This is a genomic window from Kitasatospora sp. GAS1066B (assembly GCF_041262605.1).
GTDB lineage: Bacteria > Actinomycetota > Actinomycetes > Streptomycetales > Streptomycetaceae > Kitasatospora.
In genome coordinates this window covers 112,972-169,807 of sequence record NZ_JBGCCO010000021.1, presented here as the reverse complement: position 1 = coordinate 169,807, position 56,836 = coordinate 112,972, and the positions used below count along the sequence as shown (strand labels likewise).

Annotated in this window: 42 protein-coding genes and 1 pseudogene (1 of these 43 cut by a window edge); 27 read left to right on the top strand and 16 right to left on the bottom strand. The window is 72.6% G+C overall.

Annotated features, from left to right (window positions below; all coding sequences use genetic code 11):
- The 3 genes and pseudogenes from ABH937_RS23830 to ABH937_RS23820 form a co-directional block, all read left to right on the top strand.
- Positions 1 to 300, top strand: a pseudogene (locus ABH937_RS23830) (glycosyl hydrolase family 32); the annotation flags it as partial.
- Between the two features lie 32 nt (positions 301 to 332).
- The gene (locus ABH937_RS23825) at positions 333 to 1,889 is read left to right on the top strand and encodes a hypothetical protein (RefSeq protein ID WP_370219398.1); all 1,557 of its coding nucleotides are present in this window, start codon (positions 333 to 335) and stop codon (positions 1,887 to 1,889) included.
- 193 nt (positions 1,890 to 2,082) lie between these two features.
- Positions 2,083 to 4,215, top strand: coding sequence for a UvrD-helicase domain-containing protein (locus ABH937_RS23820; RefSeq protein WP_370219397.1), 2,133 nt, complete (start codon positions 2,083 to 2,085; stop codon positions 4,213 to 4,215).
- Positions 4,216 to 4,524: 309 nt separating this feature from the next.
- Here the strand turns inward: ABH937_RS23820 and ABH937_RS23815 are convergent, their stop codons facing one another.
- Both ABH937_RS23815 and ABH937_RS23810 read right to left on the bottom strand, forming a co-directional pair.
- Entirely contained in the window at positions 4,525 to 4,929 is a 405-nt protein-coding gene (locus ABH937_RS23815; protein ID WP_370219396.1) for a hypothetical protein, read from the bottom strand.
- 109 nt (positions 4,930 to 5,038) lie between these two features.
- Positions 5,039 to 5,809 carry an MFS transporter gene (locus tag ABH937_RS23810; protein ID WP_370219395.1) on the bottom strand — a complete coding sequence of 257 codons (771 nt, stop codon included), beginning with the start codon at positions 5,807 to 5,809 and terminating at the stop codon, positions 5,039 to 5,041.
- Between the two features lie 146 nt (positions 5,810 to 5,955).
- Between ABH937_RS23810 and ABH937_RS23805 the strand changes: the two genes are divergently transcribed.
- The 13 genes from ABH937_RS23805 (at position 5,956) to ABH937_RS23745 (ending at position 25,821) form a co-directional block, all read left to right on the top strand.
- Positions 5,956 to 6,402 (top strand): TetR-like C-terminal domain-containing protein, encoded by a 447-nt coding sequence (locus ABH937_RS23805; RefSeq protein WP_370219393.1) that lies wholly within the window; start codon positions 5,956 to 5,958, stop codon positions 6,400 to 6,402.
- Positions 6,403 to 6,923: 521 nt separating this feature from the next.
- Positions 6,924 to 7,163, top strand: a complete 240-nt coding sequence (locus ABH937_RS23800; RefSeq protein WP_280692719.1) for a type A2 lantipeptide — start codon at positions 6,924 to 6,926, stop codon at positions 7,161 to 7,163.
- 213 nt (positions 7,164 to 7,376) lie between these two features.
- Positions 7,377 to 8,207, top strand: coding sequence for an HlyD family efflux transporter periplasmic adaptor subunit (locus ABH937_RS23795; protein WP_370219392.1), 831 nt, complete (start codon positions 7,377 to 7,379; stop codon positions 8,205 to 8,207).
- A 23-nt stretch (positions 8,208 to 8,230) separates the two neighbouring features.
- Positions 8,231 to 10,516 (top strand): NHLP family bacteriocin export ABC transporter peptidase/permease/ATPase subunit, encoded by a 2,286-nt coding sequence (locus ABH937_RS23790; RefSeq protein WP_370219391.1) that lies wholly within the window; start codon positions 8,231 to 8,233, stop codon positions 10,514 to 10,516.
- Between the two features lies 1 nt (position 10,517).
- The gene (locus ABH937_RS23785; RefSeq protein ID WP_370219390.1) at positions 10,518 to 13,508 is read left to right on the top strand and encodes an NHLP bacteriocin export ABC transporter permease/ATPase subunit; all 2,991 of its coding nucleotides are present in this window, start codon (positions 10,518 to 10,520) and stop codon (positions 13,506 to 13,508) included.
- Positions 13,509 to 13,686: 178 nt separating this feature from the next.
- Positions 13,687 to 15,483: a hypothetical protein gene (locus ABH937_RS23780; RefSeq protein ID WP_370219389.1), complete on the top strand. Its 1,797-nt coding sequence runs from the start codon at positions 13,687 to 13,689 to the stop codon at positions 15,481 to 15,483.
- A 27-nt stretch (positions 15,484 to 15,510) separates the two neighbouring features.
- Positions 15,511 to 16,713: a hypothetical protein gene (locus ABH937_RS23775; RefSeq protein ID WP_370219388.1), complete on the top strand. Its 1,203-nt coding sequence runs from the start codon at positions 15,511 to 15,513 to the stop codon at positions 16,711 to 16,713.
- Between the two features lie 5 nt (positions 16,714 to 16,718).
- Complete coding sequence (locus tag ABH937_RS23770) at positions 16,719 to 19,394, top strand: hypothetical protein (protein ID WP_370219387.1); 2,676 nt, start codon at positions 16,719 to 16,721, stop codon at positions 19,392 to 19,394.
- Positions 19,391 to 20,695, top strand: a complete 1,305-nt coding sequence (locus ABH937_RS23765) for a hypothetical protein (RefSeq protein WP_370219386.1) — start codon at positions 19,391 to 19,393, stop codon at positions 20,693 to 20,695. Before ABH937_RS23770 ends, ABH937_RS23765 begins: the two co-directional genes overlap by 4 nt.
- Positions 20,692 to 21,195: a hypothetical protein gene (locus ABH937_RS23760; protein ID WP_370219385.1), complete on the top strand. Its 504-nt coding sequence runs from the start codon at positions 20,692 to 20,694 to the stop codon at positions 21,193 to 21,195. Before ABH937_RS23765 ends, ABH937_RS23760 begins: the two co-directional genes overlap by 4 nt.
- Entirely contained in the window at positions 21,192 to 21,851 is a 660-nt protein-coding gene (locus tag ABH937_RS23755) for a 4Fe-4S single cluster domain-containing protein (protein ID WP_370219384.1), read from the top strand. Before ABH937_RS23760 ends, ABH937_RS23755 begins: the two co-directional genes overlap by 4 nt.
- Positions 21,848 to 23,242, top strand: coding sequence for a hypothetical protein (locus ABH937_RS23750; protein WP_370219383.1), 1,395 nt, complete (start codon positions 21,848 to 21,850; stop codon positions 23,240 to 23,242). The genes ABH937_RS23755 and ABH937_RS23750 overlap by 4 nt, the downstream gene beginning before the upstream one ends.
- Positions 23,239 to 25,821, top strand: coding sequence for an AAA family ATPase (locus ABH937_RS23745; protein ID WP_370219382.1), 2,583 nt, complete (start codon positions 23,239 to 23,241; stop codon positions 25,819 to 25,821). The genes ABH937_RS23750 and ABH937_RS23745 overlap by 4 nt, the downstream gene beginning before the upstream one ends.
- Before the next feature lie 25 nt (positions 25,822 to 25,846).
- On the opposite strand, the gene ABH937_RS23740 is transcribed toward ABH937_RS23745, so the two are convergent.
- On the bottom strand, positions 25,847 to 26,827 hold the full coding sequence (locus ABH937_RS23740; RefSeq protein WP_370219381.1) for a hypothetical protein: 981 nt from the start codon (positions 26,825 to 26,827) through the stop codon (positions 25,847 to 25,849).
- A gap of 127 nt (positions 26,828 to 26,954) precedes the next feature.
- Here ABH937_RS23740 and ABH937_RS23735 point away from each other — a divergent pair, with 127 nt between their 5' ends.
- Together ABH937_RS23735 and ABH937_RS23730 are read left to right on the top strand one after the other, a co-directional pair.
- Positions 26,955 to 27,284: a CU044_2847 family protein gene (locus ABH937_RS23735; protein WP_280692742.1), complete on the top strand. Its 330-nt coding sequence runs from the start codon at positions 26,955 to 26,957 to the stop codon at positions 27,282 to 27,284.
- A 3-nt stretch (positions 27,285 to 27,287) separates the two neighbouring features.
- Positions 27,288 to 31,802 carry a tetratricopeptide repeat protein gene (locus ABH937_RS23730; protein WP_370219380.1) on the top strand — a complete coding sequence of 1,505 codons (4,515 nt, stop codon included), beginning with the start codon at positions 27,288 to 27,290 and terminating at the stop codon, positions 31,800 to 31,802.
- A 30-nt stretch (positions 31,803 to 31,832) separates the two neighbouring features.
- On the opposite strand, the gene ABH937_RS23725 is transcribed toward ABH937_RS23730, so the two are convergent.
- The 7 genes from ABH937_RS23725 to ABH937_RS23695 all read right to left on the bottom strand — a co-directional run bounded on the left by ABH937_RS23725 (position 31,833) and on the right by ABH937_RS23695 (position 40,855).
- On the bottom strand, positions 31,833 to 33,815 hold the full coding sequence (locus ABH937_RS23725) for a potassium transporter Kup (RefSeq protein WP_280692746.1): 1,983 nt from the start codon (positions 33,813 to 33,815) through the stop codon (positions 31,833 to 31,835).
- A 152-nt stretch (positions 33,816 to 33,967) separates the two neighbouring features.
- Complete coding sequence (locus ABH937_RS23720; RefSeq protein ID WP_370219379.1) at positions 33,968 to 35,473, bottom strand: cytosine permease; 1,506 nt, start codon at positions 35,471 to 35,473, stop codon at positions 33,968 to 33,970.
- 263 nt (positions 35,474 to 35,736) lie between these two features.
- Positions 35,737 to 36,762 carry a 3-oxoacyl-ACP synthase III family protein gene (locus ABH937_RS23715; RefSeq protein ID WP_370219378.1) on the bottom strand — a complete coding sequence of 342 codons (1,026 nt, stop codon included), beginning with the start codon at positions 36,760 to 36,762 and terminating at the stop codon, positions 35,737 to 35,739.
- Complete coding sequence (locus ABH937_RS23710; RefSeq protein WP_370219377.1) at positions 36,759 to 37,439, bottom strand: SRPBCC family protein; 681 nt, start codon at positions 37,437 to 37,439, stop codon at positions 36,759 to 36,761. Before ABH937_RS23710 ends, ABH937_RS23715 begins: the two co-directional genes overlap by 4 nt.
- A complete protein-coding gene (locus tag ABH937_RS23705; RefSeq protein WP_370219376.1) occupies positions 37,411 to 39,126 on the bottom strand; it encodes a thiamine pyrophosphate-binding protein in 1,716 nt (571 codons plus the stop codon). Before ABH937_RS23705 ends, ABH937_RS23710 begins: the two co-directional genes overlap by 29 nt.
- Complete coding sequence (locus tag ABH937_RS23700; protein ID WP_280692756.1) at positions 39,123 to 40,139, bottom strand: GlxA family transcriptional regulator; 1,017 nt, start codon at positions 40,137 to 40,139, stop codon at positions 39,123 to 39,125. Before ABH937_RS23700 ends, ABH937_RS23705 begins: the two co-directional genes overlap by 4 nt.
- A 146-nt stretch (positions 40,140 to 40,285) precedes the next feature.
- On the bottom strand, positions 40,286 to 40,855 hold the full coding sequence (locus ABH937_RS23695) for a GNAT family N-acetyltransferase (protein WP_280692758.1): 570 nt from the start codon (positions 40,853 to 40,855) through the stop codon (positions 40,286 to 40,288).
- A 95-nt stretch (positions 40,856 to 40,950) separates the two neighbouring features.
- Between ABH937_RS23695 and ABH937_RS23690 the strand changes: the two genes are divergently transcribed.
- From ABH937_RS23690 to pntB, 5 genes are all read left to right on the top strand, one after another.
- Positions 40,951 to 41,481, top strand: a complete 531-nt coding sequence (locus ABH937_RS23690) for a hypothetical protein (protein WP_280692761.1) — start codon at positions 40,951 to 40,953, stop codon at positions 41,479 to 41,481.
- A 97-nt stretch (positions 41,482 to 41,578) separates the two neighbouring features.
- Positions 41,579 to 43,138: a hypothetical protein gene (locus tag ABH937_RS23685; RefSeq protein WP_370219375.1), complete on the top strand. Its 1,560-nt coding sequence runs from the start codon at positions 41,579 to 41,581 to the stop codon at positions 43,136 to 43,138.
- Between the two features lie 216 nt (positions 43,139 to 43,354).
- Positions 43,355 to 44,704, top strand: coding sequence for a phenylacetate--CoA ligase PaaK (paaK, locus tag ABH937_RS23680; protein ID WP_280692765.1), 1,350 nt, complete (start codon positions 43,355 to 43,357; stop codon positions 44,702 to 44,704).
- Between the two features lie 240 nt (positions 44,705 to 44,944).
- On the top strand, positions 44,945 to 46,513 hold the full coding sequence (locus tag ABH937_RS23675; protein ID WP_280692767.1) for a Re/Si-specific NAD(P)(+) transhydrogenase subunit alpha: 1,569 nt from the start codon (positions 44,945 to 44,947) through the stop codon (positions 46,511 to 46,513).
- 6 nt (positions 46,514 to 46,519) lie between these two features.
- Positions 46,520 to 47,986, top strand: a complete 1,467-nt coding sequence (gene pntB, locus ABH937_RS23670; protein ID WP_280692769.1) for a Re/Si-specific NAD(P)(+) transhydrogenase subunit beta — start codon at positions 46,520 to 46,522, stop codon at positions 47,984 to 47,986.
- Positions 47,987 to 48,091: 105 nt separating this feature from the next.
- Here the strand turns inward: pntB and ABH937_RS23665 are convergent, their stop codons facing one another.
- Both ABH937_RS23665 and ABH937_RS23660 read right to left on the bottom strand, forming a co-directional pair.
- Positions 48,092 to 48,775 carry a Type 1 glutamine amidotransferase-like domain-containing protein gene (locus ABH937_RS23665; protein WP_370219402.1) on the bottom strand — a complete coding sequence of 228 codons (684 nt, stop codon included), beginning with the start codon at positions 48,773 to 48,775 and terminating at the stop codon, positions 48,092 to 48,094.
- A 90-nt stretch (positions 48,776 to 48,865) separates the two neighbouring features.
- Positions 48,866 to 49,759, bottom strand: a complete 894-nt coding sequence (locus ABH937_RS23660) for a LysR family transcriptional regulator ArgP (protein ID WP_280692771.1) — start codon at positions 49,757 to 49,759, stop codon at positions 48,866 to 48,868.
- A gap of 65 nt (positions 49,760 to 49,824) precedes the next feature.
- Between ABH937_RS23660 and ABH937_RS23655 the strand changes: the two genes are divergently transcribed.
- Positions 49,825 to 50,439, top strand: a complete 615-nt coding sequence (locus ABH937_RS23655) for a LysE/ArgO family amino acid transporter (protein WP_370219374.1) — start codon at positions 49,825 to 49,827, stop codon at positions 50,437 to 50,439.
- Positions 50,440 to 50,477: 38 nt separating this feature from the next.
- Here the strand turns inward: ABH937_RS23655 and ABH937_RS23650 are convergent, their stop codons facing one another.
- Complete coding sequence (locus ABH937_RS23650) at positions 50,478 to 50,897, bottom strand: MarR family winged helix-turn-helix transcriptional regulator (protein ID WP_370219373.1); 420 nt, start codon at positions 50,895 to 50,897, stop codon at positions 50,478 to 50,480.
- Positions 50,898 to 50,999: 102 nt separating this feature from the next.
- Between ABH937_RS23650 and ABH937_RS23645 the strand changes: the two genes are divergently transcribed.
- A complete protein-coding gene (locus ABH937_RS23645; RefSeq protein WP_370219372.1) occupies positions 51,000 to 51,935 on the top strand; it encodes an alpha/beta hydrolase in 936 nt (311 codons plus the stop codon).
- Positions 51,932 to 52,726 (top strand): SDR family oxidoreductase, encoded by a 795-nt coding sequence (locus ABH937_RS23640; RefSeq protein ID WP_280692778.1) that lies wholly within the window; start codon positions 51,932 to 51,934, stop codon positions 52,724 to 52,726. Before ABH937_RS23645 ends, ABH937_RS23640 begins: the two co-directional genes overlap by 4 nt.
- On the opposite strand, the gene ABH937_RS23635 is transcribed toward ABH937_RS23640, so the two are convergent.
- Together ABH937_RS23635 and ABH937_RS23630 are read right to left on the bottom strand one after the other, a co-directional pair.
- Positions 52,711 to 53,355, bottom strand: a complete 645-nt coding sequence (locus tag ABH937_RS23635) for a response regulator transcription factor (protein WP_280692780.1) — start codon at positions 53,353 to 53,355, stop codon at positions 52,711 to 52,713. The genes ABH937_RS23640 and ABH937_RS23635 overlap by 16 nt on opposite strands.
- Positions 53,343 to 54,638: a sensor histidine kinase gene (locus ABH937_RS23630; protein WP_370219371.1), complete on the bottom strand. Its 1,296-nt coding sequence runs from the start codon at positions 54,636 to 54,638 to the stop codon at positions 53,343 to 53,345. Before ABH937_RS23630 ends, ABH937_RS23635 begins: the two co-directional genes overlap by 13 nt.
- A 211-nt stretch (positions 54,639 to 54,849) precedes the next feature.
- Between ABH937_RS23630 and ABH937_RS23625 the strand changes: the two genes are divergently transcribed.
- Positions 54,850 to 56,136 (top strand): serine hydrolase domain-containing protein, encoded by a 1,287-nt coding sequence (locus ABH937_RS23625; RefSeq protein ID WP_370219370.1) that lies wholly within the window; start codon positions 54,850 to 54,852, stop codon positions 56,134 to 56,136.
- Positions 56,137 to 56,152: 16 nt separating this feature from the next.
- On the opposite strand, the gene ABH937_RS23620 is transcribed toward ABH937_RS23625, so the two are convergent.
- Positions 56,153 to 56,836, bottom strand: partial view of a DUF5937 family protein gene (locus ABH937_RS23620; protein WP_370219369.1) — the 3' portion only. Its footprint extends 330 nt past the window's final position; only the last 684 of its 1,014 coding nucleotides appear in the window; its start codon lies beyond the right edge, outside the window; its stop codon occupies positions 56,153 to 56,155.

Here is a 56,836-nt window from a genome sequence, read left to right as displayed (position 1 = left end):
GTGGTGGGCCATGAGGCGGACGGCCGGATGGCTGTCTTCGTCCTGGGGCCCAACGGAAACTCGATCGCGGTCCGTGAGCAGGTCGCGCCGTCGGCTGGCTGGGGTGCCTGGAACGGCTCGTTCGGCACCGCGGCCGCGACCGTGAACGTCAGCCACAACGCCGACGGGCGCATGGAGGTGTTCGCCCTCGCTCCCGGTGGCGCGAACATCTCGCACATCTGGCAGACCGCGCCGAACGGTGGTTGGAGCGCCTGGAACGGCGACGGCACGTTCGGCGGCCCGGCATGGGTCGGCCCGTGACCCATCATTCGAAAGGAGCAGTTGAGACCGAGATGCCATCGTCCAAGCTGTCAACGTCGAGGAACTCAGCGGCCCGCGCGCTGCTGCTCGCCCTCACCCTCCTCCTCGCCCTGGCCGGCACCGGACTCGCGTCCGCCGGCACCGCGTCTGCCGACTCGGCCCTCGGCGGCCCGATCACCCGCAGCGAGATCATCGCCCGAGCCCAGTACTGGGTCGACAACCAGCCGGGCCCCTACGACCAGGGCTCCTACTCACCCGGCCCCGGCGGCGACTTCAACTACCGCCGCGACTGCTCGGGCTACGTGGCGATGGCCTGGCACCTCAACGCCAACGCCTGGACCGGCTCGCTGTCGGACTCGTACTCGTACGCCATCGACCGGAGCGCCCTGCGCCCCGGCGACATCATGGACGACTACAGCGACCACGTCTTCCTCTTCGACCAGTGGCTCGACGCCAACGGCGGCTTCTCCTACTACACCTTCGGCTCGACACCGGTCCAGCACCTGACCGCCAACATCAACGACGCCTCCCTCGACGGCCACCCCAACAGCGCCTACAGCGCCCGCCGTTACAACAACGTCCTCGAGGACAGCGCCGTCAAGCCGCACCCGTACTCCGCCGGCCGGGTGGTCTCCGGCCGCGACGCGGACGGCCGGCTGGAGACCTTCGCCGCGGGCCCGGACGGCATCTGGCACGCCTGGCAGACGGCGGTCAACGGCAGCTGGTCGGACTGGGTCGACACCGGCGGCCCGGCCAACGCCCAGCTGGCGATCGCCCCGAACCAGGACGGTCGGCTGGAGGTGTTCGCGGTGAACGGCACCGAACTCGACCACAGTTGGCAGACCGCCCCGAACGCCGGCTGGTCGGCCTGGGCCAACCTCGGCGGCGGCGGATACCGCGTAGCGGCCGGCAGCAACGCCGACGGCCGGATCGAGCTGTTCGCCTCCAACGACGCCGGCGTCTTCCACACCTGGCAGACCGCACCCAACAGCGCCTTCGCCGCCTGGGCCGGCGTCGGCGGCCCCGCCGACTCGCGGCTGCAGATGGAGAACGCCCCCGACGGCCGCCTGGAGGTGTTCGCCCTGTCGGACACCACTTTCGGCCACCTCTACCAGACCGCGGTCAACGGCGGTTGGTCGTCCTGGGAGAACTTCGGCGGTGGCGGCTACGACCTGACGGTCAATCACAACTCCGACGGCCGCCTCGAAGTGTTCGCCTCCAACAGCACCGGCGTCTTCCACAAGTGGCAGACCACCCCCACCACCTGGTCCGACTGGACCGCCACCACCGCCGGAGCCACCAACTCCGCGCTCTCCTCCGCCCGTTCGGTCGACGGCCGGATCGAGGTCTTCGCCATCAACGGCACCACCGCCACCCACCTCTACCAGACAGCCGTCAACGGCGACTGGTCAGCCTGGGAAACCTTCGGCACCGGCGGCACCCAGATCACGGCCGCCGACAACCAGGACGGCCGAATCGACGTCTTCGCCACCAGCGGCGCCGGCGTCTACCACAAGTGGCAGACCGGCTTCAGCACTTGGTCCGACTGGGCCTGGCTGAACTCCACCGCCGGCCCGTCGCTCGCCTGACGCTCAGCCCGCGCCGCAGGCGGCCGTCGTGACCTCGCACCCCGGTGACGAGGCTGCGGGGCCGCCTGCGGCGCGGCTTCGGCGTCCTGTTGATCAGCTGAACATGGCTGCCCACCGATTCGGCTGAGCCCCTGTGGGATCTTGCTCATCGCACTATGATCATTACGCTGTGTGTCGATCGTGGGGGGTGTCGATGGCTGCAGGTGGATCAGCTTGGCGTCGGGCGCAGGACGCTCGACAGCGGGAGGCGAAGCTGCGTGAGCAGATGCAGGCTGCGCGATCGGAGGCGCGCCGCTGGCAAGCGGCAAGCGAGGGTGAGCGACTGGTGGCGGCCAGGCTGCTGTTCCTCACCGAGCAGGGCTGGCGGTTGCTGGTAGACCGCCGCTGGCCGGGCACGGCCGCGGCGAACGTGGACATGCTGCTGGTCGGGCCGAGCGGCGTATACGTCGTGGACGTCAAGAACTGGCGATCCGAACCCGAGGTGGCGGGCGACCAGTTGCGTGCCGGTGGTCAGAACCGGGACGACGAGCTTGCGAAGTTGACGGCGGTGACGCGGTTGGCGGAGCGTGTGGTTGGTGAGCTCGGCCTGTCGCCGGTAGCGGTCCGTCCGCTCATGGTCTTCGCGGGCCACCGGCTGAACCGGCGTCTGGGAGCCGTGCAGCTCCTGGGCGAGCAGGAAGCGGCCCCGGCCCTGCTGAGTGAGCCAACCCGCCTGAAGGCGGCTGCTGTTCGAGCCATCGGGGATCACCTTGAGCGGGCCTTTCCGGCGTACGAAACCGTGGTCGTCCCGGCGACACCGATGCCCGCGGAGCCCGGCCAGGCCAGTGTGCCGGCCGGCGCCGATGCTCTCTTCGACGTTGAGGACATCCGGGAGGCGGAGTTCGCCGCCGCACGGCAGGCCCCCATCGAGCAGTGGATGACCTTCCTGCATCCGGACCAAGTCGCCCTGGTACGACGCAACTGGGCCGGCCCTGCCCGTATCAGTGGCCCTGCGGGCACCGGCAAGACCGTCGTGGGACTCCACCGTGCCGCGCACCTCGCCCGACGCACAGCCGGCCGCATCCTCTACGTCACCTACGCCAACAATCTCCCGCGCGTCCAACGCACCTTCCTGCAGACCATGGCCCCCGCCATCAGCGACCGGGTCGAGTTCAGCAGCCTCCACTCCTGGACCCAGAGCTACCTGCGCGAGCACGGTATGCCGTCTCATCTGCACGGCGACCGCGCGCGTTCGGCCTTCAGCCTCGCCTGGCTGCGCGCCGGCCGTGATGGTGTGCTCGCCACGATCGACGCCACCTCCCACTACTGGCGCGAGGAGATCGACTACGTCATCAAAGGCCGGGGCATCACCACCTTCGAGCAGTACGCGGTCCTGCCGCGCCGCCGCCGGCGCGTGACCCTGCGCCGCAACCACCGCGAAGCTGTCTGGGCCCTGTACGAGGAGTACGAACGCCTGCGCACGCAACGCGGTGTCCACGACTTCAACGACATCCTCACTCTTGCCCTCGGCCATCTGCGCACCACGCAGGCCGCACCCCCGTACGCCGCGGTGATCACTGACGAGATCCAGGACCTCACCCTCACCGGGCTGCGACTGCTTCACGCTCTCGCCGGCGACGTCCCCAACGGCCTGCTTCTGATCGGCGACGGCCAACAGGCGGTCTATCCGGGAGGCTTCCGTGTCAGTGAGGCCGGCATCGATATCCGCGGCGATCGGGGGCAGGTACTGCGCACCAACTACCGCAACGCGAAGGAGATCCTGGAAGCAGCGCTCGCCGTCGTCCAGGGCGACGACTTCGAGGACCTGGACGGACAGCGAAGTCCCGGGCGGCGCGACATCGACCCGTCGTATCGTGCGGGTCAGGTCATTCGGAGCGAGAGCCGAACGCTGGCGGAGCACGACCAGGCCCTACTGACCGCACTGCGCACTCACGGCCACCCGACTCCTGACGACCACGCCGAGGCGGCTGACACGACAGGTTGGGGTGACTGCGCCTTGCTGTGCTCGTCCTGGCAGCACCTGCACCACTACCAGCGGCTTCTCATCACGGCGGGAATCCCGGTCATCTCGCTCGACCAGTACGAGGGTCGGCCGGTCCACGCGGTGAAGCTCGGCACCTACCGCCGTTCCAAGGGCCTGGAGTTCAAACAGGTCTACCTGCCGCAGTACGACGACTTCCTGCAGACGACGGACGCTGAGAGGGAACTCGCCGAGGAGCACGCGGAGCTGGCGCGCAGCCAACTCTTCGTCGCCATGACTCGAGCCCGTGATCGCCTCTGGCTGGGGGCAGTGAACGCGTCGGGCACTGAAATTTCCACAAGCTGATGGCGAAGGGCGCGGCCGGACGGACTCCCGCGCATGTTGGTCGCCCTGCGCGTCTTCGCGTCGTCCAGCGTTGTGCAACAAGCGATCCGGCCCCTACCGTTCACGGCCCTCGCATCCGAGATCGCCGGGCTGTGCGGGCCCGGAGTCGTGCTGCCAACGACGTAGCGGTCAACATCTGACGCCCTGCCCGAACGACGACGTCGGCTCCCAAGACCACAACCGGGTCTTGGGGGCCGACGTCACGCGAGCGCCCGGAATCAGCCAACAGCATCCAGGGGCCGGGCGCCCGTCGCATTTCCTGACGCTACGTCAGCCTCTGCCGTCTGTCTGGTTGTAGACGCGGTCGATCCTCCCGGCCTGGATCGTCATGCCGTGGATGCCGCCGTTGATCGTGTTGTTGTACACCGTGCCGCTCTCGATCCGCACCAACTTCGCCTGGCCTTCCCAGGCGGTCAGCTCACCGGCGAACTCCGGGTCCATCGCCGCCCGCATCCCCAGCGCCATGCTCAGCTGCTGGGCCAGCGCCGGATCGGCGGGCGCCTGCTCGAGCGCGACGAGCTCCGCCTCCCCGCTGCTCGCGGCCGGCAGGTGCGCGGGCCGCTGGAACGGGCGCCGCACCAGCTTCCAGGCCCCCTCCAGCGCCTGCTTGCCCGCCTCGCCGCCCGCCCCGCCCGCGAACGCCGCGAGCAGCATGCTCACCGAAACCGGATCCACCGTGCACCCCTCCCTGTCGAGCTTCTGCCCCCAACCCTACGACCCCGAGCGGCTGACTGACCATCAGCCAGCCCGCACCGGCCCGGCCCGTGCCCGCCCGGCGCCCCGGTCAGGGCCTGACAGCTGAGCCGGCCGACCCATCCCCGCGCAGCAGCAGAGAGGCCGCGAGGCCGAGCAGGGCGATGCCGGCGCTGACCGTCCAGGCTGTCAGGTAGGCCTGGTGGCCGCCGCCCTGGGCGGTCAGGAACGCGGCGGTGGCCGCGGAGCCGACTGCGGTGGCGAGGCTGACGAGCAGTTCGAAGAGCCCCGCGCCGGCCGCCGTCTCCTCGGCCCGCACGCTGTCGACCACGAGGATGCGGGCGGCTCCGGAGATCAGTCCCATGCCGGCGCCGCAGAAGGCGAGCGTGACCGCGAGGTCGGCGGCTGCCGAGTGCCGCAGCAGCAGTCCTGCCGTGCCGAGGACGACGAGTGCCGCGCCCAGGACGGTGACCCTGCGGTAGCCGATGGCCCGCCCGAGCCTGCTGCTGCAGGCGCTGAGGAGGGTCATGCCGCAGAAGGCGGGCAGCAGGACCAGGCCGACCGAGGAGGACGGCAGCCCGAGCCCGTTGGAACCGGTGAGGTAGGTCGAGTAGGACACCTGCCCGCCGAGGACGATGTAGTGGACGCGGGCGCCGACCGCGAAGACCGGCAGCAGGCGCGGCCGCAGCAGTCGGCGCACATCGATCAGCTGCGTGGGGGTGCGTAGTTGGACCATCACCCAGACGGTGAGGAGCAGCGTGCCCGCACCCAGGCAGCCGACGGTGCCGGGCGATCCCCAGCCCCAGCTCGCGCCGTCGTGCAGGGCCAGCACGGCGAGGACCAGAGCCGTTGCCAGCAGCACGGCACCAGGCCAGTCGACGCGAGCCACCGGTGGTGTGCGCTCGGACCTGGCGCTGCGTCCCGTCCACAGCAGGCCGAGGCCCACGACTGTGCCGACGGCCGGCACCCACAGCACCGCGCTGATGCCGGCCGTCGGCAGCAGCAGGGATGAGCAGGCGCTGCCTGTTCACCAAGGTCACCACCGACCTGCTCCGGGAACTCGACGAGCGACTGCACCCGCTCGTCGAGGAGACCGAGGTCGGCTTCACCGGCAAGCCGCTGCTGGAGCTGTTCCGCCACGCGGAGCAGGAGCGCGACCTGTACCGCGTCATCCTGCGCGGCGAGGGCGACGGCAAGGCGCTGCGCACCTTCAGTGACGGATCGGTGCGTCGAGTCGCGGCCGTGTTCAGCACCCGCGCCGACCACACCCGCGTCGAACCGCGTCTCCCCGCGGAACTGCTGGCCCGCGCCTGGGTCGGTGAGCAACTGTCGGTCCTGCACTGGTGGCTCGAACAGGACACCCCGCCCATGCCGGCCGAGGAAGCCACCCGCATGCTGCTGGACCTCGCGATCCACGGCCGCTTCTGGGCCAGCGGCTTCACCACCCCGTCCTGACGCCGCACCTGCGCTGATCGCCCGCCTGTGCATGTCATGTGGTGCACGGGCGAGGGTTCGTGGGGGACGCCCGCAGGGGCGTGGAGCCGCCGCCGTGCCGCTCGGCAGGGCGAGCGGATCTCCATGATTCCAGCCTTCTGTGACGCAAGTGCGAGCGAAAGGCGAATCCGACCGGTATCCGGACAAAGCACCCTCAAAACCGGACAGAAGCCCGCAGGTCGGGTCCGCTCTGGCGCACCCGCGAGAATTGTCACTGATATTGCGTGAAGATCTCGTCGACCTCTGATGACCATTGCCCGGTGCCGGCGGAACGCCTTGCCGCAACGTTCACCGAAACTCCGATGGGCCGGCTGGACGGGCCTCCTGCCGGCGTGGTTGGATTTCGCGTCAGCAACGGTCATTGCGGCGATTTCGGGTTTCCGAGATTCCATGCCACCGTGGCAGTCGGCCGGATCGGCTTTCCGTCCAGCCGGCCGACGACAACTCAGAAACACTCAGTGCTATGAAGGGAACAGCGCATCATGCGTAACGACTTCGCCTCCCAGATCGAGACCCGCGAGATCTCCGACAGTGACCTGGACAACGTTTCCGGTGGCATCGCCGCCGGCGTCTCCGCGCTGGGCGTCGGCGCCGGTGTCAATGTCGGTCTCGGCGACCTTCTCGGGACGGTCGAGTCCATCGTGCCCGTTTCGCAGGTCACCGGCCTGGTCTCGAACGTCACTGGCCTGGCCGGCGTGAACACCATGGGCCTCGGTCTCTGACCCAGGCGCCTGCCGTGGACCCCGGCTGCCCCCCGATTCCGGGGTCCACGGACCTCACCGCCACCTCAACGCGGTAGCTGAATGCCGCAGATCAATTCGGTAGCTGAACGCGTCAACGGCAGTCGAATGCCGCAGGAGAATCCTGCGGTCGAATGTTGCAGACGAATGCCTCAGGCGAAAGCGCCGGACGAACGTCGTTGAAGGATCAGTTCCGTGCAGTTCCGCCAGCAGGCGCTTTCCAAGCTGCAATCGCGTGAAGAGCTCGACATACCGGTGCGCTTCGCCCGGCCGCAGGGTTGGCTCGTATTGGCCGTGACGGCGGTCGTCATGGCAGCCGCCTGTTCCTGGGCGGTGCTCGGGACGGTGTCGTCAAAGCTGAGCGCACCCGGAATCCTGACCCATGCGGAGGGCAGCTACGTCCTGCAGAGTCCGGTCGCCGGTCAGGTCACCGCGGTATTCGCCAACGAGGGCGACACGCTGCCCGTCGGCGCGCAGCTGTTCAGCGTTCACACGGGCCAGGGGACGGGTCAGGGCACGGGGCAGGCGGACACGACCGTGCGCATGGTGGCGGCGGGTCGGGTGACCGCGCTGTCGGCCAAGATCGGTGCGGTGGTCGCCACCGGCGCGGATCTGGCGACCGTCGAGCGGATCGACCATGCCGACGACCCGATCGTGGCGCTGCTGTACGTGCCGGGCGGCAGTGCATCGACGGTGCCGGTGGGCGCGGCGGTGGACCTGAGCGTCCAGTCGGCGCCGGCACAGCAGTTCGGGGTGCTGCGAGGCCACGTCAAGGCGGTCGGCCGGGTCCCCCAGACGCAGCAGCAGATCACCGGCTTCCTCGGGGACGGCCAGTTGGGCGAGCAGTTTTCGGCTCAGGGCCAACCCGTGGTGGTCCTGGTCGAGTTGGACCGGTCGGCCGGCACGAGGTCCGGCTACGCGTGGTCGTCGGCGAGCGGTCCGCCGGATCCGATCGAATCCATGACCTTGGTCAGTGGTGCCGTGCACCTGGCCGCGCAGCATCCGATCGATTGGCTCTTTCCTTGACCGCGCAGCACAAGCCGACGCCGATGCCGACGCGGAGGCGGACGCCCGCGCCCACGCCGACGCGCAGGAAGCAGAAGCCGAAGAAGCAGAAGGCCGTCCGCACCCCCACCATCCTTCAGATGGAAGCCGTGGAGTGCGGCGCCGCCGCACTGGCCATGGTGCTCGGTCATCACGGCCGGCACGTCCCCCTCGAGGAACTGCGCATCGCCTGCGGGGTCTCCCGCGACGGCTCCAGGGCCAGCAACGTGCTCAAGGCGGCCCGTGGGTTCGGCCTCGACGCCAAGGGCATGCAGATGGAGCCGAGCGCCCTGGCCCAGGTGCGGGCGCCGGCCATCCTGTTCTGGGAGTTCAACCACTTCGTCGTCTTCGACGGCATGGGACGGCGCTTCGGCCGGCGCGGTGTGCACCTCAACGACCCCGCCCGGGGCCGCCGGTTCGTCTCGCCCGAGGTGTTCGACGCCAGCTTCACCGGTGTGGTGCTGACCTTCGAACCCGGCGCCAGGTTCCGCCGAGGCGGCCGGAAGCCGGGCATCCTGCGTTCGCTGCCGGCCCGGCTGCGCGGCACCACGGGCACCCTGCTGGCCGCCCTGGCCGCCAGCTTCCTGCTGGTGGCCGTCGGTGCGGCGGCGCCGGCCGTGAGCCGGACGTACATCGACACGTTCGTGGTCGGGGGCAGCGGCCCGGGCGGCAACCAGTCCTCCCTGCTGCCGGTGCTCTTCGCCTCGATGGCCGCGCTGGTGCTGCTGACCGCCGTGCTGACGGGCCTTCAGCAGGCGAACCTGCTGCGCGGCCGGATCATCGCGTCGACCCTGAGCAGCGCCCGCTTCCTGCGGCATCTGCTCCGGCTGCCCGTCACGTTCTTCGCCCAGCGCAACCCGGCCGAGCTCGTGCAGCGGCTGCAGTCCAACGACGCGGTGGCCGAGACGCTGGCCCGAGACCTCGCCGCCGCCGGCGTGGACGCCCTGGTCGTGGTCCTCTACGCGGTCCTGCTGTGGACCTACGACCCGCAGTTGACCCTGATCGGGGTGGCCGTCGCGCTGCTCAACGTGGTGGCGATGCGGGTGGTGGTCCGGATCCGGGCCACCGGCACCCAGCGGCTGCTCGCGGACAGCGCCCGGCTGACCAACACCTCGTACAGCGGGCTTCAGTTGATCGAGACGATGAAGGCCACCGGGGGCGAGAACGGGTACTTCCGTCGCTGGGCGGGCCAACACGCGACCACCCTGGACGGACAACAGCGACTCGGCGTGCCGAGCGCGGTGCTGGCCGTCGTCGCTCCCACGCTGGCGGCGCTGAACAGTGCGCTCATCCTGTTGATCGGCGGGCTTCGAGCGGTGGAGGGCCATATCTCGATCGGCCTGCTGGTGGCCTTCCAGACGCTGATGACCAGCTTCACCGCGCCGGTCACCCGGCTGAACGGGGTGGCGGGCCGGGCCCAGGACTTCGCGGCCGACGTGTCCCGGCTCAAGGACGTCGAGAACTTCCCGGTGGACTCCCGGTATTCGGTCAACCCGCCCAGCTCGCGCAACTCGGCCAACCCGTCCAGCTCGCGAGACGCGCAGCAGGAGCCGGCCGCCGATACCCGCAGGCTCAGGGGACACGTGACGCTGGAGGGCGTCACCTTCGGCTACAGCCCGCTCGACCAGCCGCTGCTCACCGACTTCTCCCTGTCGGTCGGGCCGGGCCGGCAGGTCGCCCTCGTCGGTGGCTCCGGGAGCGGCAAGTCCACCGTGTCCCGGTTGATTTCGGGCCTCTACAGCCCGTGGGAGGGCACGATCCGGATCGACGGAGAGCGGCTGGAGGAGATCTCCCGCGGCTCGCTCTCCGCCTCGGTCTCGTTCGTCGACCAGGACGTCTTCCTCTTCGAAGGCACCGTCCGCGACAACGTGACGCTGTGGGACCCGTCGATATCCGACGAGGCCGTCATCGCCGCCCTGAAGGACGCCGCCGTCCACGACGTGGTCTCCCGGCGACCCGGCGGCATTCACAGCCGGGTGGAGCAGGACGGCCACAACTTCTCCGGCGGCCAGCGGCAACGGCTGGAGATCGCCCGGGCTCTGGTGCGCCGGCCCAGCGTGCTGGTCCTCGACGAGGTGACCAGCGCGCTGGACGCCGAGACCGAGCAGGTGATCATCGACAACCTGCGGCGCCGTGGCTGCGCCTGCGTCCTGATCGCGCACCGGCTGAGCACGGTGCGCGACAGCGACGAGATCGTCGTGCTGGACCACGGGACGGTCGTCGAACGCGGGCGCCACGAGGAGCTGGTGGCCGCCGGCGGGCCGTACGCCGAGCTGGTCGGGGAGCGTTGACATGACATCCGTTCACCATCCGCCGGCCACCGGCGACTTGGTGGTCGGTGCCCTGGGCGGCCTGGGCACCCTGGTCGACTGCGCGAGCTCGCGCAGCCTGCGGCTGGAGGGGCCGCAGGTGCTCTGGCTGGTCGCGGACGGCGCGATGGACCTCTTCGCGGTCGACGCCGTCAACCAGGGCAGCTGGCACTTCCTCGGCCGGCTCGAGACGGGGGCCCTGCTGCTCGGGCCGGTCGACGGCCCGCAACACACCCTCGTCGGCCGGCCTTTGCGGGGCTGCGTGCTGCGCCGGATCGAGTTCAGGGAGCTGTTCCGGCCCGAGTACGAGTACAACTACGAGCACCAGTACCAGTACCAACAGTACGGCGACCAGTGGTCGCCCGACGGCGGTGAGCCGGTCCTCAGCCCGCTGGAGGACGCGTTCGCCCGCGGCATCGGACGCGGCCTGCGCGTCCTGTTCGAGATGCCCGGTCCCGGCTCCGACGCGCCGGTGGGCGGGTACGAGCCGGCCGACGAGAACATCCTCTGGATGCCGGTGGATCCCGGCAGCCTGCAGTACGGTGCCCCGATGAGCCAGGAGGGCGCCTGGGACCTGCTCATCGACGGCGCGCTGTGGCAGCGCCTGATCAACCAGCAGTCGCGGCTGCTGCTCGCGCTGGACCGCTGGATCGAGCAGCTGGATCGTGCGCACGAGGACCGGACCGCCGCCGGCATCAAGGCCGGTGAAGCCGTGCGCGCGCACGCGGATCAGGCGTTGCTGGCCTCGATCGACGGGCCCGACAGGTCCGGCCGGCCCGCGAAGGCCGGCAGGTCCGCGAAGGGCAGCAGGTCCGCGAAGGCCGGTAAGTCCGCCAGGTCCGCCAGGTCGGGGAGTGCCGCAGGTGACCACGGCGCGGGCGGCGAGGACGCGACCCTCGCCGTCTGCCGCCTGGTGGCCGAGGCGGCCGGGATCAAGGTCGTGGAGCCTGCGGCGGGTGGTTCGTCGGCGGGTGGTTCGGCGGCGGATGGTTCGTCGATCAGCCGGCTCAACCCGGTCGAGCGCATCGCCCTGAGCTCCCGATTCCGTACCCGGGTGGTCACGTTGGGCGGGCGCTGGTGGCGAGAGAACACCGGCCCGCTGGTGGGCCAGCGGGCCGCCAGTGGCGCCCCGGTCGCGCTGCTGTGGCGTCGCGGCCGGTACGAGGCGGTGGAGCCGGTCACCGGCAGGCGCACCCGGATCGACGCGGCGAGTGCGGACCAGTTCGAACCGCGCGCCGTCATGTTCTACCGGCCGCTGCCCGAACAGGCCCTGTCCGCCTGGCGGTTGCTCGGGTTCAGCGTTCGCGGCACCCGCGCCGACCTGCGCAACCTGATCCTGGGCGGCCTGGTCGCGGTCGGCCTCGGCACCCTGGTGCCGATCGCGACCGGACAGGTGCTCGGCGCCTACGTGCCGCAGGGCGAGAACGGCCTGATCGTCCAGACCGCACTGGCGGTCGCGGCCGCCACCCTCGTCTCCGCCGCCTTCATGCTGCTGCAGAACATCTCCATCCTGCGGCTGGAGGGGCGGATCGAGGCCACGCTCCAACCGGCCGTCTGGGACCGGCTGTTGCGCCTGCCGACCAGGTTCTTCGCCGAGCGTTCCACCGGCGAGCTGGCCGGCGCGGCGATGGGCATCAGCGCGATCCGCCGCGTGCTGTCCGGCATCACGTCGGTGACCGTGCAGGCCGGCACGGTCGGGGCGGTGAACCTCGTTCTGCTGCTCTGCTACAGCCCGCTGCTGGCGCTGGCGGCGATCGCCCTGCTGATCGTCATCGCCTCGCTCTTCCTGGGCCTGGGCATGTGGCAGCTCCGCTGGCAGCGCCGGTTGATCAAACTCAACCACAAGCTCAACAACCAGGCCTTCCAGACGCTCCGCGGCCTGCCCAAGCTGCGGGTCGCCGCGGCGGAGAGCTTCGCCTACGCCGCCTGGGCAAGGGAGTTCGCCCGCAGCCGCGAGTTGCAGCAGCGGGTCGGCCGGATCAAGAACCTGATCACGGTGCTCAACGCGGTCTATCTGCCGCTCTGCACGCTCCTCATGTTCGTGCTGCTCGCGGGCCCGGCCCGCGGGAGCCTGTCGGCGAGCGGCTTCCTGACCTTCAACACCGCGGTGACGATGATGTTGACCTCGGCGACGCAGCTCACCGGCGCGCTCATCTCGGCCGCCGCCGTCCTGCCGATGTTCGAGCAGATCAAGCCGGTGCTCCAGGAGCTTCCGGAGGTCCGCGGTGGTAGTGCCCAACCCGGCACGCTGGCCGGCGGGATCGAGGTGCGGCAGCTCTCCTTCCGGTACGCCGAGGACGGGCCGCTGGTTCTCGACAACGTGTCGTTCCAGGTCCAGCCAGGAGAGTTCGTCGCGATCGTCGGGGCCAGCGGCTGCGGCAAGTCGACCCTGCTCCGGTTGCTCATCGGCTTCGACCGACCGGCCTCGGGCAGCGTGCTCTACGACGGCCAGGACCTCGCCGCCCTCGATCAGGCGGCCGTCCGCCGGCAGTGCGGTGTCGTCCTGCAGAACGCCCAGCCGTTCACCGGCTCCATTCTGGACAGCATCTGCGGCGCCGAGCTGTTCTCGCTGGAAGAGGCCTGGGAGGCGGCCGAGATGGCCGGCCTGGCCGAGGACATCAAGCTCATGCCGATGGGCATGCACACCGTGCTCTCTGACGGCGGCGGCACCGTCTCCGGGGGACAGCGACAGCGGCTGATGATCGCGCAGGCCCTGATCCGGCGGCCACGCGTGCTCTTCTTCGACGAGGCCACCAGCGCCCTGGACAACGAGACTCAGCGCATCGTGATCGCGAGCACCCGCAAGCTGCAGGCCACCCGCATCGTCATCGCCCACCGGCTGTCCACCGTGCTGGACGCCGACCGCGTGATCGTCATGTCGGAGGGCCGGGTCATCCAGCAGGGGCCGCCGACCGAACTGCTGGCCGACCGGGGCGGCGTGTTCCACGAGCTGGTCCGCCGTCAGATCGGCTGACCTGCCGCACGGTTCTCGCAGGTCAGGACGGGCAGTCCGTATCCGTACCATCAACCATGTGTCAGAACGCTCGTGCCACACAGGTGCGTTGTGCCAACATGAGGAGGCTGTCGGGGGGCAGCGCAGGTTTTCGACCGGGTCTCACGAAGGCCCGTGCAGGTGAGTTGGGGGACAATCGATGAGCGGGGGCTTACGCGGCCCGGACCGGGCCTGCCCGGTCTGCTGCAGCCCGGCGGACAGCGGCAGCCGCTGTCCGGTCTGCGCTTGGCGGCTCGAGGGCGATCACTTCCTCGGCGCACCGGTCGAGGAGGACGTCCGGTGCGAACGCGAGGCGCTGCGTGCCGCGCGCGATCAGTGGGACGCCCGAGCGACCGCCCTTGCCGCACGGGCCGCGGTGGGCGGCGTCGACGGCGAGAGCTGGGACCGCCTGCTGGCGGAGCTGGTCGCGAAGCCCGACGCGGTGCTCTGGTTCGTCGAGCTGACCGCCGAGCGGGTCGGCCTGATCAAGGCGGGCACGGACCCGAACGGCATCCCCTGGGCCGAGGAGGTCGGCGGTGCGGCCTGGGGCTCGATCGTCCCCGAATTCGCCGCCGACCCCGCCGTCCGCGCCTTCCAGCTGGCCGGTGGCATCGGCGCCGGTCCGCCGGTCGACCGTGTCGCCCTCGACCGCGGCGTTCGCCGGCTGCTGGGAACCCTGCTGCCGCCGGCGGCCGGTCAGCGGACCGTCCTGCTGTCGGAACGCCCGGACTGGCTCCTGCCGGCCCGCGCCGCGGCCGTGGTGCGGTCGCTGCGGGCGCCTGACGCGCAGGTCGGGCCCACCGCCGGCGGTACTGCGGGGGTTCGGCGACTGTTGCGGAGCGTGCCGCTGCGACGCGACCACGAGCTGTTGCTGGCCGCCGTCGACGCGCACAGCGGTGCGGTGCGGCCGCAGACCACGACGCTCTTCCGGGCCGGCGCGCGACTGCCGCTCGGGGAGACCGCCGCCGTGGCGCTCACCGTGTACGGCGGCCCGGACGAGGGTGCCGTGGTCACCCTGCCGGTGCTGGCCGGACACGAGGCCGACGCTGACGTCGGCACCGGCACCCGGGCCAGCGTCGTGTCGGCGCACCGCGTCAGCTTGCCGGGGCTGCGGCCGGCCGAGCTGGTCTTCGTGCTGCACGGGCCGGGCGAAGTCGAGGTGCGGTTGCCGGACGGTACGGCGGCCGAACCGGCCGGCACCGTCGACCTCGCCGAGCTGATCGACAGCCTGCCGCGGCGGCTGCGCCGACCACCTCGCCTCGAACTCTTCCTCGCCGTCGAGCTCTCCTACGCGGCCTCACCGGACGAGGTGGTCGAGCGGCTCGGCTTCACCCGTGAACTGATCGCGGCGCTGGCGGGCCCGCAAGGCGCCGCCGCGCGCCCGGCCGTCGGTGCGGTGGGCTACTACGACCACGGCGTCCGCGAGAGCCCCTACGCGCCGCGGCACACCCTGCTGCACACCGTTCCGCTCGGGACGCCCGGGGTGGCGCTGGCCGCGCTCGCCGAGTGGCAGCCGAGCCGGCGCCGCCAGGACACCGCCGCCGCGCTGGAGGACGCGCTCAGGGCGGTGCGCCTGATGGCGACCCCGACCGCCGACGCCGCACCGAGCACCGAGCGCCGCGTCGTCGTCCTCGGCGGTCGGCCACCAGGGCAGCCGACCCAGCACGGGCACGTCCCGGCCTGCCCGCTCGGCGTCGACTGGCGGACCGAGCTGGCGGCGCTGCGCACCCACGGCATCGACGTGCTGGTGCGGCGCGACAGCCTCCCGGACCAGCCGCCGACGGACCGCGTGCGCCGTCTGCTGCAGCAGTACGGCGCACAGTCCTGGGCGGAGCTGGGCGCCGACGGATCCCTCGACCAGCGGCTCCCTCCGGCCTCGGTCGCCCGCCGCCTGCTGCCCGCCTGGCGGGCCGAAGGCCCGCCCTGTGGGCTCGCGTTGGCCCACCCTCTGCTCTGATCCGCAGTCCTGCCGAGGAGGCAGCCGATGTCGTCCAGCAAGCCGTTCGGGACCGATCCGGACCAGCAGAAGAGCCCCGACGAGGGCACCGGCGGGCCGTCCTGGGACGGGCCCGGGTCCGGCAACTCCTCGCGTTCCCAGGGCTCGCGGGCGGCGAACCCACCGCTCGGTCCGAACGCGCCCGGGTCCTTCGGCACCGCCGTCCCAGGGGCGTCGCAGTCCATGGACGGGCACACCGGGGCGGCCACGATCCCGCGGTCCCCTCGGGACGGCGGCCAGGGCCCGGCCACCGTCCGGATCGGCCTTTGGGGGGCGCCGCGCTCGGGCAAGACCACCTTCCTCGCGTCGCTGCCGATCGCCGCCATGCAGCACGCCCGCAACGAGCGCGGCAACTGGGTCGTCAGCGGGGTCGGCAACTCGGCCGTCGACTTCCTGAACGGCAGCGTCAACCAGCTCACCGTGGAACGCGGTTTCCCCGGCGCGACGGTGGGCGTGCAGGGCATGACCTGGTCGTTCCAGGGCGAGGTGCCAAGGCAGCTCGGCGGGATCCGCCAAGTGGGCTTCGAGCTCGACATCCACGACGTCAGCGGCGAGTCGTTCCGGCCCGAACACCCCCAGCACGCCGCCATCGTGAACCAGCTGGCCGACGCCGAGGGGCTGATCTACCTCTTCGACCCGCTACTCGACGGTGAACCGGCCACCCAGAGCGTGAGGTTCTTCCACGCGACGCTCAACGCGCTCTACTCCCGGGTGCGGGAGCAGCGCGGCCTGCTGCGGGGCCGGCTGCCGCACCAGGTCGCCGTCTGCGTGGCCAAGTTCGACGACCCGGAGCTCTTCCGGCCCTCGGTGGAGGCCGGTTGGGTGACGCAGGACGACGTCGGGGCGCGGCTGCCGCAGGTGCCCGAACACCTGAGCGCCGGCTACTTCGCCTGGCTCTGCGACACCTTCCGCGGCTCCACCACCAGACTCGTGCGGGACGCGCTGAACACCAACTTCCACCCCGACCGGATCAGCTATCACGCCATCTCCGCCATCGGCTTCCGGCTGAACGAGGCGGGGATCTTCGACTACCGGTCCTACGCCAACGTCGAACTGGTCGACGGGCAGCCGCGGATCGCCACCGTCCCGCAGCCGCTCAACGTCCTGGACCCGGTGATCGCGCTGGAGCGCAGGATCAGCGGCGACCGCGCCGGAGCCGGCGGCGGTCGCCGCCGGCTCTGGCGTCGGTGACCGGCATGCGGCGCCCGGGAGCCGAACCCCTCAGCGCGCAGTGGGCCGTACTCGGCAAGCGCGCCGGCGAGACGATGGGCTACGAGGTGCTCGGCGGCAGCCTGCCCCAGGCGCGCGCCGGACGCTGGCTGTGGGGCGCGCAGACCGGAACACCGGCCGTGCGCCGGGGCGGTGGGCCCGACGAGCTGCCCTGGCGGGTGTTCCTCAGCGGGGTGGACGGGGAGCAGACGGCCGCCTGCGCCGTGGTGGAGCACAGCTGGGACGGCAGCCTGGACGGGACGGGGGCGCCGATCATCACCTCGCGGCTGCTGCTCCTGGACTGGGCCCAGGCCAGCGGCGCGCGGATCACCTGGAGCGGTCTGGCCGACGCGGCGGCGGCCGTGCGCTGGCCGCGGCATCAGCAGGACGCGCCGCCGCTGGAGCCGGCGGCGGCGCCCGCCGATGCCGAGGCGCTCGCGGCGGCGGTGGAGGACCTGGGCTTCGACTGGGCGGCCACCGTCGCAGCGCTGCTGCTCGACGGCCACCTCGTGGTCGTCACACCGACCGGCCGCCCGCTGCCCCCGCCCGACGAGCGGGTGTGGCTGGTGGACGCGATCGCTTCGCTGCTGCCCTACGGCTGCCGCTGCTGGCTCAGCGCGGCCACCTGGAGCGGACTGACGGACCATCAGCTAACGCTCTCCTTCGCGGAGTCCGCCCGCTCCGCACAGACCGAGGTCCGCTACGGCGAGCCCGCGCCCGAACTCGCGCCGGACGCGGGCGCCGGCCGGTACCTGGCCGAGCTGCGCCGCCTGCGCCGCAAGGGCTTCGCCACCGTCGACCTGGTCCGGCACCTGCTGGGCGCGACCACGCCGCTCAAGTGGCGCGACGGCGCCGGCGCGTTCCGCGCGCTGCGCGAGGTGGACCTGGTCGACTCCGTCGTCGCCGAGGTCGAGGCGGGCCGTGGCCGCGTCGAGGACGTGGGCCGGGTGCTCGCGCTGCCGGACGCGGCCGGGCTGGACGCGGACCGGGCGGGCGTCCTGTTCCGCTTCCTCGGCCGCGCGGCCGGCGCCGGCGGCGGGGACGGGCGCGTCCTGGAGCTGCTGCGCCGGCACTGGCGGCCGGAGCTCCCGCGCTGGCTGGCCACGGACGTCCTCGCCGAGTCCGCCGCCGGGCCCGCGCAGGACCGGGCGATGGCCGCTCTCGAGCTGGTCCGGGAGCTGCGCGGGCCCGGCTCACCGGAGTTCGCGAGCCTGCTCGGCGCCCTGGTGGACCCGGCGTCAACGGCCGGGCCGCAGCTCGCCTGGGGCGGCGCGTTGGCCTGGCGGGCCCAGCAGGCCTTCGGCGCGCAGGCGGCGAGCGCCGACCGCGTCCTGGTCGAGCACCCGGAGCTCGGCCGTGCCTGGGCGCAGGTCGCCCTCGACCACGGCGCGTTCGACCAGGCGGTGCTGGGCCGCCTGCTGGCAGCGGCCCAGCTGCTGCCGCTACGGCAGAGCACCGGCTGGCTCCGCTACGCCGCCTACCTCAGCGGCCGGTGGACGCGGGACGAGCTGTCACCCGGCGACGCCGAGGACTTCGCGCGCGTGGGGGTCGGTCATCTGTGGCGCCAGATCCTCGCGCTGGCGGCCGCGAACCACCGTCCGGCGGCGCTCCAGGATCTCTGGCCGCTGTTCTGGGTGGTCGCCCTGAGCGTGGACGGGCCCGAACTCGCCGATCACCTGGGGAGGTTGGCCCCACTCGGTGGGGAATCGGAGCGGCCCGGCGAGGACATCGCCCGCTCGGCCGACCTCGACCTGATCCGGTTGATCGCAGGGCGGGGCCGGGTCGGCACACCGCTGGCCGCGCTGGAGCAGCAGCTCGCCCGGGAGCGGCGGGCCGCGGCGACGAACCCGCCGCACCGCACGAGCCCGGATCCGGCCGATGCCGCCTGGACGGACCGTTACGCCCGGGCGCTGGCAGGGCGGTTGGCCACCCTCGCCGACCAGATCGCGGCCACCGTGGTCAACGCCCTGCTGGGCGATCGGCCCGACCCGGGCCGGTGGCGGGTGCTGGAGCCACTGCTGGCCCGGCAGGCCCGTGTCGAGCGCGCGCTGGTCGCCGCGCTGGCCGGACGGCTGCGGACCGGCGATCGCGGCTGGCTCACGCTCGGCCTTCCGCCACGGGTCCTGGCCGCGCTGACCGCGCTGCCCGAACTGCGCTGGATCGACGCGATCGCGATCGCCACCGGCCTGCCGCACGGCCGACCCGAGCCCGAGCGGCTCGGCGAGGTGCTGGTCGACACGGCCGGGGCCGGACCGCTGCCGCAGGCGCTGGCCGGCGAGCTGCTCCCCCTCCTGGCGGGCTGGTCGGCGCCGCAGGTGGACCGGCTGGCCCAGGTGCTGTGGCGGCGCGCCCCGCACCTCGCCACCGATCTCTACCGGCAGATCGCCGGCCGCCGGGACACCGCGCTGCTGCGCGACGAGCTGCTGCGCTGCTCCGAGGGTGAGTTGCGGCGCCTGGAGACGGCCCTTTCGGTGCTCGGCCACGGCTCCCGGCAGCAGCTGCCGGGAGCCGGCGCACCGCAGGCGTGGCCGCCGCCGCAGTTGCCGCCCGCGGTGCCGCCGGCGTCCGGCGGACGGGGGTCCGGTGCAGCGGAGTCCCATGCACCGGAGGGCGGTCGGCGGTGGCGACTGCCGGGCCGGAAACGGACGGAGGGGGAGGGGTGAGCCTCGCCGTCGACGTCGGAACCCGCTTCGTGCGGCTCGCGCACCTGGACACCGCGGGGCGTCCCGTCCTGGCCGACCTGGCGGGGGCCGTGCCGGGTGAGGGCCTGCCGGTGGCGCCGGGCCAGGCCGGTGGCCAGGTGCTGGCCGCCGGCTGCGCGGCGTTCCGCGACCGCTTCGGGGTTCCGGAGTCGGTCGTGCTGCTCTGTCCGGACTCGGCGCGAGCGGAGTGCTCCCGCACGATCGCCGAGGTCTTCGGGTCGGCCCGCAGCGCTCTCCCTCGGCTGCGACCGTTGCACCCGGCGGCGGCCGCGCTCGCCCTGCTGCGCCACGACGGTCAGGAGCCGGTGGGGAGTTGGGCCCTGTGCGAGCTCGGCGCGGCGGCGGTGGCGGTCACCGTGTGCGCCGCCACGCCGCACGGTCTCGCGCTGCTGGGGGCCGTCCGGCGGGCCCCGTCCGGCGGGTTCGGCGCGGCGTTCGACGACGCCCTGGTCGGCGCCGGTCCGGGCGGCGCCGACGCGGCGTCGCTGGAGGCGCTGCGGTACGCGCGCCGCGTCCCCGGCTTCGCCGAGCGCCTCGACCTCGCGGTCGGTCGCGCCGAGCGGAACCCGACGCGGTACGACGACACGCCCGTGCTGTGGGTCGGCGCCCTGGAGGTGCCGGCCGGGACGGTACGGCGCGCGCTGGTTCCGCTGCGGGAGCAGCTGCGACAGGCCCTGGCCGAGGCAACCGCCGACGCCACCACCGACGCCCCGCCGGTCGTCGTGGTGGGAGGCATGGCCCGGCTGCCGGCCGTGCGGCGGCTGGTGGGCGATCCGGGGCGGCTGGTCGAGCTGCCCGGCGGGACGGACCCCGCGCTGGCCGCCGTCCTCGGTGCGGCCCTGGTCGCCGCGGGCCGGGTCGACCCCGCGGACCGCTACCCCTACACCGTCGTGGTCGGCACCCGCCGGGTGCGCCACGGCCGTTTGGCCGCAGCGGAGTTGACGCTCTGTCCGGCCGGCTCCCTGATCCCCGAGGCGCCCGCGGTCTTCGCCGCCGAGGGCGGGCGACGGGTCGCGGTGGGCGGCGCCGGGCAGGCACCCCGGGAGGTGGAGGTCTGGGTGCGCGGCGTGGACGGCGGGCCGTCCGTGCGGGTCGGCTCGGCGCGGTTGCCCGCCAGCGCACCGGAGGAGCGGTTCCATGTCGGCGTTGCGCTGGCCCTCGACGGCCGGGCCCGCCTCGTGCTGCGGCCACTCGGCGGCGGCGCACCACACGAATACCCGCTCGGCCGACTGCCGGGCGTCCTCGAGGAAGTGCGGTCATGAACCAGAGAAACCACCGTTTCGACCCGGCCGAGCGGTTGGCCCGCCGGCTCCGCCACCAGCCCGTGGCCCTGGGGTTCGCCGCCCTTCTCGTGCTGGCGCTGGTGCTCGCGCTGGCGCTCGGCGCCCTGGTCGGCGTCCTGCTGCTCGTCCTGGTGCTGGTCGCGTTCGGCTGGCTGTGCGCGGAGCGGCCTGCACTCGGCGGACAGCTCTTCGTCGAACCGGCCTTCGGCGGGCAGGCTCCGGAGTGCGTCCTGCTGACCGGCCGCAGCGTCCTGCTGAGCCCCCGGCTCGGCGGGGCCGGTCGGGTGCACGGCCGACGCCGGTGGGTCGGCGGCCGGTTCGAGGTCTCGCTGAGGATCCGCTACAGCCCGGACGGTTCCGCCGCCCGGGCGAGCGCGGTGACCTGCGCCCCCGGCAGCCGCGTGGTGGTGGGTGGGACGGCCTTCCGCTACGACGAGTACCCGGCCGACAGCGTCGGCCGGGACGGGTGGCCGCGGTGAGCGGGGCGGGGTCGCTGGTCAACGTGGCCGCGACGAGGGTCGGCACCCGGGCGATCGGTCCGGGACTGCGGTCCGTGGTCTGGGTGCAGGGCTGTCCGTTCACCTGTCGGGGCTGCATGTCGCCGGACTGGATCCCGGACCGGCCCGCCCGCCTGGTCGCCCCGGGGGAGTTGGCCGCCGAACTGCTCGCCGACGCGCGGGTGACCGGCCTGACCCTGTCCGGCGGCGAGCCCATGGCGCAGGCCGCCGCGCTCGCCGAGACGGTGGCCCGGGCGCGGGCCGAGCGCGACCTCTCGGTGCTCTGCTTCACGGGCTACCGCCTGGAGCGGCTGCGCCGGGACCCGCCCGACCCTGGCGTGGCCCGACTGCTGGCCTGCGTGGACGTCCTGGTGGACGGCCAGTACATCGCGGAGCTGAACGACGGACGAGGGCTGCGCGGCAGCCGCAACCAGCGGGTGCACCGGCTCGACTCCCGGGCGGGGGAGGAGGAGTACGACTTCGAGGACCGTCCGCGCAGCGCCGAGATCGCCCTCGAGGGGCCGTCGGCCCTGCTGGTGGGCGTACCTCCGCCCGGGCTGCTGGACGCCTTCGACGCCGCGGTCGACGCGGTCAGGACCCGGCTGAGCCGCAACGCCATGGAAGGGAACGGGACATGAGCGGTAGGAAGCGCATCCAGGTGGACGAGTCGGCCTGGTACCGGCTGCTGCGCAGCGCCGAGCAGTTGCGGGAGGTCCGCCGCGACCTCCCGAAGCTGGTGGAGGACGTGCGCCGGCAGGCCCGGGTCGACGTGGAGCGCGGCTTCGCGGACCTGCGGCGCCGGCAGCAGCGCAGCGAGGAGAGCGTCCAGCGGCTCAGCGAGCAGACCCGCACCCTGGAGGCCGAGACCAACCAGCGCCTCCAGCAGCAGGCCGCCGACCTGCAGCGGCGTCTGGCGGACGGGGTCGGCGAGCTGCGCGCCGAGACCCGGGCGGCACTCGACGCCCAGCAGCGGGCCATGGCGTCCGCACTCGCCGCGGAACGCCGCGAACGGATCGCGCAGAGCACCGAGTTGACGCAGCGAATCGACGAGCTGACCCAGGACCGGGCCCTGGCCGAGGAGCTGTCCCGCGCCTGGCTCGCGGACGCGGACACGATGGCGGCGCTGATCGCCGAAACCCTGCCGCACGAGCGGTACGCGCCGGGTGAGTTGGCGGCGGTCCTGACCCGGCTGGCGCAGGCCCGCGGCAACCACGAACTCGGCCGCTACGACGCGGCGCTGGCTGTCTCCCAGGACGGCTACCACACGCTCGGCGAGCTGCGGGTCAAGGTCGAGCAGGAGGACCTGGCCCGCAGGTCGTGGCAGTCGGCCGCGGTGCAGGCAGTGGCGCTGGTGGAGCTGCTGATCGAGGAGAACGCCGAGCGGTCGGTGCTGGGGCCCGACCAGCGCGAGATCCCGGGTGTCGTGCTCGACGTCGACTACTGGTCGGGCGGCGGGCTCGCCGAACTTCGCCGGCTGGCCGGTGCGGCGCTGCGGCGGGCCCGGGACGAGGCCACCTCCGCGCAGGCCCTGCAACGGATCTGCGAGGAGGAGGCGCCGATGTTCGAGGCCCAGCTGAGCGACGCCGTCCAGCGGGCCGGCCTGAGCCAGCTCGCCTCGCAGGTCCGGGTCAGTCTGGCCGACGAGGTGGCGCAGGTGCTGGCCGAGACCGCCTTCTACAGCCTCGTCGACGCCGAGTTCGCCGACACCGACCAGCGCGGCGCCTTCTTCGCCAAGCTGCGTCACGAGAACGGCAGCGAGATCGTGCTCGACATCGAGCGCGCCGAGCCGGACTCGGGCGGCGTCGTGCTGCGGGTGGTCTCCCTGGACCACGACACCGAGTCGGAGGCCGACCGGCGCAGCCGCGCCGAGGCGATCCAGCGGGCCCTCGCCGAGCACGGCCACCAGGTGCACGCCCCCCTGGCCGAACTCCCGCCCGAGCCCGAGCCGTTGGCGGTCGGCGAGGACCGGTACGACCTGGCGGCCCACCGCAGGCGCGGGGAGCGGTCCGAAGGGTCCACCCGCCCGTGACCAGGTCGGCCGAGCAGGCACCCCGGCCTGGCGGGCGCGGCCGGGCGGAGCAGCACGGGGAGCGCTTCCATGACCTGCGGCTGCGCACCGACGAGCCGTTCACCGTGCTGTACGGCCCGGGTGTGGACGACATCTTCGTCGACCCGGACTACCGGGTGCGCGGGCTGGAGGAGGTGCTGTGGCGGCTGCTGCGCGCGGCGGGCTACCAGCGGATCGTCTACTCCTCGCTGAGCCGGCCGCTCTACTTCCGCGACGCCGACTCCCGCCGGCGCAGCCGCCCCGGCGAGGAGGGCCGGGGCGCGCAGGGCCGGGCCGAGGGTCCCGGCGAGCTGATGCGCAATCCGAGGCTGAGCGGCCCGCTCGGGCGGCTGCGGTTGGGCGCGGACGCCGCAGCGACGCCCGCCGCCGCGGCCCCGTCCCCGCGCTCGGTGGCGGACCCCTTCGCGGTGATGACGCATCACGGATACCTGCGGCAGCGCGCAGTGCGCAGCGCGGTGGTCTACACCCAGGCGGCGGAGATCCTGCGGCACCACCAGGCCTCCCGCCAACTGGCCGGTGCCCTGGCCGACCAGGCGCAGGACCGCCTCGGCAGCAACCGCTGGATCTTCGTCTTCCGGCAGGCGACCCTGGGCGAGGTCGAGCGCCTGGTGGCCGGTCAGGGTTCCTACCCGGCGCTCAGCGGCTTTCTGCGCGCCCAGATCGAGCAGCCGGCGCTCGGCGGCGCCTTCCGGATCGGCCTCCCGGAGGACGCGGAACTGAACCGCCTGGTACAGCAGTTGCGCCTGCAGGAGGGGCTGCGGGTGGGAGACTGGCGGGAACTGGAACCGGTGCTGCGCTCCTTCGCGGGGCGCCCGCAGCGGGCCTCCGCCTGGCGCGAGGGGTTGCGCGGGCTCATCGCCGAGGCGACCGCGCTCGACCGGCGCGCGGTCCTGGAGCGGGGCTTGGCCACCTCGGTGACGCCGCACGACGACAGCCCCTGGACGCGGCTGGACGCCATGCCCGGCCTGGAGCCGGTCAAGCAGCACCTGCGGGCGCTGCGGGCCCAGGCCGAGGCCGCCCGGGGGCTGCGCGCCCGGGGCGTGATTTCGCGCGACCCCGGGGCCCACCATCTGCTGTTCGCCGGCAACCCCGGGACCGGAAAGACCACCGTCGCCCGCCTGGTGGGTGAGATCTTCCGCGATCTCGGCCTGCTGCGCCGCGGCCACCTGGTGGAGGCCAAGGCCCCGGACCTCGTCGCCGGCTTCGTGGGCCAGACGGCGGAGCGGACCAACGCGTTGATCGACCGGGCGCTGGACGGCGTGCTCTTCATCGACGAGGCCTACACCCTGAGCGACCAGCAGCACGGCTTCGGCGCCGAGGCGATCACCGCGCTGGTCCAGCGAATGGAGAACGACCGCGATCGGCTCGTGGTGGTGCTGGCCGGCTACCCCGCCAAGATGGCGGAGTTCTTCGGCACCAACCCGGGCCTGAAGGACCGGAACGCGGCCTGGCTCGACTTTCCCGACTACGACCCCGAGACGCTGCACACCATCCTGCTCGGGCTGCTGGCCGACCGCGGCCTGCGCCCGGACGAGGCCGCGGTCGACCGGTTGCGGGTGGTCCTCGCCGGGATGCACCGGGTCCGCACCGCGGACTTCGGCAACGCCCGTGCCGTGCGGAAGTTGGCCGACGCGCTGTTCGCCGCCTGGGCGGAGCGGGTGGGCGAGGAGCTCGGCCGGCCGCTGCTCCCCGAGGACCTCCCCACGGAGTACCAGGACTACCTGCCGCGCCCGGCGCCGACCGCCGCCGACCTGCTGGCCGAGCTGGACCACCTGGTGGGGCTGCCGCAGGTACGGGAGTTCCTGACCGGGCTGGCCGACGTGGTGGCGCTCCGTCAGGCCCGGGGCCTGGAGCTCGCCCAGCCGCCGCACCTGCTCTTCCTCGGGCCGCCCGGGACCGGGAAGACCACGGTGGCCCGCCTGGTCGGACGGCTCCTGCACAGCCTCGGGCTGCTGCACTCCGACAAGGTGGTCGAGGTGACCCGCGCCGAGCTGGTGGCCCAGTACGTCGGCCAGACCGCGCCGAAGACCCAGGAGGCCGTCCGCTCCGCCCTGGACGGCGTGCTCTTCATCGACGAGGCGTACAGCCTCGCCGGCGGCCCGGGCGGCCAGGACTTCGGGAAGGAGGCGATCGACACGCTGGTCCGGGAGATGCAGCAGTACCCCGGGCGGCTGGTGGTGATCGCCGCCGGCTACCCGCGCGAGATGCGCGAGTTCCTGGCCGCCAACAGCGGCCTGGCCTCCCGCTTCACCCAGACGCTGCCGTTCGACCACTACCCGACCGCCGACCTGGTGGAGATCCTGCGTCGCAAGGCCGAGGCGCAGCGCTACCTGCTGTCGGCGGAGGCGGCCCAGCGCGCGGCGGCGTGGTTCGAGGTCCGGCGCGCCGCGCAACCGCGGGACTTCGGGAACGCACGCGCGGTGGCGGGCCTGCTCCAGGCGATGGAGCTCCGCCTGGCCCGGCGACTGCGCGGACCCGGGGAACAGGAGCCCATGACGGGTCAGGTCGCCTTCACCGCCGAGGACGTGCCGCCGCCGTGACGGCGGGCGGGCAGCGGTGAGACTGTCAGGGCGTCGCCCAGGACACGGCCGCGTGCGCCTGGGCGTCCGCCGCCTCCCGCCGGTCCAGCAGGTCGCGTAGGACGGCATCCACTCGTTGCAGCCTGGCCTCCAGATAGTCGGCCAGCGCTTCGGCCTCCGCCACGGCCGACCGCTCGGCGGCGACGGTGGGCCCGGACGCGGCGGCGGGCGCCGGCTCCTCCGCGGCAGCGGCGCCGGCCAGCGCCCTGGCCAGCTCCGCGTCGGCCCGCGCGTGCAGTTGCAGCGCGGCGAGCTGTTCGCCGCGCCGGGCGCGCAGTTCGGTGAGCCGCTCCCGGGCCCGGGCCAGCCGCTTCGCCCCCTCGTCGAAGTCCTGCTGCTCGGCGGTTAGTTCGGCCTCGGCGCGGTCGGCCAGCTCCAGCGTCTGACGGGTCTGCGGCGACAGCACCGCCGCCTGCTCGCCGGACAGCCGCAGCAGCCGCTCGGCGCCGATCCGCAGGGCGTCCTCGACGCCCGCGTCCTTGCCGCGCAACTGCAACAGCCTGGCGGTGATGGCCTCCTGCTGCTCGCCGAGGCCGTCCAGGGCCGCGACGATCCGCTCCAGCCGACGCAACTCGTCCACCTGGCGGCGTAGTTCTCCATGCTCGGCCAGCCGCCGTCGCAGCTCCTCCTCCCGGCCCGCCAGCTCGGTCAGCGCGTCGCGCTCGTCGGCGAGCAGCCGCCCGGCCTGCGCCATACGGTCCGTCAGTTCGCGGACGCCTTGCCGGAGGCCGGCGCCGGCCCGGGCGGCGTCGAGCAGCCCGGGCACCACGTCGGGGAGCCCGGCGCCCGCGCTCAGGGCGTCGTCGAGCGCGTAGAGCGCTGCCAGCGCCGTGGTCCCGCCGGGGCCCGCCTCCAGGGTGCGCAGCTCGGCACAGGCCCAGGTCAGCGCCGCGCACAGGACGTCGAGCGAGGCCGTGGCGCCACCGCCGTCGAGCGCCTGCCGGATCTCCCGCCTGATCTCTTCCACGCCACCCCCGGGGCCGGGCCGATCATCTCTGCGCCTCATGTTATCGACGCAAAAACCCCCGGCGCCGCCGCGGGCGCGGATATCCTGACGGCGGCCGATCGGCGAGCCACGTCAACCAGGGGGATTCGTGAGTGAGCTGCTGCGCTTCCAGGGCCCGCAGGGGACCTCCCTGGTGGTGGAGGTCGACGACGACTCCCCGGGGATCGAGCTGGTCTCGCGCACGGACCAGGGGATCGCCGAAGCGGCACACCGGCTCGACGAGGCGCTCGCCGCCAGCCGCCCCACCCTGGAATCCGTGCTGGACTCGCTCCGCCACCTCAAGCCCGAACAGATCGAGGTCTCCTTCGGCATCAAGCTGAACGCGGAGGCGGGGGTGGTCATCGCCAAGACCGCCGCCGAAGGCCACTTCGACGTCACGCTCAGCTGGCGGGCCACCGGGTCGGCGGCGGAGAGCTGAGCCGTGGCGTTCGATCCGGCTCGCCCGCCCTGGTTCGCCGGCATCCGGCCGGCCGGCGGGCAGGTGCCGGAGGGGTGCGGGATGCTGCTCTCCGACCGGCTGGTGCTCACCTGCGCCCACGTGGTCGACCCGGCGAACCCCGTCGAACCCCCGACCGGGCCCGTGCACGTCCACTTCCCCTTCCTGGCCGAACACGAGCCGATCCCGGCCCTGGTGGTCCCCGGCGGCTGGCACCCGCGGCGGGACTGGTCGGGCGACGTCGCGGTGCTGGAGCTGAGCCGGCCCGCGCCGCCCGGGGCCGAGCCCGCGCCGCTGCGCCGCACCGACGTCGACGTGTTCGGCCACACCTTCCGCTGCTACGGCTTCCCCAGGGGCCACGAGAGCGGCGGCGTGCCGATCCGGGGCGAGATCGTCGGCTACGCCGAGATCGACTGGCTGCAGCTGGAGTCGACCACGCCGACCGGTTGGACGACCGAACCCGGCTTCTCCGGCGGTCCGGTGTGGAACAACACCCTGCGCGGGGTGGTCGGCATGGTCGCCGCGCGCCAGAAGCCGGAGAAGGCCGACCGCCGGGTGGGCTTCGCCAAGTCGCTGGACTCGATCGGCCGACTCTGGCCCGCGCTGGGCCCGTTCGTCCACGACATCACCGCGCAGGAGCACCGCGAGCGGCTCGGGCGGCTGCTGGCCGTGCCGCTCGCCGCCGGGGAACTGCCCCGGCTGGCCGAGGTCGACCCGCACGACCTCGGGGTCAGCGAGTCCAAGTACACCGCCACCGGCTACGAGCCGTACGTGGCACGGCCGTCGGCCGACCGCGCGGTGGACGCGGCGCTGGCGGCCGGCGGCTTCGTGCTGGTCACCGGCCGCGCCAAGGCCGGCAAGTCGCGCACCCTGCACGAGCGCCTGAGCCGCACCCACGGCGGAGCCCGGCTGGTCGTCCCGCGGCGCGATCGGAACGCGCTGGAGGACCTGACCCGCGCGGGCCTGCCGCAGACGCCCGAGCCCGTCGTCGTCTGGCTCGACGACCTGCACCACTACCTGCTCTCCGGTGCGTTGGACGCCCGCGCGCTGGTCCTGCTGCTCCAGCAGGTCCCGTCCTGTCTGGTGGTCGGCACGCTCACCTACCGGCACCAGGACGAACTGCGCGCCCTGGACGACGAGGTCGGCCGCGCCGCGCGCGAAGTGCTGCGCCGGGCCACGGTGGTGACGCTGGATCACACCCTGGCCGAGGACGAGCGGCGGGAGGCCGCGCGGCTCTACCCGCAGGAGGACTTCTCGGTGCGCGGCATCGGCGAGATGCTGGTGGCCGCGCCCGCCCTGGAGGTCCGCTTCGACGCGGGCCCCGAGAGCTGCCCCGAAGGCTGGCTGCTGGTCAAGGCCGCCGCCGACTGGTCGCGGATGGGCGCGCCGACCCCGCTCGACGAGCAGACCCTGCGCGAACTCTTCGACGAGTACCGGCGGTGGACCACCGAGCTGGACCTGGAGCCGGGCGAGGCGCCGTTCCACGACGGGCTCGGCTGGGCACGCGACCGCGCGCAGGCGGGGATCGCCCTGCTGGGCCGGGCCACCGACGCGTCAGGGCGGCCGGGCTACGCGGCCTTCCCCTATCTGGCCGAGTACCTGGACGCCGTCGGCGGTGTCCCGGCGCAGGTCCCCGACTTCGCCTGGGCCTACGCCGCCCGCACGCTGTCCGGCACCGACCTGCTGACGCTCGCGCAGGCCGCCATCGTGCGCGACCGGGAGGAGACCGCCGCGGAGCTGCTCGCCGGCATCGTCGACCAGGGCGCGGAGGACGTCCGCGCGGTCGCCGCCCTGATGCTCAGCATCATCCGCCTCTACCAGCGGAAGTTCACCGAGGCCGAGGAACTGCTGCGGCAGCCGGCGGCCTCGGGGCTGGAGAATGTCGCCGAGCTGGCCCAGGCCGAGCTGGCCGGGCTGCTCTCGGCGCGCGGGCAGTACGAGACGGCGCGGGACCTGCTGGAGCGCGCGGTCGCCGCGCAGGATCCGCAGGTCTCGCTGATCGCCCAGGTCGGGCTGGCCGGCGTGCTGTTGCAACTGGGCGAGGCCGAGCAGGTCGAGCGCCTGCTGGCGGCCGTGCTGGCGTACGGGGTGGAGGAGGTCGGCCCGCGCGCCACGGCCCGGCTCGGCCGGCTGCTGGTCGGTGAGGGCAGTACGGCCGCGGTCGCCCCGCTCGGCATGGGCGGGCCGGAGGACGGCAAGCAGGTCCCCGCGCGGCGGCCGATGGGCGGCGGGGGCGAGCCGGCCGACCAGCCGTGGACGCTGTCCCGGGCGGTCGGCGCCTCGGCGAGCTCCTCCATCACCGGTATCGCCCGGGCCCGGCTGGTCGGGGTGCTGGTCCATCAGGGCGAACTGGACCGGGCCGAGGAGCTGTTGCGGTCCGTGCTGGCGGACGGCGATCCGCTGGCCCGGCCGATCGCCCAGGCCTCACTGGGCGAGCTGCTGATCGTGCGCGGCCGCTACCAGGAGGCGGCGGAGCTGTTGGAGGTGGCCGTCCGCACTGCGGGGCCGCTGAGCGTGGACGCGGCTCAGTTCGCCCTGGGCATCGCCTGGCTCCTCCTGGGTCGGCTGGACGACGGGCTGGCGCTGTTGCGGCAGGTCGTCGACGCGGGCCACCCCAACTGGGGGCCCGAGGCGATGGCCCACCTCGGCCACTGGTGCGGGTCCGCCGGGAGGACCGAGGAGGCCGACCACTGGCTGCGGCGGTCCGTGGCGAGCGGCCACCCGGTGTGGGCCCGGATGGGACAGGTGGGGCTCGCCTTCCTGCTGGCCGGCGCGGAGCAGCAGGAGGAGGCGCGCCGCCTGCTGACGGAGGTGGCCGCGTCGGACCAGCGCGGGCTGGCGCCCTGGGCGGCCTGCCTGCTGGGCAACCTGCTGCTGCGGATGGGACGGCCGGACGAGGCCGTGGACGCCTACCGGAGGGCGATCGTGTTCGGGCGCCACGAGTGGTCCCTGGCGGCCCGGATCAACCTCGCCCTGCTGCTCGCCAACCCCGACGTCGCGGCTCAGCAGGGTGGCGCGGCGCACGGTGGCGCGGCGTTCGACGGTGCGGCGTTCGACGGTGCCGCGCTCGGCGGCGCCGAGGAGGCCGCCGAGTTGCTGGCGGAGGTCGCCGGGTCATCGCACGCCGATCTCGGTCCCCAGGCCGCGGACCTGCTCGGCGACCTCCTGGTGCGCGAGGCGCGCCCGGACGAGGCCGAGCGTGCCTACCGGCTGGCGATCGACTCGGGGCACCCCGCCTGGGCCCTGGCCGCCCGGATCGACCTGGCCCTGCTCCTGGTGAACCTGGAGCGGTTCGACGAGTCCGAGGTCCTGCTGCGCGAACTGATCGCCTCGGAGCACCCGGTGGCGGCCGGTACCGGCATGGCGTTCCTCGGCATCCTGTTGCTCCAGACAGGTCGATGGGAGGAAGGCCGGGCCCATCTGGTGACCGCCGTGGGCACCGCCACCGGAACGGCGCTCCAGCTGGCCCGCTTCCACCTGGCCAAGCGCCTGATCGCGGAGCAGGAGCCGGACCAGGCCGCCGAGTTGCTGCGCGAGGTGATCGCGGACGAACCCTCGGAGGCGACCGAGGCCGCCCGGGCCACGCTCGGTGTGCTGCTCAGGCAGCGCGGGGAGGAGGACCAGGCCCTCCAAGTGATCGCCGGCGCGGCGGAGTCCGAGGACCCGGAGGCCACGATGCTGGCCTTCGTCGATGCCGGTGAGCACCTGCTCGAGGTCGGTGAGCTGCAGTCCGCGATCGAACTGCTGGAGGCGGCACGGCAGCTTCCCGGGACGGCGAGCGCGCCCCGGGCGGCCGCGCTGCTGGGCGTCGCCCGGCGGGCGCTCAACCAGTTCGCCGAGGCGCGGGCGCTACTGACCGAGGCGCTCGACTCCGGCGACGCGTCGCTCGAACCGATGGTCCGCCGCTACCTGGGCAGCACCCTGTTCCGGCTGGGCGAGTACGCGCGGGCTGAGCAGGTGCTGCTACCGGTGGCCCACGAGGAGGGCAACGGGCACCGGCCGGGGGCACTGCTGCTGCTGGCACAGATCCTCGACACCATGCCGGGACGGCAGGAGGAGGCCCGCACCTGGTTCGAGGCGGCGAGCGACTGCGGAGATCCCGAGATCGAGCGCCGGGCCCGCTTCGACCACGCACTGCAGCTGCAGCGGCTGGGCCACCGGGAACGGGCCCGGGAAATCCTCGCCACGCTGGGCGCGGACGACGCGGACGACGCGGACGACGCGGACAGCGCTGGCGGACCGGACGGCGCTGACCGCCTGGCGGCGGCGGGTGAGCCGGCCGCCGCCGTTCCGCCGGCGCGGACGACGGCAGCAGCGGCAGCAACGGCCGCCGCCGCGGTCGTGCCGGCCCGTCGCGCCGGTGCAGCGGAGCAGGACGGTGCCGGGTCCGCCCGCTCCGCCGGCCTGCCGCCGGCGGTGCTGCTCCTGCTCGCGCAGCTCGCCGAGGCCGAGGCGGACCCGCTCGAGGCGGCGTTCTGGCGCGCCCGCGCCGGCGGGTGACGGGGGCGGCCGGACCGACCTGGCCTTCGCCTACACCGAGACCTGGGCGCCCATGATGACGCACCGGTCACTGGGCAGCCCGAAGTACGCGACGGGGCTGCTCGAGTTGTTGGCGAGCGTCAGGAAGAGCCGCTTGCGCCACCGGCGCATGCCCGGCGCGGCGGTCCTGACGATCGTCATGCGCGACAGGAAGTACGACACCTCGTCCACCCGCAGCCCGTGGATCTGGCCCGCGTCGGGGTGCTGCGAGGCGAGCCGCAGGACCTGCGGGATGTTCGGCTCGTCCATGAAACCGAAGCGCGCGGTGAGGTGCGTGATGCCGTCATCGCTGTGGCCGAGGTCGTCGAAGACGCACCGCTCCGTCTCGGGGATGTGCGGCACCCGTTCCACCACGGCCGACAGGATGACCACGTTCTTGTGCAGGGTGTGGTTGTGCTCGACGTTGGCGCGCAGCGCCAGCGGGGTGGTCTCGATGTTGGCGTTGAGGAACACCGCGGTGCCGTCGACCCGGTGCACCGGCGGGTCCATCGCGTCGACCTCGTCGACGAACACGCGCAACGGGCCTTCCAGCGCCGTCCGGTTCGGGGTGACGATCTGCCGTCCCCGCTGCCAGGTGATCAGGATCGTGAAGACCGTGAAGGCGACCAGCAGCGGCAGCCAGCCGCCGTGCACGACCTTGGTGAGGTTGGCCGCGAAGAACGCGATCTCGGTCGTCAGGAACACGACGGCGCCGAGCGCGACCAGCCAGACCGGCTTGCGCATCATGACGCGGGCCACGGCCAGGAAGAGGACGGTGTTGAGCACGAAGGTGGCGGTGACCGCGACGCCGTACGCGGAGGCGAGCGAGGCGGAGGAACCGAAGCCCACCACCAGCGCCACGACCGCGCCGAACAGACCCCAGTTGATCACCGGCGCGTAGACCTGGCCGACCTCGTGCTCCGAGGTGTGCCGGATCGTGAGGTGGGGGAGGACGCCGAGCTGCACCGCCTGGCGGGTGACGCTGAACGCGCCGGAGATGACCGCCTGCGAGGCGATGACGGTGGCGATGGTCGCCAGGATCACCATCGGGAACTGCGCCCAGCCGGGCATCAGCAGGAAGAACGGGTTCGAGATCGCCGACGGCGAGCGCAGGATGAGCGAGCCCTGGCCGAGGTAGTTGAGCGTCAGCGTCGGAAAGACCAGGAAGAACCAGGCGCGGTGGATCGGCGACCGGCCGAAGTGGCCCATGTCCGCGTAGAGCGCCTCGGCACCGGTCACGGCCAGCACGACCGAGGCCAGCGCCACGAACGCGACCAGCCCGTGGTCCACGATGAAGCTCAGGCCGTACACCGGCGACAGCGCCTTGAAGATCGCGGGGTGGCGCACCACCTCGGCCCCGCCGACGACGCCCAGGATGAGGAACCACACGGTCATGATCGGGCCGAACAGGTTGCCCACCAGGTTGGTGCCGTAGCGCTGGATCGCGAAGAGCAGCACCAGCACCGCGATCGTGACCGGGATCACGAAGCTGCTCAGACCCGGAGCCGAGACCTTCAGCCCCTCGACGGCCGACAGCACCGAGATCGCCGGCGTGATCATGCCGTCGCCGTAGAACAGCGACGCCCCGAAGATCCCGAGCGCCACCAGGATCACCTTGGTGCGCACGGACTTGAAGTCGAGCTTCTGGACCAGGGCGGTGAGTGCCATGATCCCGCCCTCGCCGCCGTTGTCGGCGCGCAGGATGAAGGTCACGTACTTGACCGACACGATCAGGGTGATGGCCCAGAACACCAGGGAGATGACCCCGTACACCTCGTCCGGCGCCGTCCCGACCGCGCCGTTGTCGGCGGTGAACACGGTCTGGATGGCATACAGCGGACTGGTGCCGATGTCGCCGAAGACGACGCCCAGCGCGCCGAGGGTCAGGGCGGCCATGGCCGGGCGGTGGTGGCCGGGTCTGTTGCCGTCGGGCGCGTCGCCGGGTGCAGGGGCGGTCGGGCCGACGGGCGCGCTCTTAGCGAGTTCGATACGCATGATGAAGGAAGATCATACGGATGCCGCAATCGGGCGAGGGGGTGCCCCCGGTGCTCGTCCGCGAACGCCGGCCGCCCGGCCGCTGGCTCGGGTGAGCCGGCGGCCGGGCGGTCGGCGACGAGACGTCGCGTGCGCGCGTTCGCTCGTTCGTGTCAGACGGTGACGCGCTCGGTCTGCTCAGTCCGCTCGGCCGGTGCGGCCTGTGCGGCCTGGAGACCGGTGGTCTCCCCGGTGGTGGTGGAGGTGTTCTCCCGAGGCGTGGGGAGCACGGCCATGATCACACCGGAGATCACGATGGTCGCGGCCCAGGCGAGCCCGTACTTGCCGATGGGAGTACCGGAGAACGGGCCGGCGAACCAGTCGCACTTGGTGAAGGCGAGCCCGATCAGCAGCGAGAGCACCCAGGACACCATCGCCTGCCAGCAGAAGCCGCCCCGGTACCAGTACCGGCTGCTCCGGCTGGTGTCCATCAGCGCGGCGGCGTCGTAACGCACCGCACGCGACCGGCGCCGGAACATGTCCACGGCGTAGACGCCGATCCAGGCCGAGAAGGAGACGGCGAGCAGGATCAGGAAGGTGATGAAGGAGCCCAGGAAGCTCTTGGCGACCAGCATCAGCATCAGGCCGCCGACCAGCGAGATCACGGCGTTGATGCTGACGGCCATGGCGCGCGGCAGCTTGACGCCCATGGTCTGGGCGGTGAAGCCGGCCGAGTACATCGAGAGGCTGTTGATCAGCAGCATGCCCACGATCGCGGTCAGCAGGTACGGCACGGCCAGCCAGGTCGGCAGCAGGTCACCGAGGAAGGAGACCGGGTCCGCGGCCTGCGCCAGACCGGGCGAGGCCACCGCCATCACGGCACCCATCAGCACCATCGGCACCATCACCAGGCCGGCGCCGGAGACCGTCACGCCGACGATCTTCTTCCCGGAGGCGGCGTGCGGCAGGTAGCGGGCGAAGTCCGGGCCGGTGGGGACCCAGCTGATGCCGCCGGCGGCGATGGTCCCGATGCCGGCGATCATCATCGCGGTGGTGCCCGCGGGCTTGGAGAAGACCTCGCTCCAGTGCATGTGCACGATCAGGTAGCCCAGCACCAGGACGCTGAAGACGCCGAAGAGGTAGGTCGACCAGGTGTTGCAGACGTTCAGCGCCTTCCGGCCCATGCCGGAGACCAGGAACGTACAGGCGACGAAGAGGAAGAGCGTGATGACGATCAGCGCGGTGTTGCTCTTGACGCCGAAGAGCAGGTCGAGAACGGTCAGCACGGCGTAGGCACCGGTGACGGCGTTGATCGTCTCCCAGCCGAACCGCGCGACCCAGAGGATCGCGCCGGGGAAGAGGTTGCCGCGCACGCCGAAGGTGGCCCGCGAGAGCGTGGCACCCGGCGCCCCGCCCCACTTTCCGGAGACCGACAGCACGCCGACCATCCCGAAGGAGGCGAGTGCGGCGCACGCCGCGACGATCAGGACCTGCCAGAAGTTCAACTGGTTGAACACCACCAGGGCCGCACCCATGGTGAGAAGCAGCACGCTGATGTTCGCCGCGACCCAGGTCGGGAAGAGCTCGCGGACTCTGCCGCGCCGCTCGTGGTCCGGGACAGGTTCGATACCGCGCGTCTCTATCGCGCCGTCGGTGTCGGCGGTGGACAGATTGTCCATGAGGGTGGCTCCGGGCGTGTGAAGCGGGAGATACATCGGACATGTGGAACATTTGTGGAACTCTTCGCGCGTAGCACGCGGTTCGAGCCATCCTACTGTGTTCCAGATGTGACCTGATTGATGCCATTACCGCCCGGGGGTACCGGTAGATGCGGATATCGGCGCGCGTCGGGCGGCTGGGGAGGGCCGGGCTTGGCCACTCTGTCCTGGTCCGAGCGAGCGGGCGGGCGGGCGAGCGGGCGACAGCGGCCCGGACGGGAGGCCTAGGAGGCGGTGCGGCCGCCGCCCCAGCGGATCGCCGCCGCACCGGCGTAGTCGCCCGCGTGCGCGAAGCCGCCGAGCACCACCAGGTCGCCGTCGGCGACCTGTCCCGAACGGATGGCGCGGTCCAGGGTGATCGGGATCGCCGCGCCGAACATGTTTCCGCAGCTGTCGAAGGTGTCAGGATGCCGATCCGCCGGCAGTCCCAGTGCCTCCCGCCAGTTCTGCAGGAAGGTGCGGTTGGGCTGGTTGGTCACCAGCAGGTCGATCCCGGTGGTGGCGACACCGAGCCGTCGGCACAGTTCCGCGACGACCTCCGGCACCAGGCGGTTGCCACGCTCCAGGACCTTGGCGATGCCGGACTCGGTGAAGCCGATCCGCAGTTGGGAGGTGCCGGGCTCCCAGTACTTGCGACCGTCGTCCAGCACGGCGGTCATGTCGCCGCCGTAGTCAGCGATGTGACGGGTCGTCACGTCCAGCACCGGTGAGGACCCCGAGGTGGTCAGGTAGCCCACCCCGCAGCCGTCTCCGGGGATCGCGGCCTGGGCCAGCCGGCGGACGTCGGACTGGGTGAACAGCTGGCCGGCGGCGCTCTGTGCGTTGCAGATCAGTGCGGTCCTGGCATCGGTGGTGGTGAGGATCTGCCGGGCCAGTTCGAGCATGTGGACGAAGGAGGCGCAACCGGCGTTGGCCACGTCGATCAGCCACTGCGGCTTCAGTCCCAGCCGGCGGGCCACCTCGGTCCCGGCGCCCACGAACGGCGTGTCCGGCAGCTGACTGTGCATCAGCAGGACGTCCACGGAACGGATCTCCTCCGGCCCGTGCCGCTCGATGAGCGGCTGCACCGCGCGCTCGACCATGTCCACGTTGGTCTCGCCCACGGCCACGTGGTGCCGCCGTGGGGGGACCCTGAACATGGGGTTGTCGCGAAGCTTGTCCTCGGCGCCGGGGTACTCGGTGTAGAACTCGGCGGGGACGGGCTCGCCCGGCAGATAGCCGGCGACATCGGTGAGGCTGACCGTGGTCACCGCACCACCGCCGCGCGCGGGGAGGTGCTGACCGGCAGCCCGCTGCGGTGGCGGTGTTCCAGGATCGCCTTGAGGTTCGCCATCTCCACCGTGTGGCCGGCGTAGAACAGGTCCCAGTAGTCGCCCACCCACGGCCGGTCCGCGCGCGGCGCCAGGTCGGGGTGGGGGTTCTCGTCGTAGTAGGGGTGCCGGCAGTTGGTCCAGGTGATCACCGAGCCCGGCTTGTCGAACACCAGCTGGGCGGGCACCACCCGCATCAGGTAGACCATCCAGAGCTTGTCGCCCTGGTCCCAGGCGCAGTGGAAGTCCACGGTCATGGCCTCCGGATGGGTCTCCACCTTGCAGAAGATCCGGGTCTGCTCCTCCAGCCGGTCGTTGCCGACCCAGAGCCCGGGAGTGCCGGTGGGGACGAAGTTCCGCAGGCTGAACGTCCATTCCTCCAGGTGGTGACCCTGCCTCAGGTACTCGTAGGCCTGCTCCGGCGGGCAGTCGACGTACTCCTGGATCGTGCAGTACTTCCCGTAGACCTCCTCGTGCGGGTAGGCGGGCCGGGTCAACTCCGCGCAGCGGGAGACCAGTTGTTCCAGGTCGGTGTTCTCGACCCTGGTCAGGCCGGGGATGTCGGCCAGCTCAGCCGACTCAGCCGATTCAGCCGACATGGACGGGTCCGCGCTCATGAGTGGTCTCCTCGTTCTCGGCCGGCTCGCGGCCGGCGATGGTCAGGAAGGGCAGGAACGGTGGTATCTCGGTAGGGTCGAAATCCAGCGCGACGAACGCGGGACCGCTGCCCGCGTTGCTCCGCAGCAGCGCCTGCCGCAGGTGCGGGCCGTCCTCGGCCCGGGTCACGTCCAGGCCGGGGAACATGGCTGCCACGCCCGCGGCGATGTCGGTGGGACGGAACAGGTTGCTGGGGTGTGGGGCCCCGAGGAACAGCTGTTCCCGGGTGGCGCACATGGCATGGGCGTTGTTGTTGAAGATCACGAAGGTGACGGGTGCGGCGTGCTCGACCGCGGTGTGGACCTCCATGCCGTGCATGAAGAACGCTCCGTCACCGGCGAGCACGTACGTGCGCTGCCCGGTGGCGAGCGCGGCGCCGATCCCGGCACCGAAGGTGTAGCCCATGCCGCCCATGCCGACGGCCACCACGAAGCGGCCGTGGCGCGGGGCCGGGAGCAGGTGGATCGCGCTGGCCCCGGCGTTTCCGGCGTCCACGAAGACGTGCGCTTCGGGGGGCAGCGCGGCCTCGATCGCGGCCACCGCCGAGGCGTAGGAGGTGGCGCCACTGCGCGGGGTCGGCGGCGTCGATGGCGTCGGCAGGGGAGCGGGGCCGGCATGGTCGGGAGCCGGCCGCGGACCGGGGTCGAGCCGGCCGGCCACCATCCGCAGCGTGTCCCGCAGTTCACCGCGCAGGGAGATCCCGGGCACGAACGGTGGCTCAGGATCGATGCAGATCAACGGTGTCCCGGCCAGTGCCGGCTCCAGACCGGCGCGGGCCATGGCCGGCAGCCGGGTCCCCACCAGGAGGCAGACATCGGCCCGCCACAGGCAGTCCGGCACGTTCTGATGCCCCATCACCCCGGCCACCCCCGCGAACCGGGCGTCGTGGTTGTCGAACACGTCCTTGGCATCGGGGGTGACCGCCACCCAGGCGCCCAGGCGGCGCGCCAGCTCGGCCAGTTCCGCCCGCGCGCCGGCCGAGGCCACGCCCTCGCCGGCGACGATCAGGACGCGCCGCGCGGCACGAAGCACGCCGACCGCGTGGGCCCGGGCCCGGGGCTCCGTGCGTGCGGCCGGGACGGCCGGCGCCGGTATCGGCTCCCTGGCCTCGACCAGTGCCTGCTGTACGTCCTTGGGCAGCAGGAGCACCGCCGGCCCCTTGGGATCGCGCTGCGCTGCCGCGACCGCCCGCGCCAGCAGCTCCGGGATCGAGTCCGCGTCATCGACCCGGGCGCAGAACCGCGTCACGGGTGCGAACAGCTCCCGCGCGTCGAAGGAGCCCGCCTTGCCGCTGGAATCCTGGAACGCCCCGCGCCCCTCCAACTCGGTGGGCGGCAGTCCCACGAACGCCAGCACCGGCACCCGGGAGGCATACGCCTCCGCCAGCCCCGGCACCAGATTCACCGCTCCGCCCCCCGAGGTGGCCGCGACGACGCCCAGGCGCCCGGTGGCCCGGGCGTGCCCGTCCGCCATGGTGGCGGCGGAGAACTCGTGCTTGGCCACGACGGTGCGGATCGCGTCGCCCGTGGCGTGCAGGGCGTCGTACAGGTCCTCGATGTTCGCGCCACCCACGCCGAACACGTGCCTGACGCCGGCCTTGGCCAACTCCCGCGCCAGGTAGTCGACGAGCCGGACCTTGGCAGTCAATCGGAGCTCCTCTCCGCCAGGTCGGGCCGCACGACGAGGCCGGACGGCGAGATGGTCTGGAAGCGTCGGCGGTATTCGTTCGGGGTCAGTTCCAAGGACCGACCGAAGGAGCGGAAGAACGTCTCCGGCGCCGGGAACCCGCAGCGGCGGGCGATCTGGGTGACGGGCAACTCGGTGGTCTCCAGCAGCTTGCGGGCCCGGGCGATGCGCATCTGCTCGATGTACTGGCCGGGGGGCGTACCCACCTCGCGCCGGAACACCCGGGCGAAGTTCCGCAGGCTCATGTTGGCGCGCTCGGCGATCTCCGGTAGCGGCAGCGGCTGCTCGAGGCGCTCGAGGATCCACTCCTGCGCGGCGCGAATCGGTGCGCGATCGGCGAGTTGGGCCTCCAGGATCGCGCTGAACTGCGGCTGCCCGCCGTTCCGCTTGAAGAAGAGGACCAGGTACCGCGCCACCTCCAGCGCGAACGCCGCGCCGTGGTCGGCCTCCACCAGGGAGAGGGCCATGTCGATCCCCGTGGACACCCCGGCCGAGGTCACGAACCGGCCGTCCCAGACGAAGATCGGTTCGTGATCCACCGTCACATCCGGGTAGCGCCGGGCCATTTCCTCGCAGAAGGCCCAGTGGGTGGTGGCCCGCCGCCCCTTCAACAGGCCCGCCTCGGCCAGCAGGAACGCCCCACCGCAGACGGAGGCGACCCGGCGCGACCGGGCGGCCGCCCGGCCGATCCACGAGACCAACTCCCGGTCCGCCAGCGCGTCCTTGAGACTCCAGCCGCCAGGGACCAGGAGGGTGTCGATCGGGCCGTCCGCGTGGTCGAGCGGCTCGGCTGCGATCACCATGCCCGAGCAGGTCCGCACGAGCGGCGCGTCGGCGGAGACGACCTCGATCCGATAGCGGACACCCGTCTCGGCGAGCCGACGGTTCACGGTGTCGAACACCTCGATCGGCCCTGCCACGTCCAGTGCCTGGGCCCCGGAATAGATCACCACCACCACGCGTCGCTGATGCACGATCACAGCCTGTATCCGGCACGGGGCGGCGGCAATGACGGCCTACTGACGAATTCGGCCATGCGCGGTGGCCGGGGAGCGGCGAACCGCTACTGACCAGTAGCGTTCACGGAGAGTCAGAAGCCGATGTGAGGAGGGTCATACGATCACACCGAGAAGGCGGCTCGGCTTCTCGGGATGGCGAGCTCGATCTCGTGGAACGGGGTGTCGCCGGGGACCAGGACCGTGTGGCCGGTGCGGTCGAAGCCGACCTTGCGGTAGAGGGCCTCGGCCCGGGCGTTGTCCTCGTGGACGTGGAGGCGCACCCGTTCGATCCGGGGCTCGGCGAGCGACCAGGACCACTCCAGGGCGGCGCCGAACAACCGCTCGGCCAAGCCGACTCCGCGCGCGGCGGGTTGGACGAAGACGCCGACGACGTGGATCTGCGGTGCCTTCGCGGCCTGCCCGAAGACCGTGTCGTCGCCGGGCAGTTCGACGCGGGCCGTGACCGTGCCCAGCCACTCGCCGTCCGGGTCCTCGGCCACGAACTGCCGCAGCGACGTTCCCGCGCCGGAGGCCTCCGCGCGGCCCTGCCAGAAGTCGTCGGGTCTGGCCACGGCCTGCTCCAGCGTCTCCAGGAAGGCGAGGTGCGCGACCGGGTCCCGCAGGGCGGCCAGCCGTATCTCCTTGGCCTTGGGCCAATCCTGGTGCCGCACGGTCTTGATGGTGTAGGTCATCCCCGGATCCTCGCACCTGCCCGGATGGCGTTCGCAACAGGATTTTCCCATGTGGCACACTGTGCCGATCTTCGATGCCGGGAGCTGAGCCGACCGTGTCCGTGTTCACCAAGCGCCGCAAAGTCCGCCTCTCGAAGCACCGGATGGTCGACAGTCCCTTCGGGCCGATACGGATCAGCCATGACAGCTGGCCCTCCGTCATCGCACTCGTGCAGGGGGAGGGCATGCCGGCCGTCACGGTCCTGCCCGATCGTGACCACGGCGCCATGAGCGTCGACGGCCGGCGGGTGACCACGAGCCGCAGGACGGACCGACGCTGGGACCCGCGCCGAGCGGCCCGGACCCGCAACGCCCTGGTGGGCGGCCGCGGCTACGAGCTGAGGCCGACCGGGCTGTGCCGGGCCCGGCTCCTGCGGGACGGCACACCCATCGCCGAGGCACGCGGCACCCTGCTCTCGTACTCCCCCTTCCAGCAGATCCCCGGGATCGACGCCAGGCTGACCTGGTCGCACGGCGTCGACCCCACCGACGTCGCGATCGGCCAGGCCATGGTGGTCGCCTTCGGCGCCGGTGCCCCGGGCGCGCTGACCACACTCGCCTTCTGCTGGCTCGACTGGATCAACTGACGTACGGCGGAGCGCGGGGCCGACGGGGCGCCGCCACCGACAGGCCGACCCCGCGGCCCGCACCGGGCTCTGTGGACACGACGGTTACCATCCACGGATGAGCGGCACCGGCGAGCCAGGGCGGTCGACACCGTCCCCACCTGCACCTACGCCCGCACCGGCGGCGCGGCGGGCGCGCGCGGTGGCGCTCGTCCTGGTCGGGCTCGCCGCCCTGCTGGCCGTCGCCGTCCGCCTCCCGCTGCTGCACCTGCCGCTGGACCCGGACGAGGGCGGCTACGCCTACCTGGCGGCGAGGTGGGCGGGCGGCGCGCGCCTCTACTCACCCGCTGCCTGGGTCGACCGGCCGCAGGGGTTGATGCTGGTCTTCCGCCTGGTGACCGACCTGTCGTACTCGGCCACGGCGCTGCGGATCGGTGCGGTGACCGCCGCCGTCGTCCTGACGGCCGGCGCGGCGGGCGCGGCCTGGGCGGCGGCGGGGCGGCGAGCAGCGGTCGTCGCCGGGCTGCTGGTGGCGGTGGTCAGCGCCGGACCGTACGTCGAGGGCTACGAGTTCAACGGCGAGCTGATCGCCTCAGCGGTCGGCACGGCGGGCGTCGCGCTGGCCCTCTGGTGGCAGCGACGCGCGGCGGCGGCCCGCTGGCTGGTGCCGGCCGGCGTGCTCTGCGGCGTCGCGCCGTTGATGAAGCAGTCCGCGCTGGATTCGCTGGTCGTGCTGGCCGCCGTGGCCGCGACCGCCGGCGGGCGGCGGGCCCGGGCGCTGCTCGCGGCGGGCGCCGGCGCGGCGGTTCCGCTGGCGGCCGCGGTTGTCCACGGCGCCGTCACCGGCTGGTCCGCCTGGTACTTCGCGGTCGTCGGCTTCCAGACGGCGGTCGCCGCGACCAGCGGATCGGGGTCGCGGCTCGGCCCGGACTACCAGACCTTCCTGCACGTGGCTCCGGACCTGCTCGGCCTGGTCGTGGTCGGCCTGCTCGGCTGCGCGACGGTGCTGCGCGCACGGAACCGTCGCCTGCCGCTGCCGCTGCCGCTGCCGCTGCCGCTGCCGCTGCCGCTGCTGCTGTGGCTCGCCGCTGCCGTGCTGGCGGTACTCGGCGGGCCGTTCGCGCATCCCCACTACTGGGTCCAGGCGATCGCCCCCCTCGCGGTGCTCGCCGCCGTGGCGGCGACCCGGCTGCCGATGCGCCTGCGTCCGGGCGGCGGCCGCGCGCTGGTGTCCGCCGTGCTGGTGACGGCTGCCGTCGCGGGCCCGCTCGCGGTGCAGTTCGACCTGGCGACGAAGACGCCGCAGCAGCGGGTGGCGTCCGTCATCGACGACCGACGCCTGCTGGTGAACGGGCAGCTGGCAGGCTGGTTGCGGGCCCGCACCGCGCCCACCGACACGGTCTTCGCGTTCACCGCCTCCGCCGACCTCTACCTGCTCGCCGACCGCCCGACGGGTTTCCCCTACCTGTGGAACTCGGCGTTCCAGGCCATCCCGTCCGCCGAACCCCGGCTGGCCGACTGGCTCGACGGCGCCTCGGGACCGAGCTGGGTGGTCCTCTACGACCCGCCGAGTTCGCTGGACCCCTCGGGCCGCCTCCAGGGGATCCTGGATCACCGCTACCGCCCGGCCGCGGTCGTCGACGGCGTCCCGGTCCTGCGGCGGGATCAGATGGCCTAGGGCCTGTACGGCGGATCTTTGCGGGCCCGGAAAGATCCGCCGTACAGGCCCTAGCTGCGGCGCCGCGCGGATTTGAGCCTTGACGTGCCGTGGCGTTGCTGGGTTACTTGACCTTGCCGCACGATAACCGAATGTTCGGTCGGTGCGTGGAAGGCGAGCATCGTGGCCGCAGCGCCCGCCCCGCCCCGCCGCCGACGCGAGAGAGGCAGGGGCGCGATGAGCAGTGAACCGACGGCGCCGCCGTTCCCGCGAGCCCGCCTGGGGGAGCCCCTGCCCGCGGAACTGCTCGACGACGCCGAGCGGATGTCGCGCGCGGAGCTCCAGGAGCTCCAACTCGCCCGTCTCCAGGCGACCCTGCGGCACGCCTACGAGCACGTCGAGCTGTACCGCAGGAAGTTCGACGATGCCGGGGTCACCCCCGCCGACTGCCGCAGCCTGGCGGACCTGGCCAGGTTCCCCTTCACCACCAAGGCCGATCTGCGCGACACCTACCCCTTCGGCATGTTCGCCGTCCCGATGGACCGGGTCCGGCGGTTGCACGCCTCCAGCGGCACCACGGGACGTCCCGTGGTGGTCGGCTACACCGACGGTGACCTGTCGATGTGGGCCGACGTGGTCGCCCGCTCGATCCGCGCCGCCGGCGGCCGCCCCGGTCACAAGGTGCACATCAGTTACGGCTACGGGCTGTTCACCGGCGGCCTCGGTGCCCACTACGGTGCCGAGCGGGCCGGCTGCCTGGTGATCCCCGCGTCGGGTGGCATGACCGCACGTCAGGTGCAGCTCATCCAGGACTTCGAACCCGAGATCATCATGGTCACCCCCTCCTACCTGCTCACCCTGCTCGACGAGTTCGAGCGCCAGGGGGTCGACCCGCGCTCGACCTCGCTGCGGGTCGGCATCTTCGGCGCCGAGCCCTGGACCGAGGAGATGCGCCGGGAGATCGAGGAGCGGATGGACATCCACGCCGTGGACATCTACGGCCTGTCCGAGGTGATCGGTCCCGGTGTCGCCCAGGAGTGCGTGGAGACCAAGGACGGCCTGCACGTGTGGGAGGACCACTTCTACCCCGAGATCGTCGACCCGATCACGGACGAGGTGCTGGCCGACGGCGACCCCGGCGAACTGGTCCTCACCTCGCTCACCAAGGAAGCGCTGCCGATCATCCGCTACCGGACCCGCGACCTGACGCGACTGCTGCCGGGCACCGCCAGGCCCGCCTTCCGCCGGATCGAGAAGATCACCGGCCGCTGCGACGACATGATCATCCTGCGCGGGGTGAACCTCTTCCCCAGCCAGATCGAGGAGATCGTGCTGCGCACCCCCGGCGTCGCCCCGCACTTCCAGCTCCAGCTCACCCGGCGCGGCCGGATGGACCACCTGCTCGTCCAGGTCGAGGCGCGGTCCGCGGCCATCGGGTCCGAGCAGCGCGAGGCGGCGGCCCGCGCGATCGGCCAGGGCGTCAAGGACGGCATCGGGGTGAGTGTCGAGGTCGTGATCGTCGACCCCGAGACGCTGGAGCGCTCGGTCGGCAAGATCCGCCGGGTCAGGGACCTGCGGGAGCGGTGATCCGCTGACGGCCCGCCCGGCCGGGGACTTCCGGCGCGGCCCCAACAGACTGCCTTACCCACCGCGCGGGTCCGGGTTGAGGTGAAACATGTCACGGTCCCGACCCCTGCGCCTCGCCCGGCCGGGGCGTGTAGGTTCCAGCCCCCAAGGGGAGGACACTTTTCCCTGATCGCAGATCCCCCGTCATCAGCTCCTGATCCGCTCCTGAACCGCTCCTGCGACGAGAGAGAGCCACGAGAGATGTCCGCACACGGCTCCACGCACCACCCTCCTCAGCGCATCGGTGTGGTCGCCGAGTCCACCCCTGGGGAGACCCGTGTCGCGGCCACCCCGTCGACCGTGCGTGGGCTGCTCGCACTCGGCTACGAGGTGGTCGTCGAGTCCGGGGCCGGCTCGGCCTCCGGCTTCACCGACGAGGCCTATGCCGCGGCCGGCGCGAACCTCGGCGACGCCTGGTCGGCCGACACCGTCCTGAAGGTCAACGCCCCGTCAGCCGGGGAGATCGCCCGGCTGAGTGACGGCGCGACCGTGGTCGGCCTGCTCGCCCCGGCGCAGCGACCCGACCTGCTGGAGGCGCTGTCGTCGCGTCCGATCACGGCGCTGGCGCTGGACGCGGTGCCGCGGATCTCGCGGGCGCAGTCGATGGACGTGCTCAGCTCGATGGCGAACATCGCCGGGTACCGGGCGGTGATCGAGGCGGCGCACGTCTTCGGGCGCTTCTTCACCGGCCAGGTGACGGCCGCGGGCAAGGTCCCCCCGGCGAAGGTCCTGGTGGCCGGCGCCGGTGTGGCCGGGCTCGCCGCCATCGGCGCCGCCTCCAGCCTGGGCGCGATCGTCCGCGCGACCGACCCCCGGCCGGAAGTCGCCGACCAGGTACGGTCGTTGGGTGGCGAGTACCTCGCCGTCAACGTCGTCCAGGAGACGAGCAACGACGGTTACGCCAAGGCGACCTCCGCCGACTACGATCGCGCCGCCGCCGAGCTCTACCACGAGCAGGCCCAGGACGTGGACATCGTCGTCACCACCGCGCTGATCCCCGGCCGTCCGGCCCCGCGCCTGCTCACCGCCGAGGACGTGGCCGCGATGAAGCCCGGCAGCGTCATCGTCGACATGGCCGCCGCGGCGGGCGGCAACGTCGAGGGCACCGTGCCGGGCCGCACGGTGGTCACCGGCAACGGCGTCACCATCATCGGCTACACCGACCTCGCGTCCCGGCTGCCCGCCCAGGCCTCACAGCTGTTCGGCACCAATCTGGCCAACCTGCTGAAGCTGCTGACGCCACGTCAGGACGGGCGGCTGGTCATCGACTTCGACGACGTGGTCCAGCGGGCGGTGACCGTGGTCCGCGCGGGAGAGATCACCTGGCCGCCGCCACCCGTGGCCGTCTCGGCCGCGCCCGCCGCGCAGCCCGCGGGCGCGCCGGCCGCCGTGGAGCCGAAGAAGCCCCGGCTCACCCCGGCGGCCCGCTTCGGCCTGATCGGCGCCGCGATGCTGGCGATGTTCGTGCTCGTCGCCTTCGCTCCGGCCCAACTCGCCGAGAACTTCACGGTGTTCGCGCTCGCGGTGGTCATCGGCTACTACGTCATCGGCAAGGTCCACCATGCCCTGCACACCCCGCTGATGTCGGTGACCAACGCGATCTCCGGGATCGTGGTGATCGGCGCCCTGCTGCAGATCGGGCACGAGAGCGTGCTCGTCACGGTGCTGTCGTTCGTGGCGATCCTGCTGACGAGCGTGAACATCTTCGGCGGCTTCGCCGTCACCCGCCGCATGCTGAACATGTTCTCCACCGCCCCGGAAAGGCGCTGAGTTCCGATGACGTCCACGACAGCCGCTCATGCCGCGGATCTGGTCGCCGCCCTGCTGTTCATCCTCAGCCTGGCCGGGCTCTCCCAGCACCGCACCTCCCGCGCCGGCGTCGTCTACGGCATCGCCGGCATGGCCCTCGCCCTGGTCGCCACCGTGGTGGTGGCGGCGCAGAGCATCACGGCCGGCGCGGTCACCCTGATCGTCCTCGCGATGGCGCTGGGCGCAGCGATCGGCCTGTGGCGGGCGCGGCAGGTCGAGATGACGCAGATGCCCGAGCTCATCGCCGTCCTGCACAGCTTCGTCGGCCTCGCCGCGGTGCTGGTCGGCTGGGACAGCTACCTGGAGGTGGAGTCGCACGGCTCGGCGCAGACCCGGATCGCCGCCGACCTGCTGGGCATCCACCACGCCGAGGTGTTCATCGGCGTCTTCATCGGGGCGGTCACCTTCACCGGCTCCATCGTCGCCTTCCTCAAGCTGTCCGCCCGGATCGCCTCGCGCCCGCTGACGCTGCCCGGCAAGAACGCGCTCAACGCCGGTGCGCTCGCGGCGTTCGTGCTGCTGACGATCTGGTTCACCGTCAGCCCGAACCTCGCGCTGATGGTGGCGGTCACGGTGCTCGCGCTCGCGCTGGGCTGGCACCTGGTCGCCTCGATCGGCGGCGGTGACATGCCCGTCGTCGTCTCCATGCTCAACAGCTACTCCGGCTGGGCCGCGGCCGCCGCCGGGTTCCTGCTCGACAACAACCTGCTCATCGTCACGGGCGCGCTGGTCGGCTCCTCGGGTGCCTACCTCTCCTACATCATGTGCAAGGCGATGAACCGCTCCTTCCTCTCCGTCATCGCGGGGGGCTTCGGCATCGAAGCCCCCTCGGCCGGGAACGAGGAGCAGGGCGAGCACCGCGAGATCCGTGCCCTGGAGACGGCGGAACTGCTCGCCCAGGCCCGGTCGGTGGTCATCACCCCGGGCTACGGCATGGCGGTCGCACAGGCCCAGCACCCCGTCGCGGAGCTGACCCGCCGGCTGCGCGAGCGCGGCGTCGAGGTCCGCTTCGGTGTCCACCCCGTCGCCGGGCGCCTGCCCGGGCACATGAACGTCCTGCTGGCCGAGGCGAAGGTGCCCTACGACATCGTCCTGGAGATGGACGAGATCAACGACGACTTCGCCGACACCTCGGTCGTCCTCGTCATCGGTGCCAACGACACCGTCAATCCCGCCGCCACCGACGACCCGTCCAGCCCGATCGCCGGCATGCCGGTGCTGCGGGTGTGGGAGGCGGAGCAGGTCGTCGTCTTCAAGCGCTCGATGGCCTCCGGCTACGCGGGAGTCCAGAACCCGCTGTTCTTCCGCGAGAACACCGGCATGCTCTTCGGCGACGCGAAGCAGAGCGTCGAGGAGATCCTCCAGGCCCTCGGCACCGCGGACCCGCGCACCCCGGAGCCGACCGGGGCACGCCGGACGACGGTGGCCGGTTAGGAAGGTGGCGCAGGCCGCGAACGCCGCCTGCGCCACGCCGCCGTCGACGAGCAGTTCCGCGCCGGAGGGGAGCAGAGGCGCCGGCCGACAGCAGCGGGAGGGCTGTCAGGGCTGCACGAGCGGGTACTGGAACGACTTCCAGTGGCCCTCGGAGACCACTTCGACCACGCCGTCGGCCACCTTGATGGCGGTCTGCTCGTCAATCGCGTACGCCGGACCCGCGATCGCGGCCGCCCATCGTTCTGCATCGGCCATGGTGTTCTCCGGACAGGCCGGATGATCCAGGTGCGGGAAGATCGAAAAATCGACCAGGCCAAGCGTGCTGTCGCCGCCGGTGGGCGGCTGCCAGCCCACGAAGTCCTCCCCGATGCGGGGGGTCACCACCATGCTCCCGGCGCTGAGCCCCACGTAGACCGTGTCGGACAGTGACGGCAGGAGGTCGGCCAGCCCGGACTCCCGCATCCAGTGGGCCAGGTACAGCGCGTCACCGCCGTTGACCAGCAGGACGTCGGCCTCCCGGACCCAGGAGACCCAGCGTGCCTTCTCGATGCTGGGCAGCGCGGTGAGCTCCAACACGCCCACCGACTTCCACCCGAGCTCGGTCATGGGGCTGGGAGATCGTCCGCTGATGAACCGCCATGGCCCGCCCGGATCGGCGTCGGGGTGGCCGTACCCCGCGGTGGGGATGCAGAGGGCGCTGGACTCGGCGATCGGCTTACCCAGGAGGTCGACCAGCGCATCCTGGATGCTCGCGTTCTTGATACCGGAGTCGGTGAGGAGAAGCTTCATCATGTCCCTTCCGAAGAAACGTCGTTGACGTGGTCAGGGCTGGCACGAGCGGATACCTCATGATGCCAGTGGCGGCGCTGCGCGGCGCCCTCACAGCGCGTCGGCGGCCGCCGCTGCCACGGCGTCCGCGACCTCGGCCAGCGCCGGGGAGTCGAGCTTCCACTGTTGCCAGTACAGCGGGACGTCGATCGGCCGGTCGGGGGCGAGATCGCGCAGCCGTCCGCCGACCGCCCGGGCGGCGACGTGGATCTCGGGGAGCATGCCCCAGCCGAGGCCGGACACCACCGCGTCCAGATAGGACTCCGAGGCGGGGACGAAGTGGCGCAGCGCCCCTGGCGTGGCTCGGGGGTTGAGGCGGTGCAGGAAGCGGTCCTGCAGTTCGTCGCGGCGGTCGAAGACCACGACCGGTGCGGCGCCGAGCAGTTGTCGCAGCGGTGCGCCGCCGAGCCAGCGGTCGACGAAGTCCGGGCTCGCCATGGCGCGGTAGCGCATCCGTCCCAGCGCACGCACCGAACACCCCTGGACCGGCTGCGGGGAGGAGGTCACGGCCGCCATCACGGTGCCCTCGCGCAGCAGTCGGGTGGTGTGCTCCTCGTCCTCCCGGTGCACCTCGAGGCAGATCCGCCCCTCGCGACCGGCGTGCGCGAGCGCGGGCAGGAACCAGGTCGCCAGCGAGTCGGCGTTGACCGCGATCGACACCCGGGCCGGCTCGCCCGAGCCGGGCAGGCCCAGCTCGGCGCCGGCATCGCGCTCGAGGCGGGCGACCTGGCGGGCGAACCGCACGACGACCTCGCCGGAGTCGGTCAGCCGGATCGGCTTGGACCGCAGCAACAGGACCCGCCCGGTGCGCTCTTCGAGCGCCCTGATCCGCTGGCTGACGGCGGAGGGTGTCACATGCAGGGCCCGGGCCGCCGCTTCGAAGGTCCCCTCGTCGGCAGCGGCGAGCAGGGTGCGCACCTGCTCCAGGGGAAGGCCGGTCATCATGGGTGCTAAGGATACGTAAGAAACATTAGCTGGGCTCATCGCCGTGACTGACCTAGCCTCGCCCTATGCACGACGTACTCATCGCGGCAGCCGCAGGACTGGGCACCGGACTCTCCCTCATCGTGGCCATCGGTGCCCAGAACGCCTTCGTGCTGCGCCAGGGCATCCGGCGCCGGCACGTGCCGGTGATCGTCGCGATCTGCGCGGGCTCGGACGCGGTCCTGATCGCCCTCGGCGTCGCCGGCATCGGCAGCGTGGTGCACGCCTGGCCCGCCGCGATCACCGCGCTGGCCTGGATCGGCGGCGCCTTCCTGGTCGGCTACGGGCTGCTCGCCGCCCGCCGGGCGCTGCGCTCGGCCCGGCTGGACCCGACCGCCGACACCGCCCCCTCGCTGCGCGCCGCCGTCCTCACCTGCCTCGCGCTGACCTGGCTGAACCCCCACGTGTACCTGGACACCGTGCTGCTGCTCGGCTCGATCGCCGGCTCCTACGGCTCCCAGCGCTGGGCCTTCGGCGCCGGAGCCGCCGTCGCGAGCCTGTGCTGGTTCGGCGCACTCGGCTTCGGCGCACGGCTGCTGGAACGCTTCTTCGCCCGTCCCGCCTCGTGGCGCATCCTCGACGCGCTCATCGCCGCCATGATGACCACGCTCGGCGCGCTGATGGTCGTGAGCCATCCCTGACCCTGCCCGAGGCTCCAACTGCCCGGCGCGGGACGGCTTCAGCGGTCCCGGGCGAGCAGTGCGGTGAGGCTGTCGGCGAGCTGCGTGCGGGCGGCGGTCGGCAGCGGGGTCAGGCGGCGCTCCAGTTCCCGGTCGATGGTCGCGGCGGCGGTGTCGAGGAGCGCGTTGCCCTGCGCGGTCAGTTCCACGATGGAGGAGCGCCGGTTGGCGGGGTGAGGTCTGCGCTGGACGTGGCCGGCCTTCTCGATCCGGTCGACGGCCTGGCTGGCGCCGCCGCTGGTGATGGCGAGCTGGTCCGCGATGTCCTGGACGCGGCAGTCGGGGGTCTGGGCGATCACGCGCATCGGCAGGTACTGGGCGAGCGGCAGATCGTGGTCCGTCCGCAGGGCGGTGTCCGCCGCGTCCCACAACTGGATCTGCGCGCGCACCAGAAGGCGCAGGAAGTCCTCGTTGTTCATCGGTCCGCTCCTCGAAGCCTTGTCGCCATGGTTCATAGTGCTTAGTATCTTACTAGTAATGAACTCCGTGCTCCACCCGACACCTCTGCGAGGGCGACAGTCATGAGTACCACCCAGATGGAGAACGTCAAGGCACTGCTGCGAGGTTCTCCGCTCGACCTGGCCGGGGATCCGCTGGAGATGCGCCCGGTGTTCCGCGCCATGCTCACCGCCGCCCCGGTGCCCGCCGACGTGCGGACCGAGCCCGCCGTGCTCGGCGGGGTGCCCGCCCTGCGGGTGTGGGTCGACGGGGCGACCCCGACCCCGCCGACCGCCACCATCGTCCACTTCCACGGCGGTTGCTACGCCGTCGGAGAACCGGCGACCAGCCTCAATCTGGTCGCCGCCCTCGCCCGCCGCACCGGCGCCGAGGTGCTCTCCGTCGACTACCGGCTCGCTCCCGAGCACCGCTACCCGGCCGCCGTGGACGACGCCCTCGCCGCCTACCGCGCGCTGCTGGACGCCGGCGGCGATCCGGCGCGGATCGTGGTCGCGGGGGAGTCGGCCGGGGCCGGCCTGGCGATGGCGACCCTGCTGTCCGCGCGGAGTGCCGGTCTGCCGCAACCCGCCGCGGCGTTGCTGCTCTCCCCGTGGGTGGACCTGACCCAGTCCGGCCGCAGCCTGGAGACCAAGGCCGGGGTCGACCCGTCGATGAGCGCCACCGCGCTGCGCGTGCGGGCCGCGGACTACCTGGGCGGTGCCGACCCGCGCGCTGAGCAGGCCAGTCCCGCCTTCGCCGACCTGCGCGGCCTCGCGCCGCTGCTCGTCCAGGCCGGCAGCCACGAGGTCCTGCTCGACGATGCGGTGCGCCTGGCCGCGCGGGCCGCCGAGTGCGACGTCGACGTCACCCTCGACGTCGTGGCCGGGGCGCCGCACGTCTTCCAGGCTTTCGCCGCCGTCCTGGACGAGGCCGCCGCCGCGCTCGACCGCGCCGCGGCCTTCCTGCGCGACCGCCTGGACCCGGCTGCCACCGCCGCGCCGGAGCAGGTCGCGGCGTGAGGGCCCGGCCCACGGCCCTGGTCACCGGAGCCAGCAGCGGAATCGGCCTCGCCACGGCCCGGCTGCTCGCCGAGCAAGGCTACGACCTGATCCTGGTGGCCCGCCGCGAGGATCGGCTGACCGCCGAGGCCGAGCTCCTGCGCCACGCCGGGACCGGGGTCGAGATCCTGCCCGCCGACCTGGCCGACAGCCACGGTCTGCAAGCGGTGCTGGACCGCGCCCAGGCCGGCCCGGTGGACCTGCTGGTCTCCAATGCCGGCACCAGTGCCTACACGCCGCTGGCCGACCTCGCCCCGGCGGAGGTCGACCGGCTGTGGCGGCTCAACGCCACCGCGCACCTCGCCCTCACCCGGGCCGTGCTCCCGGCGATGCTGCGAGCGGGTTCGGGCGGCATCGTCACCGTCGCCTCGCTGCTGGCCTTCAGCGCCGGCCTCGACATGGGCTTCCCGCGCACGCTCTACGTGGCCGCGAAGTCCGCCGTCGTGGGCTTCACCCGCGCCCTCGCGGGCGAACTGCGAGGAACCGGGGTGGCGGCCACCGTCGTCTGTCCGGGCCTGGTCGACACGGACTGGTCCGGCGGGCGGAACCACGGCGACCCGCGCGCCATGCCCGCCCCCGATGTCGCCCAGGCCCTGTGGACGGCCCACCGGCAAGGCGAAGTGCTGTGCGTCCCGGGCATCGAGGACCCCGAGGTCCTCGAGCACTGGACAGCCGTGGAACCCACCCTGCTGCTCCAGGGCAACCACGCCGAACTCGCCCCCCGCTACCGGCGGGCTCAGCCCTCCAGGTAGGCGAGGACGGCCAGGATCCGGCGGTTGTCGTCCTCGGAGGGTTCGAGTCCGAGTTTGGCGAAGATGTTGTAGCTGTGCTTGCTCACCGTCTTCTCGGTGACGAACATCCGGCCGGCGATGGCGGCGTTGGAGCGGCCCTGGGCCATCAACGAGAGGACCTCGTGCTCACGCGGGGTCAGTGCCAGCAGGAGCGGGTCGGCCGAGCGGTGGGTGAGCAGGGCGGTGACCACGTCGGGATCCATGACCGTGCTGCCGGCGGCGACCTGCTTCACGTTCGCGATGAACCGGCCGACGTCCAGCACCCGGTCCTTCAGCAGATAGCCCACCGCCCCGGCGCGGTCCGACATCAACTCCCGGGCGTAGAGCTGCTCGACGTACTGCGACAGCACCACGACGGGCAGGCCGGGGAGCTGCTTGCGTGCGTCGATCGCGGCGCGCAGGCCCTCGTCGGTGAACGTCGGGGGCAGTCGCACGTCGACGATCGCGATGTCGGGCCGGTGGGTCGTCAGCGCCCGGATCAGCGAGGGGCCGTTGTCGACGGCTTCCACCACCTCGAAGCCGTTGACCTGGAAGATCCTGATCAAGCCCTCCCGGAGCAGGGCGAGGTCCTCGGCTATCACGATGCGCACGGCAACGACATCCTTATCTCGGTGGGTCCGCCGGGCGGGCTGTCGACGGTCAGGGTGCCGTCGAAGGCGGCCAGACGGCGGGCGATGCCGCGCAGGCCGGTGCCGGCGTCGACGGCGGCGCCCCCGTGGCCGTCGTCGGACACCCGCATGGTGAGGAGCCCCGCGGTGGTGCCGGGGTGGGGCTCGAACTCGACGGTGATCCGGATGTGCTGGGCCTGGGCGTGCTTGATGGCGTTCGACAGGCCCTCGGCGACGGCGAAGTAGGCCGCGGACTCGACCGGTGCGGGCAGCCGTCCGGGCAGGCGGGTCAGCACCGTGGTCGGTATCGGGTTGACCAAGGCCAGGGCTTTCAGAGCGCCGTCCAGGCCACGGTCGGCGAGCACCGGCGGGTGGATGCCGCGGACCAGGTCGCGCAGTTCGGCCAGCGCGCTGGTGGTCGACTCGCGGGCCTCCTCCAGGAGTTGCTGCGCGGCGTGCGGATCGTCGAGCATCAGTTGCTGGGCCAGGCCGAGGCTCATGCCCAGCGACACCAGTCGGGCCTGCGCGCCGTCGTGCAGGTCCCGTTCGATCCGGCGCAGTTCGCCGGCCTGGGTGTCGACGGTCTCGGCTCGCGAGGCGGCCAGTTGCGCGACGCGGGCCCGCAGTTGGGCCTGCGCGGTGGGCGCGAGCAGGGAGCGGATCACCCGGGCGTTGAGGTTCGCCAGCCGCTCGGCGGTGGCGTACCAGAGCAGCAGGAGCACCGGGCCGAGCGGGACCAGCGCGAACGACTGCTGGACGCTGTGCAGCCGGAAGCCGTTGCCCAGGGGAGTGCGGAACACCTGGGGCGGCGTCAGCTCGTAGAGGATCGGATAGATCAGGTAGAAGACGCCGCCGAGGAAGAGCGCGAACGACAGCGTGTAGGTGAACCACCCGGTGATCGAGTTGGCCAGCAGCCAGGCCCAGTCCCGCCAGCTCGCCGGGTCGCGCAGGATCGACCACAGCCGAACGAGCCAACTGCCCTGGGGCGTCGGCAGGTAGGGCCGGGGCACCGGTTCGCCGAGCCGGTCGGCGGCCCACTGGCGGTGCAGGTCGGCGAGCCAGCGGACCAGGACGGTGGAGAGCAGGGCCAGCGGGATGCCGACGCCGAGCGCGACAGCCGTCACCGAGGTGACCCAGAGCGTGAGGAGGCCGGCGCCCAGGATCGCACCGAGCAGCAGCACCAGCGACCAGCCCAGCAGGCTCACCCGCAGTGCGAGTCCGGAACGCAGGGCGGTGGGCGGGGGACGCTCGCTGGAGTGACTCATCACGCCCCATCATCGTGCATCGGTGCCATGTCGATTGACCGGCCGCGATCGCAGGCCGGGTCTCGATGATGACCGGCCGGCAGGGCTCCGCACAGTGGGGTTTCCTCCACCCCTGCAGTGGGTCCAGCACCCGTGTTCTTCGCCCGCGCCCCCGGGAGGCTGGAGCGGTCGGGAATACCCCCGGGCCGTCAACCACTCTTAGGGACACCTCATGACCGGATACACGCACCGTCGGCAGGCGGCTCTGACGCTCGTCCTGGCCGCGGCCCTGACCGGCACGCTCGCCGCCTGCGGGTCCTCCGCCGCACCGCAGGCCTCCGCCCACGCCCCGACCGGGAGCCCCAACGCGGTGGCAGCCCGGGAGGCCCGGCTGGCCGGGCTCGCCCAGCAGGACGTGGACGCCGGAGCGCCCGGAGTGATCGTCCGGGTCGACGACGGCAACGGGCCGGCGATCGAGATCGCCCGGCAGGCGCCGTGGACCACGGCCGACCACGCGCTCGCCGCGAGCGACGCGTTCCGGATGGGCTCCAACACCAAGACGATGGTCGCCACCGTGGTCCTCCAACTGGTCGCCGAACAGCGGCTCCAGCTCGCCGACCCGGTCGAGAAGTGGCTGCCCGGCCTGATCCCGAACGGGTCCGCGATCACCCTGCGAATGCTGCTCGACCACACCAGCGGCCTGTTCAACTACGCCAACGATCCCGACGTCCTGAAGGCGTTCACCGGCCAGGACACCAGGCCGTGGACGCCGGGGGAGCTGATCGCCGCCGCCGTCCGCCATGACCCGCTCTTCGCGCCCGGCGCCCAGTACTCCTACAGCAACACCAACTACGTCGCGCTCGGCCTGGTCGCCGAGAAGGCGTCGGGACAGCGCCTGGGCGACCTCATCCAACAGCGGATCGCCGGGCCGTTGCAGCTGAAGAACACCTACCTCGTCACCGGCTCCGACTCGGTGAAGAGCCCCGCTCTCGCGCACGGCTACGAGCCCGACGCCGCCCAGCTCGCTCCGGTGCTGCCGCCCGGCACGCCCGCCGGCACGGCGTTCGCCGGTCCCGCCCGGCCCGCCGGACATGTCGACACCACCTGGATCAACCCCAGCACGGAGTGGGCGGCGGGCGGCATGGTCTCCACCGCGCAGGACTGGGCCCGCTTCGACACCGCACTGATGTCCGGCAAGCTCCTGGCGCCCGCCCAGCTCAAGGAGATGCAGACCACCGTCGCGGAGGAGAGCGGCAATCCGAACCGCTACGGGCTCGGCCTCGAGCAGGTGGTCACCCCCTGCGGCACCGTCTGGGGCCACGTCGGCCAGGTCCCCGGCTACTCCAGCGAGGACTACACCGACGCCACCGGCCACCGCACGGTCTCGGTCTTCACCACCACCATCTTCGGCCTGGCCGCGCCGAAGACCGGCCCCGCCGACCAGGCCCTGGTGAACGCCGCCGTGTGCACGATGCTCGACCAGCCGATCCCCAGCTCGCCCGCGTCCCCTGCCAGTTGACGCCCAGGCCTGCCGATCACGCAACTGTCACGGCAACGTCGGCCGTTGACGAGTGGTCAGCCGCCGCGAGCAGGACCTCGGCGGCCTCGGTGCGCCGGTACAGCACCTGGCGGCCGGCTCGGGTGGCGGCGACCAGTCCTGCGGCGCGCAGGGCGCCCAGGTGCTGGGAGACGCCGCCTGCCGTGATCCCGGTCCGGCGGGCCAGCTCCGCGGTGGCCGCCGGGGCGTCCAACTCGGCCAGTAGCCAGGCTCGGGAGCGCCCCAGTACCGCCGCCAGTGCCTGCGCGGGCTCGCGTTCGCGCCGCTCCCAGAGGGTGGCCACCCCGCGCGGCGGGTAGCGCAGCGTCGGCTGGCGGCCGGGGACGGTCACCGAGAAGAGCCGTGGCCAGACGAACGCCGAGGGAATCAGCAGCAGTCCCCGGCCGCCCAGCCGGCGCCCGCCGCCCCCGTAGCGGTGCTCGACCGAGAGCCGTTCATCGGCCCAACTCACCTGTGGGTCAAGATCGGTGAAGAGCTGTTGGATGCCGCCCTGGGCGAGCAGCCGGGCCCGGTGCAGCACGTCCCCCTCCAGCAGGGCGCGCAACCGCGGCCAGTACGGCGCCAGCGCGAGCTCCCAGTACGCCGCCACGGTGTCGGCCAGCCGGGCCAGTTCGGCCTGCGGGTCCTGGCGCAGCGCCTCGATCCGCTCGGTGCGCGGCGC

Bases quoted from the DNA above. Each gene is read 5' to 3' on its own strand.
- ABH937_RS23825 (WP_370219398.1), top strand. From the start codon at position 333: ATGCCATCGTCCAAGCTGTCAACGTCGAGGAACTCAGCGGCCCGCGCG.
- ABH937_RS23820 (WP_370219397.1), top strand. From the start codon at position 2,083: ATGGCTGCAGGTGGATCAGCTTGGCGTCGGGCGCAGGACGCTCGACAG.
- ABH937_RS23805 (WP_370219393.1), top strand. From the start codon at position 5,956: ATGAGCAGGCGCTGCCTGTTCACCAAGGTCACCACCGACCTGCTCCGG.
- ABH937_RS23800 (WP_280692719.1), top strand. From the start codon at position 6,924: ATGCGTAACGACTTCGCCTCCCAGATCGAGACCCGCGAGATCTCCGAC.
- ABH937_RS23790 (WP_370219391.1), top strand. From the start codon at position 8,231: ATGCCGACGCGGAGGCGGACGCCCGCGCCCACGCCGACGCGCAGGAAG.
- ABH937_RS23785 (WP_370219390.1), top strand. From the start codon at position 10,518: ATGACATCCGTTCACCATCCGCCGGCCACCGGCGACTTGGTGGTCGGT.
- ABH937_RS23780 (WP_370219389.1), top strand. From the start codon at position 13,687: ATGAGCGGGGGCTTACGCGGCCCGGACCGGGCCTGCCCGGTCTGCTGC.
- ABH937_RS23775 (WP_370219388.1), top strand. From the start codon at position 15,511: ATGTCGTCCAGCAAGCCGTTCGGGACCGATCCGGACCAGCAGAAGAGC.
- ABH937_RS23770 (WP_370219387.1), top strand. From the start codon at position 16,719: ATGCGGCGCCCGGGAGCCGAACCCCTCAGCGCGCAGTGGGCCGTACTC.
- ABH937_RS23760 (WP_370219385.1), top strand. From the start codon at position 20,692: ATGAACCAGAGAAACCACCGTTTCGACCCGGCCGAGCGGTTGGCCCGC.
- ABH937_RS23750 (WP_370219383.1), top strand. From the start codon at position 21,848: ATGAGCGGTAGGAAGCGCATCCAGGTGGACGAGTCGGCCTGGTACCGG.
- ABH937_RS23725 (WP_280692746.1), bottom strand. From the start codon at position 33,815: ATGCGTATCGAACTCGCTAAGAGCGCGCCCGTCGGCCCGACCGCCCCT.
- ABH937_RS23720 (WP_370219379.1), bottom strand. From the start codon at position 35,473: ATGGACAATCTGTCCACCGCCGACACCGACGGCGCGATAGAGACGCGC.
- ABH937_RS23710 (WP_370219377.1), bottom strand. From the start codon at position 37,439: ATGAGCGCGGACCCGTCCATGTCGGCTGAATCGGCTGAGTCGGCTGAG.
- ABH937_RS23695 (WP_280692758.1), bottom strand. From the start codon at position 40,855: ATGACCTACACCATCAAGACCGTGCGGCACCAGGATTGGCCCAAGGCC.
- ABH937_RS23685 (WP_370219375.1), top strand. From the start codon at position 41,579: ATGAGCGGCACCGGCGAGCCAGGGCGGTCGACACCGTCCCCACCTGCA.
- paaK (WP_280692765.1), top strand. From the start codon at position 43,355: ATGAGCAGTGAACCGACGGCGCCGCCGTTCCCGCGAGCCCGCCTGGGG.
- ABH937_RS23675 (WP_280692767.1), top strand. From the start codon at position 44,945: ATGTCCGCACACGGCTCCACGCACCACCCTCCTCAGCGCATCGGTGTG.
- pntB (WP_280692769.1), top strand. From the start codon at position 46,520: ATGACGTCCACGACAGCCGCTCATGCCGCGGATCTGGTCGCCGCCCTG.
- ABH937_RS23665 (WP_370219402.1), bottom strand. From the start codon at position 48,775: ATGAAGCTTCTCCTCACCGACTCCGGTATCAAGAACGCGAGCATCCAG.
- ABH937_RS23660 (WP_280692771.1), bottom strand. From the start codon at position 49,759: ATGATGACCGGCCTTCCCCTGGAGCAGGTGCGCACCCTGCTCGCCGCT.
- ABH937_RS23655 (WP_370219374.1), top strand. From the start codon at position 49,825: ATGCACGACGTACTCATCGCGGCAGCCGCAGGACTGGGCACCGGACTC.
- ABH937_RS23650 (WP_370219373.1), bottom strand. From the start codon at position 50,897: ATGAACAACGAGGACTTCCTGCGCCTTCTGGTGCGCGCGCAGATCCAG.
- ABH937_RS23645 (WP_370219372.1), top strand. From the start codon at position 51,000: ATGAGTACCACCCAGATGGAGAACGTCAAGGCACTGCTGCGAGGTTCT.
- ABH937_RS23630 (WP_370219371.1), bottom strand. From the start codon at position 54,638: ATGAGTCACTCCAGCGAGCGTCCCCCGCCCACCGCCCTGCGTTCCGGA.
- ABH937_RS23625 (WP_370219370.1), top strand. From the start codon at position 54,850: ATGACCGGATACACGCACCGTCGGCAGGCGGCTCTGACGCTCGTCCTG.